Below are 56,978 nucleotides of genomic sequence, written 5' to 3'. Positions count from 1 at the left end.
ACGACGCCGTCGGTCAGCTCGAAGGCGCCGGACTGGAGACCACCGGTCAGCCGTCGCACGAGCTGATAATCGGTGCCTAGGGCAACGTTCAGCTCGGCGACGACCGACTCGGTGGTGTCCATGTCGTTTACGGCGTCAATCGGTGCAGGTCGCGGGGGAACAGCGTGACCTCGCGGACGTTCTCGGCCCCGGTCAGGCGCGCCACGAAGCGCTCGAGACCGATCGCGAAACCGCCGTGCGGGGGCATGCCGTGTTTGAACGCCTGCAGATACGAGCTGTACGCCGGTGCGTCCGCCGACTCGCCACGAGCGGCCAGTGCGGCGGCGTACTCGCTGTACCGGTGCAGGCGCTGGCCACCAGTGACCAGCTCGACGCCCCGGAACAGCAGGTCGAACGAGTTGGACCAGCGTGGGTCCGACGGCTGCGAGTGGGTGTAGAACGGCCGCTTCACCATCGGATAGCCCTCTACAGCAACGAATGCGCTGCCATGCTCGCGCAGTGCCCACTCACCGATCGCACGCTCGTCGGCTGGTGCAAGGTCCGGCTCCTCCGGGTTCGCACCGGCCAGCTTGAGTGCCTCGGTGAAGTGCAGGACGGGGACGTCCTCCGGAATCTCCGGTAGCTCCACTCCGAGCCGCTCCAGCGCAGCAGACGCTCGCTCGCCCACCGTCGACAGCATGGTGGACAGGACAGAACGCAGTACGGCGAGAACGTCGCGGTGGTCCTGGATGAACCCGAACTCCGCGTCGAGCGACACGTACTCAGCCAGGTGCCGCACAGTGTCGTGTGGCTCGGCCCGGAAGACCGGACCGACCTCGTAGACCCGCTCGAACACTCCAACCATCGTCTGCTTGTAGAACTGCGGCGACTGCGCCAGATACGCCGGTCCGCCGAAGTAGTCCAGCGCAAACACGTTGGCGCCGGACTCGGTCGCCGTACCGACGATCTTGGGCGTCTGGATCTCTGTGAAGCCCTGACTGTCCAGAGCCGCGCGGAAACCGTGCAGCGCCGCCGCAGCGATCTCCCAGCCAGCTCGCACCGCAGGATGCCGCAGTGCGATCGGTGCGTTGTCCAGTACGACGGGCAGTCCGGCTCCGACGGTGGGTCGCCAGAGCTCGATCGGTGGTGTCGCGGCCGGTTCGGTGAGCGGCTCGATCACCGGGTCGACCAGCTCCGCACCACCGGGTGCCTGTGGGTTCGCGGCGACCGTACCGGTCACCTGAACCACTGTCTCCTCGCCGACTTGGTCCAGCTGGGCTTGGGTTTCCGGTGCCTTCACGACGATCTGGCTGAGGCCGGACCGGTCGCGCAGGATCAGGAAACTGACGGCCGCCAGCCGTCGTCTTCGGTGCACCCAGCCGGCCACCGTCACGGTCTGGCCTACTGCTGAGGGGATCTCTTGGTTGAGAATTCGCATCACTGTTTCACCTCCAGGTCTGTACTCGAACCCCGGAGGTGTGGGCGAAGGGGAATCTCGCGGTGCCACCACACCTTCACCGGATCGGATCGACCCGGCCTCTTGCCGTTCATTCGCTCAGGAGTGTCTTCACGACCGCTCCACGTGCCGCCTTCACAGCTACCGGCGACTCTCTCGGACGTGGCGTACGGCGCTACTCGGTTCCGTCAGCGCGAACAATTTCCAGAATAGGGCACCGGGCAACCAGATTTCAGCGGCTGCCGGATGACGGTGGGATCTGGACGGCATCGGTGTCTTCGCGGCCGCCGACGCGGGCGTGGACGGTGATCGTGTTCGGGGTGCCCTTGCCCGGCCAGGCCGTCCACTCGGAGTTGAACGGCTTGCGGTAGTTGTCGGTCCAGCAGGTCGCCTTCCGCACGTCGGTCGAGCGGGAGCACGTCCAGCCGGACTCCTGGGCGTTCAGGAACAACAGGTTCCTGCCCCAGGAGATGTCGAGGACGACGCGGCGATCCGTGACGCCGTTGACCTTGAGGAAGCGGTTGTAGACGAACGGGTTCGGATCGTCGTGCGGCGTCGGAGTGAGGATCTGCAGCAGCGACTCGTCGTTGCGCACTCCGGTGAGGGTCTCGGAGTCCACGTCACTGACCAGCCCGGCCGTGGCGCTCACAGTGAACGTGCGAGCGGTCGCCGAACCACCCTCAGGCACGTTGAACGTGGCGGGCAGCGGTAGCGGCTTCAGGGGAGTGAGCGACGTACAGGTCTTGGTAGCGGACGAGCACTTCCAGCCCAGCGGGCTCTTGGCGATCGGCCAGCTCAGGCTGGAGCCATAGCTGATCTTGAGCGTCACGGCGGTGCGCTCCAGGCCCGGAGCCACGGTCAGCACCCGGTGGTGGACGTCTGCGTCGGCGGGGCCGTTGAGGATCTTGAGCAGGTTCTCGTCGGTGCGCGGCGGGGCTTCCAGCGTGCGCGAGTCGTCGTCGTAGAACCGGCCGGTCTTGGCGGACACGGTGAACGTGCGGTCCGGCACCGACCCACTGGTCGGTGTCGCGAACGACACCGTCATCGGCTCCGGCTTGGCGGAGTTGGTCGCCGTACATTCGCCGGCGGCCTTGTCACAGGTCCAGCCGCGCGGGTTGCCACTGAGCGGCCAGGCCAAGGACTTGCCGTACTTGAGCCCGATCACCACTGGCTCCAGGTTGCCGGCCGGAGTCTTGATGGTGATCACGAAGCTCATCCCACCGGCCGCCTCGGCCATGGCCACGGGGGCGCTGCCACCACCGGCGATCCGCTTGGCCGGCGGGATGCTGATCGTCAGCAGGCCCTCGTCCAGTACAGGCGTCGTCGGCACGGGCGGAGTCGGAGTGGTCGGTGTGGGGGTCGTCGGCTGCGTGGTCGGAGCTGTGGTCGGCGCCGTCGTGGGAGGTTTGGTCGGTGCGGTCGTCGGCTTCACCGGCGGCTGCGTCGGAGGCTTGACCGGGGGCACTGTCGGCGGCTTCGCCGGAGGCTGGGTCGGGGCCGGTACGGACGGCTTGTCGATCGCGGCCGGGGGAGAGTCGTTGCCGGTCAGCGCCATGGCAGCGACTACGGCGGCTACTGCGACGACCACGACCGCACCGGCGCCGACAGCGGTCCGGGTGCTGTTCTCCGTGGCCTTGCGCCACAGGGTGATGAAGACACCGGCCAGCCCGATCTTCGTGCCGGACGCCGCGGCCAGGTAGCCGAGACCCGCCGTACCGAGGAGGGCCGGAGCGAGCAGTGCCGGCAGCGCGCTGTTGACCTCGACCAGCTCGAGGTAGACCGCGGTGCACTTGGCGCAGTCGTCGAGGTGCTCGCGGACGTTGCGGTTCTCCCGCTTGGTCAGACCGCCGCGGACGTAGGCGCCCAGGCGCTCAGTAGTCCAGCGGCAGCGGTCACCGGCCACATCGGCCAGGTGCTGCTGCAGATACGCCTGCCGTAGGCCCTCACGAGCCCGGTAGGCCAGTGCGGAGACGCCGTTGGCGGTCAGCCCGAGCAGGGGAGCGATAGCGGCCGGCTTCTCACCCTCGACCTCGGTGTGCCACAGCACTGCCTGCCAGCGCTCCGGCAGGCTTGCGAACGCCTTGGCCGCCGCACCACTCTCGAAGCCGGTGACAGTCGGGTCGTCGAAGGTCTCCGGTTCACGCTCGTACGCCGCGATGTCGTCGGTGGTCTGCACCTTCTTACCGGACCGGATCCGGTCCACGTGCACTCGCCGTACCGTCGTGAGCAGGTAGGCGCGGAAGGAGATGTCCGGGCCACCGCCGCCGCGCAGGGCGTCCAGGACCTTGGCGAAGGCGTCACTGGCCAGGTCGTCGGCGTCCCCGGCCGGAACGAGCTGGCGAGCCATCCGCTCGGCCGCGTGGTGGTGCCGGCCGAACAGCTCGCCGTACGCCTCCAGGTCGCCGTTGCGAACGCGCGCTATCAGCTCCGCGTCGCTCGGCCCTTCCGGCGTCTCCATGTTTCCCCCGTGCTCTCGTTCACTGTACTGGCCGACGTTGTCACCGTCTGTCACATCGTTGCCGGAGACAAGGCTCCCACGAGAGACGGCGCGACGCACCTCTTTCTGACGCGGACTGTGCCTCTTTCCTGACGAGATGACCAGGCCGGAAGTTACGCGAAAAAACTTTTGGGAATCCGCGTCATGAACCCCGGCCCCGGCTGTCTCATCCCTGGAACGACGCTTCCGGCCACCCGGTCGGGAGACTGAAGGGACGCCTTGAGGAGGGCCATGTCACTGTTCGCGGACATCCGCCGACGGTTCGACCTGCGCCCGCCGAAGTCCCTCAACCTGGCGGGGTCGCCCGCCCGGAGTACGCCGGAGGCGTCGTCCCCTGATCTGGGGTCATCAGGTGAACCGCGCGGGAGGAGGGACCTGCACGGGGCACAACCGCACGGGGGAAATGCACCACATCACGGGGGCTTGGGTACCGATCACAGCGCCTATCTCGCGATTGCCGAGGCGTTACAGGACGGTGCCGACGTCGTGCCTGCGAGTGACGAGGTCGGCCGCCGATTGGCGGCCGACGGAGTCTCACTGCTCGAGGCACTCGATGGGCTGGGTGCGCTGTACCGCTCGATCGCCGGGGGCGAGCCGGCTTTCGCCGCGGTACGCGCACTCAGTTCCAGCTGGGCCGAGGCCTCGCTGATCTACCTCCACACGCTGTCCTGCGAGGACCCGCTGACCGGGCTGTCCAGCCTGGCGCACCTGCGGTCCCGCCTGGGAGAGCTCTACCGAGAGGCGGAGTTCCGTGGAACTTCCGTACCGCAGACCCACGCACTGGTGGTTGTCGAGCCGCTCAATCCCCCGGGCACGTCGCCGTTCGAGCGCGAACTCCGCCTCGTCGACGTCGCGGAGTGCCTGCGGATCGTCTTCTGCGGCGGTGACGTACTGGGCCGCGTCGGCTCACGCCGCGCGGCGGCGCTCGTCGGCCGCGACCCGAACCTGCCGGAACAGGTCGAGACGGTACGAGCCCTGATCACCCAGTGGCGGCTGGACACCGACGTACCGCAGCTGGCCCGCGTCTGGATCGAGGGACTCCCCGGTTCGGACGCCATGGCCGAGCGGGTGCTCGACGAACTGGCGCGCCCCTAGAACCCGCGTCCCGGCGCCGACAGGGGGGCGCCGGGACGCATCAGGCCGGCAGTGGATCGCCCATCACGGGGTGGGCGATCCACTGTCGCTTGTTGCTTCGCTGTTTTGTCGGGGGAGCTGTCTAGGCTGTTCGTATGTGCGGCAGGTATGCGTCATCACGGAATCCGTCCGATCTCGTCGAGGAGTTCGAGATCCAGGCGGGCAACGTCCGCGAGTCGGTCGAGGAGCTCGGGGAGAACTACAACGTCGCCCCGACCAACGAGGTGATCGCGGTCGTCGAGCGGAAGAACCGCGAGGTCCCCGACGAGACCATCCGCAAGCTCACCACGGTCAAGTGGGGGCTGGTGCCGTCCTGGGCCAAGGACACCTCGATCGGTTCGCGGCTGATCAACGCGCGGATGGAGACGGTCGCCGAGAAACCGGCCTTCAAGAAAGCCTTCGCCGTACGGCGGTGCATCCTGCCCGCGGACGGCTACTACGAGTGGTACACGGCCGAGGAGAAGAAGGACGGCAAGCCGGTCAAGCAGCCGTACTTCATCCATCCGGCCGACGGCGGCATCCTCGCGATGGCCGGCCTCTACGAGATCTGGCGCGACAAGACGGTCGCCGACGCCGAGTCCGACGAGGCCTGGCTCTGGACCTGCACGGTCCTCACCACCACGGCCACCGACGACCTCGGCCGCATCCACGACCGGATGCCGCTCCTCGTCGAGCGCGACCGGTACGACGCCTGGCTCGACCCACTGTCCTCGGACCCCGACGACCTCCTCAGCCTCCTGGTCCCAGCAGCCCCGGGCCGCCTCGAGGCCTACGCCGTCTCCACGGCCGTCGGCTCGGTCCGCAACAACGGCCCCCACCTGCTCGACCCGCTCCCGCCGGACGGCTCCCCGCCAGTAGGCGGCGAAGACGGTACGACGCTGTTCTAGCCGCGGGGCTCCAACGCTGCCAGCTGCCGGCGGAGCCAAGCGATCTCGGCTGTCGCCATGGTCTGCTGATAGTCGGTATCGATCAGGTGGACCGGGTCCAGCGGGTCCTCAAGTGCAGCGACCCGGGCGTCGGTCTCCGCGACGAACGCGGCAAGGTTCTGCTCGCTGGTGGCGAGCCTCTCCCGCAACGCCTCCACAGCGTCAGCGCGGGGGATCGCAGCCAGGAACGACAGTGCCGCCGGGAACTCCGGATACTCCCCGGCCGGGGTGCGCAGCATCTCGCGCACCCAGGCCGTGGACAGCTGCACGCCACGCTCGGTCGTACGGAACGTCGTACGTTCCGGGCGCTTGTCGTGCCTGACGGTCTCGTGGACCTCGATCAGGCCGCTGCGCTGGAGTCGTTGGATGGTCTGGTAGATCGCGTTGGGCTGGCTGACGTTGACCACGCGGTCCTTGTCCCACTCCACCAGGCGCTGCCGCAGCCCGTACGGATGCAGGGGTTCGGCAGCCAGCAGAAGCAGGACAGCCATCGCCAGGGGGGACCGGCGGACGGCCGTCCGGTCGTCCTCCAGCTGCCCAGTCATCAGGTCATCGTAGTCATCAACGCTGCTCAGCAAAGGATGCGACGCAACGCACCGGTCAACGCCTCCGTTGTCTGCTCGGTGGCATCGCTCAGCCAGGCGACGTACCCGTCGGGCCGGATCAAGGCGGCGCCACCGGCACCGATTCCGTAGCGGGACTCCCACACGTTCTCGACGTCGCGCAGCTCGGCGTCGGCGCCGATCAGGTAAGCCTTGATCGGAACGCCGAGCGAGGCTGCCGCCTTCTCGGCTGCCTCCCGCCAGCCCGCGCCCTCCGAGCCGGTGAACAGGACGAACCCGCGGCCGAAGAGGTCGTGGGTCGAGATCCGCAGACCGCCTTGCTCCACCCACAGGTGCGGAGCGCGGCTGCCCGGCTCGGCCACCTTGGCCAGGCCGCCGCCGAACACGGTGTCGTGCTCGGCACCGATGATCGCGGCAGACCAGTAGCGCTGGCCGAGAGTCCACAGCTGGTCGTCGGTGGTGTCGTCCTCCGCCTCCTGACTGTTGCGCTTGAGCTGCCGGTTCACCACGAGGTCGGCCAGCTCGACCGCGAGGGTGTGCCGTTCGGTGTGATAGCTGTCGAGGAGTTCCGGTCCTGCCCAGCCGTGCACCACACCGGCGAGCTTCCAAGCCAGGTTGTAGCCGTCCTGTACGCCGGTATTCGCGCCCATCGCGCCGGCCGGCGGCCACACGTGCGCGGCGTCTCCGGCCAGGAAGACCCGGCCGCTGCGGTACTGATCGGCCAACCCGATGGCTTGTTCCCACGGCGCCACGTGCTCGATCTCGACCCGGAGGTCGTCCCTGCCGACCGCGGCCCGGATGTCCGCGATGCAGCGTTCGGTGGTGAAGTCGTCGATCGACTGCCCGGCCGCTGGGTCGTAGCCGACGCTCAGGCCCCACCGGTCGGGCTCGGACGTGGTCACCAGACCGGCTCCGACGTGCTCGTTGACGATGATCCAGAACAGCGCCGGCCTCGGCACGAACTCCGCGAGGTCGGCGCGGAAGACGATGCTCACCGAGTGCTGGACCACGCCGGGACCGGTGCGCTCGATGCCGAGCTGCTGCCGGATCGGGCTGCGATGCCCGTCCGCGGCGACGACATAATCGGCGTACACGGTCTGCTCCGAGCCGGTCGCGAGATCACGCAGTACGGCGGTCGCGCCGTCGGCACCGGCGTCGAGCGAGACGAGCTCGGTGCCGAACCGGTGCTGAGCGCCGAGTCCGCGGGCAGCGTCGATCAGGATGGGCTCGACGGCACTCTGATCGGCCTGGCAGAACTCGCCCGGACTCAGGCTCGGCCAGCTCCGGGGCGCGTCGTCGTCGAACAGCCAGTGCCAGCCGCTCGCCAGGGTTTCGCAGCGGGCGACGCCCCAATCGTCCTCGAACGGCCTACCCGCCTCGCGGATGGCGGCCTCGAGTCCGAGTGCGCGGTAGATCTCCATGGTGCGCTGGTTGATGCCCCGGGCCCGGCCCTGGATCGACAGACCCGAGTGGCGGTCGACCAGGAGCGTCCGGACCCCGTGATGGGCCAGGAACAACGTCGTGGCCAGGCCCACCAGCCCACCGCCGACGACCAGGACCGGCACGTGTACGTCGTCTGTCATGTGGCTCTCCTCCGAGCGTGAAGCTTGATAGTCATAATATGATTAGTAATCATGTGACTATGAAGACTCGATGTCAACACGGCTCCGCGGCCGGTGCTGTGCGCCCACGGGGGATGACAGGATGGGGCGGGTGACCGATGAACGGATTGTGGGGACCCCGCACGGGGAGGCGCGGATCGTGGCGCACCGGGCTCGGCGGCCGGTGGCGACGCTGGCGCTCGGTCATGGGGCCGGCGGGGGGATCGAGGCTCCGGACTTGGCCGCGCTGGCGGCCCGGCTGCCGAAGCAGGACATCAACGTTTTTCTGATCGAGCAGCCGTGGAAGCGGGCGGGTAAGAAACTCGCGCCGGCGCCGAAGGTTCTCGACGAGGCGTGGATCGCGATCGTCGGCCAGCTGCGGATCCGTACGCCGCTGGTGATCGGGGGCCGGAGTGCGGGCGCTCGGGTGGCTTGCCGGACTGCGAGCAGTTTGGGAGCGTCCGGTGTACTGGCTCTTGCTTTTCCGCTGCACGCGCCGGGCAAGCCGGAGAAGTCGCGGGTGGCCGAGTTGCAGGGTGCCGGGTTGCCGACGTTTGTCGTTCAGGGGGAGCGGGACACCTTCGGGACGCCCGAGGAGTTCCCGCCGCTGACCGAGATGGCGGTGGTCCCGGATGCCGACCATTCGTTCAAGGTGCCGAAGAAGGCCGAGCTGACCCAGGACGAGTCGTACGAGCTCCTGGTCGAAGCTGTGTTCGAGTGGGTCGTCCGGGAAGTGTCCGGATAGTGGTCACCGGCTGACCCCGCCGCGACGGGAATTACGCCGTACCGGGGCTTGTTGTGATGAGCATGACGGCAACGAGTCTGGCTCCGGCGCGGAACACTGGGCGGAGCCCGGTATTCTCGATCACGATGCCGACACCGACGACCACAGAGACACCCGAGCAGCGGACCGCGCGCTTCGAGCGCGAGGCGCTGCCGTTCCTCGACCAGATGTACGCCGCGGCGATGCGGATGACGCGTAATCCGTCCGACGCCGAGGACCTGGTCCAGGACACCTTCGCGAAGGCGTACAGCTCGTTCCACCAGTTCACGCCCGGGACCAACCTGAAGGCGTGGCTGTACCGGATCCTGACCAACACGTTCATCAACGGCTACCGCAAGCGTCAGCGCCAGCCCACGCAGTCACCGACCGAGGAGATCGAGGACTGGCAGCTCACCGCCGCCGAGTCCCACACCCCGGGCGGCCTGAAGTCGGCCGAGGCGGTCGCTCTCGAGCACCTGCCCGACTCCGACGTGAAGTCGGCGCTCCAGTCGATCCCCGAAGACTTCCGCCTGGCCGTGTATCTGGCCGATGTCGAGGGCTTTGCCTACAAGGAGATCGCCGACATCATGGGTACGCCGGTCGGCACCGTGATGTCACGGTTGCACCGTGGCCGGCGCCAGCTGCGCGAACTGCTGGCCGACTACGCTCGCGACCGCGGCCTGATCGCCGCCTCGGACGACGACGCGACCGCGAAGAAGGAGGAGTCGTGAGCTGCGGCGAGGACCACGACGTCGACTGCAACGAGATCCTCCAGCGGGTCTACGTCTTCATCGACAACGAGCTCGAAGGCGCGAGCACCGAACAGATCCGCCAGCACCTCGAGGAATGCGCCCCCTGCCTCGACGAGTACGACCTCGAACGCTGCATCAAGAAGCTGGTCCACCGCTCCTGCGGCTCCGACCACGCCCCCGACGCCCTCCGCCAGAAAATCCTCCTCCGCCTGACCCAGGTCCAGGTAGAAACCACCATCATCACCACGGACTGACGTTCGCGTCAGCTGAGTTGGTTGTTGTCGACGGCATAGGCGTAGGGGCTGCCGCGGTGCGCGAGCTGCAGAAGCTCCTGCGCGGTCGCCTCGAGTCGTGGTGAGATTCCTTGCAGGATGGGCAGTGCGGCGCGCAGGTACGTGACGGCCGCAGGGTAGTCGCCTGCGGCTGCGCTGACCTTGCCGTGCTCCAGCAGGAAGCCGCCTTCGCGCAGCCGATGCCTGCGGATGAGTGCCATGCCGGCGTCGATGCTCTCGTGAGCCTCCCGATACCGGCCCTGGGCAGCGTAGACGGCGGCGAGGCACTGCCAGCCCTGCGACTCGACGTCGTCGTTGCCCAGTTGCTTGCCGGCTTCGATGCACTTGAGCAGTGGCGCGACCGCATCATCGAGGCGGCCGACCAGAAGGTGTGAGAAGCCGGTGTTGAGGTACCGCTTGCCGATCGAGCGGAGATCGCCGATCCGCTGGGCGAGCTGGACACCGTGCTGGAACGACTCGTCGGCCCGCGCGTAATCTCCGCGCCGGTCGTAGAGCCCGCCGAGTGCGACGTACGTGACTCCCTCGACCGTTGTGTCACCGATGTCCTGACTGAGTCGGAGGGCCTCGTTGCCGAGCTCCAGAGCCTGGTCGGTGCGACCGAGGCGACCGAGGACATGGGTTACCGAGCTGGCGCACCGAGCCTGTCCGCGCAGATCGCCGACCGCCCGGAACATGTCGAGAGCTTTGAGCAGCAGCGTGGCTCCCTCGTCGAGGCTGCCGTTCTCCACCTCTGGGATCGCGGTGTCATGTGCCAGCCAGGCCGCCATCGGGGCCAGCCCGTTCTTCTCGGCGAGCTCGGCGACACCGCGGTGCATGTCACGCATCTCGACCCAGCGGGACCGGGATTCGTGGTACCCGAACAGTGACAGCACGAGTTCCGGGATCAACGGTGAATCGGCCAGCGTCGACCCGAGGGCCTGCTGCCAGCGATCCATCACGTTCTGATGCTCGGCGTCGAGCCAGTTCAGCGACTTCGCCACGTCGATGACCGTCGGCGGCGGTGTGTGCGCGATGGTGGCGAACCCCAGGCGCGGGCTGGTGCGATGGGTCAATGCCTGGCATGCCCAGGAAAAACCGATGTAGAAGCGCAGGACGCGCTCGAGCCCGGCATCCCGCTGGGCAGCGGTCAGTGTCTCCTCGGCGAGCTCGCGGGCATAGGCGCGTATCAGGTCGTGCAGGCGATATCGCTCGGGTGCAAGGGATTCCAGCAGGTTGAGGTCGGCAAGCCGCTCCAGCAGCGCATCCGCCTTGCGAACCGGTACGTCGAGGAGCCGGGCCACGACCGGGGTGCGCAGATCCGAGCCGTCGGGGATGCTCAGCAGTGGGAGCGCGCGCACGGCCTCGCGGTCGAGGGGCCGGTCGCTGGTCTCGAGGAAGTCGAACGAACTGGCGATGTTGGCCCGGACCCCGGTCTCATCCGAACCCAGGCTGTCCAGCCGACGGTCTTCGTCCTCGAGGAGATCGACCAGGTGCTGGATCGGCCAGTTCGGCCGCGCGGCCAGCCGGCCCCCGATCAGCCGGACCGCGAGCGGCAGCCGCCCGGTAAACGCCGCCAGTACCTCGGCCGCCTTGGGCTCGGCGGCGACCCGGCCCGGCCCGACGACGCCGGCAAGCAACGCTAACGACTCCGACTCCGACAGGGCGTCGAGGCGTACCTGCCGCGCGCCGGGAAGGTTCGCCAGCGACCCACGGCTGGTGATGATCGCAGCACTCCCGGGGCTGCCCGGAAGCAACGGTATGACGTGCTGTACGTCGGCAGCGTTGTCCAGGAACAGCAGGAATCGGCGGCCGGTCAGCTGCGACCGCAACAGCGCCGAGGCCTCCTCGACCTCGTCGGGGATGAGTTGCAGCTCCACACCGAGGGAGCGAAGCAGATTCCGCAACGCATCCGTCGTCGACATCGGCTTACCCGGTCCGTATCCGCGCAGATTCACATAGAGGTGGCCGTCCGGATAGGTGGTGACCAGTTTGTGCGCAGCGTGCACAGCCAGCGTCGTCTTGCCGATGCCCCCCATCCCAGTCACCGCAACCAGCCCGACCGCCGCACTGGGGGCGCTCTCCGGAAGTCGCAAAACATCGAGAATCGCCTCGATCTGGGCATTCCGCCCAGTGAAGTCGGAGACCGTCGGCGGCAACTGCCAGGGCATCGGCAACAGCTCACCCGCCGGAATCGGCTCCGCATCAGCCTCGGCCGGCTGACTCTTGCCCCTTGCAACGGCAAGGAACTCGGCGGCCTCGGTCTTGTCCAGCCGAAGAACCTTGATGAGGGCCCGGATGGTATCGATACGGGGCCGCCGACGGGTCCCGCGCTCCAGCACGCTGATGGCCTGGTCGCTCAACCCGGCCTTGGCTGCTAGTGCGGCTTGGGTCAGGTCGGCCCGTCCCCGGTACTTACGCAAGAGGTCACTCAAACTCTCGTCGGTCAGCCGACTCACCGCCCTCCCGCTCGTCGTGGTCCACTCCGGTGTAGGAAGTCCGGATAGGGAATGGCAGCGTAGGCGTAGGGCCGTCTCGCTCGCAGATGATCGAGGAGTTGGTGGGCCAACCCGGCGCGATATGGTGAGATCCGGGCAAGCGCAGCGACGGCTGCTTCGGCGTTCGCTGTAGCGTCCTCCCAGTCGCCTGAGACAGCCTTGAGCTCGGCTAGATGGAACAGAAAGTCTCCCTCGCGCCTGTCGTTGCCACTTCGGTGGGCATGCAGCAATCCGCCCTCGAGATGTTGCACCGTCCTGGCGTAGTCGCCCAGGCCCGCGTAGGCGAGTGCAAGGTTGAGATGACGGTCGACTCGATCAGTTACGTCGTCTGAGTCCGTGTCGGCCAGGTAGGCCAGGACGTCGTCATACCTGCCGACCCTCAGATGCGAAGCGCAGGCGCTGAGGCGGCGCTGGAACGCCGAGTGCCACTGCCCTTTCGACTCGGCCAGCTGGATGGCGCAATCGAACTCTGCCGTCGCGCGAGCAAAGTCGCCGGAATCGTTGGAGAGCACTCCTAGTGCAGAGTGTGCGACACCTTCCAGAACGACGTCGCCGAGCTTCTCGCTGAGTTCCAAGGACTGCTCACCGAACTGTAGAGCCTCGTCCGTGCGTTCGAGGCTCGAGAGCACGTAGGTCAGCGTGGAGCAGCACCGCGCCTGGCCACTGAGGTCACTCACGTCCCGGAAGATGGCGAGGGCTCTGGTCAGGTACGGCACTGCCGCCTCGAGATGCCCGTTCTCGACGATAGGAATCGCCTGATCGTGCTGCAGCCATGCTGTGGTCAAGGAGAGATCGTGAGCCCTGGCCACCTCGAGGGTGCTGCGCGCCATCTCCTGCATCTCTATCCAGCGGTCGCGCAGCACGTGGTACGCGAACATCGCGAGGGCCAGTTCCGGCAGGAGCGCCGAGCCCGGGAGCAGCGCCATGGCCTGGGCAAAGCGATCCATCAGGTTGCGTTGCTCGGCATCGAACCACTGGAGTGCGGAAGACCGTTCACTCAACGCCGGCATGGTCTGGTGCTGGACAGTGCCGAGTGCTAGCCGGGGATTGCCCGGGTGCGTCTGTGCCTGGCATTGCCAGCCGCAGCCGATGTAAAAGCGCAGCAGCCGCTCCAGAGCGGCGTGCCGATCGGATGCGGTGAGCGCCTCCTCGGCGAGCTCGCGGCCGTAGAAGCGGATTAGGTCGTGGAAGCGGTAGCGCTCGGGGCTGATGGATTCCATCAAATTGAGGTCGGCGAGACGTTCAAGGATGCTGTTGGCCGCACGCAGGGGCATGTCGAGTACGGCGGCCGCGACGACGGTGAGCAGGTCAGGGCCGTCTGGGATGCTCAGCAGGGGCAGGGCTTGGGCGGCTTTGCGGTCGAGCGCGCGGTCACTGGTTCGGAGGAACTCGACAGAGCCGGCGATGTTGGCGCGGACGCCGGATTCGTCGGAGCCTAGAGTGTCGAGTTTGCGGTCCTCGTTTGCGAGGAGATCGACGAGGTGCTGTACGGGCCAGTTGGGGCGGGCGGCAAGGCGTCCGCCGATCAGCCGAACCGCGAGCGGAAGCCGGTCGGTGAAGGATGCAAGGGCTTCGGCTGCTGCCGGCTCGGCCGTGATACGCGCATTGCCGACAACGCCGGACAACAGTTCGACTGATTCCGACTGCGACAGCACCTCGAGCCGGATCTGCCGGGCGCCCGCCAGATTGGTCAGGGAGCCGCGGCTGGTGATGATCGCAGCGGAACTCGGGCTGCCTGGTAGCAGCGGCATGACATGGGCCACGTCCGCGGCGTTGTCGAGGAAGAGAAGGACACGTCGGCCAGCCAGTTGGGACCGCAGCAGGCCGGCGGCTTCGTCGATGTCGTCCGGAACGAGCCGCTGATGCGTCCCCAGGGATCGCAGGAGCTGACGCACTGCCTCCGCGGTCGAGACAGATCGTCCGGGTCCGTATCCGCGGAGATTGAGGTAGAGGTGGCCGTCCGGGTAGCTGTCGACCAGTTTGCGGGCGGCCTGGACCGCAAGAGTGGTCTTGCCGATCCCGCCCATCCCGGTCACGGCCACCAGACCCACTGACGTACGTGGCGTTCCGTCGGTAATTCGCAGCGCATCCAGAATTGTCTCGATCTGAGCAATCCGGCCGGTGAAGTCAGGCACGGCCGGTGGCAGCTGCCAGGGCCTCGGCAAAATGTTGGCACCCGGACCTGCGCCGCGTTCCGGCTCATCGGCGGGGAGGCTCTTGCCTCGTGCAACGGCAATGAACTGGTCGGCTTCATCCTCGTTCAGATCCAGCACCTGGATGAGGGTGCGGATGGTATCGATGCGTGGCCGGGTGCGGGTGCCGCGTTCCAGGAGGCTGATGGCTTGGTCGCTCAATCCGGCCTTGGCCGCAAGGGCGGCCTGGGTCAGCCCTGCGCGGCCGCGGTACCTGCGCAGCAGATCGCTCAGGCTCTCTTCGGTCAGCTGACCCACCTCCCTCCTGCAATCAGCCCACTCCTGGGTGACGGCCAGGGCGGGTGGTCCGGGGCTAACAATAGGAGTCTCCACCGACGGTTCGCTGGAGTTATCCACCCCGGGGTCGCTGGCGGCCGTCCGAGGGTCTGCTGAGACGCTTCACGTTTCCGCACGATTTCGTGCAAGACAATACCCAACAGGCGTTTGAAGATCGCATTCAGTATGCGGGTGGAGACGCTCCGAATACAGGACCTCTGGGAAAGGTGGTCTGGCGTGCGTTGTGACCAAATTGCAAAGACCCCGGCTTTCGGCCGGGGTCCTCGCTTTGCGTAGTCGCCTGCGTTCAGGCGTTGGGGCGCTTACCGTGGTTCGCGCCCTTCTTCTTGCGCGCACGACGCTTGCGGCCGGTCTTGCCCATTTCAAAGCCTCCTAGAAACAACTGCAAAGAGTCACAGTCTCTCATACCACGCACAGTTGCTCGTGTCGGGCCGGGGGTCACGGTCTGGCTTACAGTGTTTCGGCGCAGCCCCTGCGAGCAAAATTCAGTCGAGTCAGCGATGTGCTGTCTAGCCCCCCTGTCCCCATCGTCGATGGGGACAAGACTGCGACCGCTGATCGGAGGTGACGTGTCATGTTGAGTAATAGCGGTTGGGAGTGGTGAAGGTTAGAGTTCATCGGTGAGCAGCCGCTGGCCCCTTCGCCTGACGGTGGCGATGTGCACAGCTGTCGCCGCTTTGGTCGTTGTGGTTGCGTTGTTCCAGACCCGTATCGACGTGCCGACCGTGACGCTGGGTCTGCTGTTGCTGATGAGCGTCGTGCTGCGCTCGCGGATGGGGCCGGTCCGGGCCGTCCTCGATCACGTGGTCTGTATTGCGCTGCTGCTGTTGTCGGGACCGGCAGCGACCGTCGTTGTCGCTGTTCTGTTGCCGTTGACACAGGATCGTCGTTTGCCCTTGATGCGGCGGGTTTTCAATGGCGCGCAGGCTGTTCTGTGCGCCACCGCTGCCGGATTCGTGTACGTCACGACGGGGGGCGTCCGTGGTGACGCCGTGTTGGACGCACCAGGGCAGGCAACGGTTTCCGGCTTCGCCGCGATTGTGTCCTGGCTGGCTGTGAACGCCGCGTTGATGTGTCTGGTGCTGTGGCTCGACGGCAGTGGCCCGTCGCCGCTCGTCTTCCTCCGCAAGGTCGCCGGCGCGACCGCAGTGCCGATGACCGGCTACGGTCTGCTGGGCATCCTGCTCGCGGTGGTTTGGATCGGAGGCCTCGGCCCGATCGCGGTTCTGCTGGTCGTCGTCCCTCTGGTTGTCGCTCGGTGGGCGCTGTCGCTGTACGAGGCGGAGCGCAACGCTCAAGCCGCGACGATGCGTGCCTTCATCCAGGTCATCGAGACCAAAGACCTCTACACCCGCGGGCATTCGGAGCGGGTCAGCGAAGGCGTCGGCATGCTCGGCAGGCATCTCCAGCTCAACGAGGATCGGCAGCTCGCACTCGAGCACGCCGGTCTACTGCATGATGTCGGCAAAGTCGGCGTACCGACCAGGATCATTCAGAAGCCGGGCCGTCTCGACGATTCCGAGATGGACGCGATCCGTTTGCACCCAGCCCGTGGGGTGGAGTTGATCGGGAACATTCCTTTCCTGGAAGAGGTGAAGTCGGCAGTTCTTCACCACCATGAGAAATACGACGGTTCCGGCTACCCCGCCGGACTGAGCGCGACGAACATCCCGTACTTCGCCCGGATCATCGGCATCGTCGACGCCTTCGACTGTCTCACCTCCACCCGCTCCTATCGGCCGGCGCGGAGTGTCGAGGAGACCCTGCAGATCCTGCTGCAGGATCGCTACACCCACTTCGACCCTGAGCTCGTCGACGCGTTCGTCGAGGTCATCCGTCGAGATGGCTGGAAGGCTGCTGCCGCTGATCAGCCGGCGCCGGACGAGACTGTCCAGGCAGCGATCGATCACGACGACCTGAGCCTCGGGAGCGGTGGCGGCGCCACCGGTTCCGCGGCCGGACCAGAGGCCTAGATGGTCAGCTCGGAGCGAATCGAGATGCGTCGGCTGGGCAGTGGTGCCGTCATTGTCGTCGCGGGCGGCGTGGTGGGTGTGACAGCTCTCGGGCTGACCGTCCGCAACGGAATCACCGAATGGCAGTACGCGCTGACCTTCGCCTTGTTGATCGCGGTCGGTGAGATGGTGCAGTTCCGGGTGGACCGGAATCGGAACCGGGCGCCGATCGCGACGAGTGCCGCGCTGGGGTACGTCCTGCTCCGGCCGCCAGAGGTGTCCATTCCGCCCGACCTCGCCCAGATCATTGCGGTCGCTGGTGTCGCAACTCTGGTGGGAATCCTTCCGAGGATGCTGGCGGGCCTTCGATGGGATCTGGTGGTGTCGTCACGACGGATGCTGTCGGTGGCCGCTGCCGCTGCGGTCTTCACCGCAGTTACCCCGTCCGACCTGTACTGGGATGGCAGATGGGTGGCTGCGATCGCTCTGACCGGATCGATGCTGCTGGCGGTTCTGACAGCCGCCGCCATGGACGCTCTGGTCGGGGCGGGACAGGCGACCGAGAAGTTCAATCAGCCCTTCCCTGCAGCGTTGCGAGACGAATTGGTGATCGCGGCCCGGATCGGGATGGCGATGGCGATCAGCGGCATGCTATTGGCGATCAGCACGTCATTGCTGGGCCTGTGGGGCCCGCCGCTCGTCGTCGTACCGCTGCTGCTCACCCAGTTCGCGTTCCGGCGCTATGCATCCGCTCAGAGGACGTACCGGACTACCGTACGTTCGATGGCGCGCAGTACGGAGATCGCGGGGTTCAGCAGTCCCGGGCAGAACGGTCGTACGTCGCAGCTTGCGGTTGCGATGGGCTACGACCTTGGTCTGACTCCGGCCCGCATCGAAGCCTTGGAGTATGCGGCGCTGTTGTCTGGGGTTGGGCAGTTGGCGTTGGCGGATCCTAGTCCGGGTGGGGCGAGTTTGCTCAGGACGAGGGAGGAGCGGCAGCGGGCGGCGGAGATCGGGGCTTCGGTTATTGAGCGGTCGGGGGTGCTGGATCATGTGGCGGAGATCGTGCGGCACTCCAATGATCCTTATCGGCAGGGGCGGGCGAACAATGCCGAGATTCCGGTGGAGAGCGGGATCGTGAACGTGGCTCTGGCCTACGAGCAGTTGGTGGGGGAGAGCAGCGGGCAGTCGCCGGACAAGGCGATGGAGTCGATCGGGCTGGGGATCGGGGCGGAGTACGACCCGGTGGTGGTCGACTCGCTCAGAAGAGTGATCGGGCGCGGCTTCAGGTTCTGAGGTCGTCCCAGGCCGGGGCGGTGTGAGCAGGGACCCGGCCGGAGGCGCCCATGCCGACGTACAGGAGGAGCCCGGCGCCGGCGGCGATCAGGACGTCGCCGGGGCTGACCGCTTGGCCGAGGCCAGGGAGAGCGACCGGTACGACGTCGCCCAGCCAGGGCCACGTGGTGGCGGCTGTGGTGAGTTCGTGGCGCTGGTCCACCACGACGACCGGGGAGAGGCCCGCGCGGGCCAGAGCGGCCGCTGAGACGGGCATGGCGCCGTTCAGGGCGACGACTGCGGCGTTGGAGAAGAAGCCGAGGGCGAGCAGGCCGACTCCGGGCTGACGGAGGTTCTCGCGGAGGAAGACGGCGATGCAGACGGCGGAGCCGATCAGGCCGACGGGATACGCCGTACCGCCGAAGAGGGAGCCGAGGAGCTGGCCGATGGCGGCCGCGGCGAGCCAGTGCAGGCCGGTCAAGGTGTTGTCGGCAAGGCGGTCCAGGCGTCCGCCCGTGGCGAGCGCCGCGAGGGCGGCGAGCGCCATGACGAGGAGGACCAGCAACACGCTCGCGATTCTGCCGTTCCGACAGCCCGAATTCGGGCAAGCTGATTGCGCAGCGTGTCGAAATGGTGGCAAAACGTAACGTCAGCACAAAGAAAGGCGGCCCCAGGGAAATCCCCAGGGCCACCGGAAGAGCTAGGACTTGGCCGCAGCCGCGCCGCCCTCGTCGAGCAGGTCGGGCAGCTCGTGAACGCCCGGGTCGCCCTTGTCGGCGGTGTAGTCCGACGGGTGCGTGACGTCCACGCCCGGTGCCACCTTCAGCGCCCGGAACACCAGCGTCAGCACGATCACGATCACCAGGTTCAGGGTGAACGCGATCAGGCCGATGTAGGCCTGGGTGTCGGTGAACGGGATGTTCGTGACCGATCCGCCGAAGTGCTTCTTGGTCGCCGGGTTCACCACGTTGTAGGCCTCGACGGTGCCGTAGACCATCGCGACCGCCCAGCCCGCCATCAGCGCCCACTTGTGGAACCACTGGGTGAACAGGCCGACCACGATCGCCGGGAACGTCTGCAGGATCCAGATGCCGCCCAGCAGTTGCAGGTTGAGCGAGATCGTCTTGTCCATCCCGAGCACGAAGATCAGTGCCCCGAACTTCACCAGCAGCGAGGCCAGCTTGGAGACCTTGGCCTCCTGGGCCGGCGACGCGTCCTTCTTCAGGAAGTCCTTGTAGATGTTGCGGGTGAACAGGTTCGCCGCCGCGATCGACATGATGGCGGCCGGCACGAGCGCGCCGACCGCGATCGCCGCGAACGCGATCCCCGCGAACCAGGACGGGAACTCCTGGTCGAACAGCCGCGGGATCGCCAGCTGCGGGTTCGGCAGACCGTCCAGGCCGGTGATGTTGACGTTCGCCTTGATAGCCATGAAGCCGAGCAGGGCGAGCAGGCCGAGCAGCAGCGAGTAGGCCGGCAGGATCGCCGCGTTCCGCCGTACGACGTTCCGGTTCTTGGTGGACAGCACCGCCGTCACCGAGTGCGGGTACATGAACAGGGCGAGCGCCGATCCGAGTGCCAGCGTCCAGTACGCCGATTGCCCGGTCAGGCCGGGGATGAAGTTGCCGACCGGCTTGCCCGTGGTCGGGCTCGGGGTGGTCAGCTTCTTCTCCGCGGCGCCGAAGATCGCGTCCCAGCCGCCGAGTGCGTGCGGCAGATAGACGATCGCGACACCGATCACCAGGTAGATCAGTCCGTCCTTGACGAACGCGATCATCGCCGGCGCGCGCAGACCCGAGGAGTACGTGTACGCCGCGAGCACGGCGAACGCGATCAGCAGGGGAAGGTCCTTGGCGAGCAGGCTGTCGCCGCCCAGGCCCATCGTCTCGAAGACCGCCTGCATGCCCACGAGCTGCAGCGCGATGTACGGCATGGTGGCCAGGATGCCGGTCAGCGCGACGGCCAGCGACAGCCAGCGGCTGCCGTAGCGGCCGCGGACGAAGTCGGCCGGCGTCACGTAGCCGTGCCGGTGCGAGACCGACCAGAGCCGCGCCATGAAGACGAAGATCAGCGGGTAGACCACGATCGTGTACGGCACCGCGAAGAAGCCGGTGACGGCTCCGGTGGCATACATCGCGGCCGGTACGGCGATGAACGTGTACGCCGTGTAGAGGTCACCGCCGAGCAGGAACCAGGTGATGAAGGTGCCGAAGCCGCGGCCGCCCAGACCCCACTCGTCGAGGTTGTCCATCGAGCCCGAGGCCCGCCAGCGGGACGCCATGAAGCCCATCACCGTGACGGCGACGAAGATCACCACGACGACGATCAACTGCACCCAGTCGACTGAGTGGTTCACTGCTCTGCCCCCTTCGCCGGCTTGTCCGGGTCACCGAGACCCTGGGCAGCCCGCCGTTTGCGCTCCTCGCCCATGACCAGCTTGTACGCGATGCCGACCGTGAACACCGACAGCACGACCCACAGCAGCTGGTACCAGTAGAAGAACGGGAATCCCCACAGCCGGGGCTCTGCCTTGGCATAGCTCGACACGATGAGCGGTGCGAGAACCGTGACCGCCAGTAGGACACCGGCAATCCAGTACGCGGGTTTCACCGCGGACAATCGGGACACTGCGAACCTCCTCGGGACAGTGCGGGCGCAACGGAGCACGCTACCTTTTCCTTCGGACAAGCGACTAGAGCTTCGGGGTGGTCCGTGGATAACGAAAAGGCATGGTTCGTACGGCGGATCGTGCTGTCGGTGCTGTTTCTGCTGATCGTTGCCGTCCCGCTGTATCCGGAGCTCTACGGTCTGGACGAGGTGACGCCGTTCACCCAGCTGGCCGCTTTCCGGCCGCAGGGGCTGATTCTGGTGTTCGTGGTGGCCCTGCTGATGCTCATCCGCCGGGGCTGGCGGATAGCGGCTGGACTGGTCGCCGTACTGACTCTGATCGGTGCTGGGCTGACTCTGCCGCGGGTGACGAGTGATCCGAAGACTCCGGCGGCGGATACCCGGGTGCTGACGATCATGGTCGCCAACGTGCTGGGCGGCGGCGCGAACGCCGGTGCGGTCGCGGAGCTCATCCGGGAGCACAAGCCGGACCTGGTGTCGTTGCCGGAGGCACAGGTCGACGTTCGCGAGCAGATTCGTGCGCAGCTCCACGACCTCGAGTACACCGGTTACACCGAACAGCCCACGAACGCGGTGGAGAGCGCCACCAGCGCGCTCGTATCGGCCTCTCTGGGAGCGGTGCAGGTGAAGGCGGACCTGCCGACCACCTTCGGCAACCTGATGATCACGGGTGGCAATCTGGGCCAGCTGCGGCTGGTCGCGTACCACGGCTTCCCGCCGCTACCCGATGACGTGCCGCCGTGGAAGCACGACCTGACCCAGGTACGGCGCTGGTGCGCGCAGGATCCGCCGACCATCGTTGCCGGTGACTTCAACGCGACCGTGGATCACTCGGACTTCCGCTGGGCGCTCGCGTCGAACTGTCGCAGCGTCGGGCCGTCCGTCGGTGGCGGTCTGAAGGGCACCTGGCCGGCTGACCAGCCGGCGATCGCCCGGACCCAGATCGACCATGTGCTGGCCACCCGGACGATCCAGCCGCTGCGGTTCGCGACGTACGAGGTCGAGGGGACCGATCACCTCGCGGTCGTCGCGACGGTCGCCGTACCTAAGGGGTAGTGAACAGGTTCACCAGATTGCCGTCCGGGTCGCGGAGCAGCGCCGAGCGGTTGCCCCACGGCATCGTGGTCGGCTCCTGAACGAACTCCAGGTCGGACAGCCGGGCGAACTCCGCGTCGGTGTCGGGCACCTGGAACTCCAGGAACGCCGTCTGGTTGGCGGCTGCCCGTACGACGTCGGGGCCATACAACCGGTTGGTTAGTTGGCTGCTCGAGATCGCGAAGGTGCCCGCGGCCGTCCGGAACTCGGCGAACACCGGAGCCGGCCGGCTCGCGGTGAGACCGGTGACGTGCTCGTAGAAAGCCACCAGACCGTCCAGGTCGTCGGTCACGATGCGGGTCGAGGCGAAGGTTGTTGTCATACCTCGACCGTAGAACCAATACCGGACAACTTCCGCCCGGTATTCTGGCCCAATGTCCACCGCAAGGGTCCTAGCGCTGCTAGAGCTTCTCCAGGGCGGCGGCACCCGCCGCGTCGCGGACCTCGCCGACCGGCTCGGCGTCGACGAGCGCACGGTCCGGCGGTACGCCGAGCACCTGACTGAACTGGACATCCCGGTCCGGTCGGTCCGCGGCCGGTACGGCGGCTATCGGCTCGCACCGGGCTTCCGGATGCCCCCGCTGATGCTCACCGACGACGAGGCGGTCGCCGTCGCGCTAGCCCTCCGCGCCGGGCCGGACTCCACCGCCGCGGACACAGCACTGTCGAAGGTCCGCCGGGTGCTGCCCACTCGGCTGGCGGACCGCCTCGACGCCTTACTAAGCACCTCGTCGTTCACCGCGACGCCGCGGTCGACGCTCCCCACCGACACCGGAGTCCTCCTCACGATCGCCGAGGCCGCACGGGACCAGCGGGCAGTCGAGATCACCTACACAGATCGCCAGGGGCAGACCACGACCCGGAGCATCAAGCCGTACGGCGTCGTCCGGCACGGCGAGCGCTGGTACGTCGCCACCGCCGACCGCACCTTTCGGCTGGACCGCATCGGTGCGGCATCGTTGCCAAAGGCCACGGCCTCCGAGCGAGGGGCAGCCCGAGTGTCGGGTGTCGACCCGGCTCGGGCAGTCCTGGAGTCTCTGGCGACTACTCCATGGACCCATGAGGTCTCGGTCCGGGTGCAGGCCACAGTGGAGGAGGTGCAGCGTCGGCTCCCACCTGGCCTGGCTGTGCTCACCCCACTGGACAACGAAGTGCGCGTGGAGCTAAGAGCCGAGCGCCTCGACTGGGTCCCCGCCCTGCTCGCCGGACTAGACCGGCCGTTTGTGATTGAGCGGCCGGCCGAGCTGCGGGATCACGTGCGCCAGTTGGCCGACCGGCTACGAGGGATTAGCAGCCGGCCGGTAGATGTAGGGCTGTGAACCCTGCACTGCCTCGGTGAGCATCAACAGCAGATCAGCACGGGCCTCGATCGGCCGTCCGAACAGCTCGTCGTCACCAGGGATCGGGAAGCCCTTCACACCGATCGCCAGCTGGCTCAGCAGCACATGCAGCACGCCACGGGCGTTGAAGACCGGAGGGGTCGGCCACTCCGGCAGAGTCTCGTGCATCAGCGGCTGCTGGGCCGCAGTCGCCGCAATCGGCTTCAGCCAGCGCTCCAGCTCGTCACTGGTCAGCATGTTGCGGTGCAGGATCGTCATGACCGCGTGCGAGACCCGGTCGTGCTCCTCATGCACCCAGCGATACTGCGTGTCCTTGACGATCCGGTCCGCCAGCACGTCGAGCAGTGCGCGGAGCACTCCGACGTCGCAGTGCCGGGAGCGGGCCAGAGCGCCGATCGCGTCGGCACCGTGCGCAACGGCATGCGCCCAGCCGCAGTCCGGCACGAAGCCGCGCAGGTCGCGCTCACGCAGCAGCCAGGTGGCGAGCCGGTCGCCCCAGCGCATCACCACCTCGTCGTGGACGAGGAACTCGGCGTTGTCGCGGTGGATGACCTCAGCGAGCGTCAGTGCGGTGAAGGAGCGCCGGAAGACACTGTCGGTACCTTCCTCGCCCAGTCCGTAGGACAGCCCGGCACAGAGGCCGTCACCGAAGCCGGGCAGCAGGTCGTCGTAGACACCGCGCTCGAGCCAGGTCGCCAAAGTGGGATAGGCCAGTGCGTCCCGGACCTGCGGGTTGGTCGACGCGAGACCGCGGACCAGCTCTTCGGTGAGGTCGTTCAGCGCACGGTCGTGGGGAACCGCGTAGTCCGCGGCCATCACGTCCTGCCAGTACGTCGACTCCACCAAAGCTTCCTTCCGTTCGTCTGAGATCAAACACCTGTCTACACCTAATTGTCGAGCTGACCAGAGTAAGTACCATCAGGCCTGTGCCGTCCTTGAGCGATGTGGCGCGAAACCACACGACCCTCGACCAGGCCGACCTGGATCGCCTGCAGCTGCTCGTCTCGGACTGGCAGATGCTGGCGGACCTGTCGTTCGCCGATCTGGTCCTCTGGCTGCCCGACACCGAAGGCCTCGGCTTCTGGGCGGGCGCGCAGATGCGTCCGACCACCGGACCGACGGCCTACCTGGACGACATCGTCGGCAGCTTCATCCCGCGCGGTCGCCGGCACCTGCTGGACCAGGCCTACGACGGTGGCCGGATCTGCCGCGAAGGCGACCCGGAGTGGCGCGACGACGTACCGGTCCGGGTCGAGACGATCCCAGTACGGCGTGGCTCCCGGGTGATCGCGGTGATCGCCCGCAACACCAACCTGCTCGGCGTCCGGACCCCGTCCCGGCTCGAGATCGCCTACCTGCAAAGCGCCACCGATCTGGCCCGGATGATCACCGACGGCATCTTCCCGTACGGCGGGGAGCGGCTGCTGTCCACGTCGCCCCGAGTCGGGGACGGGTGCATCAGGGTCGATCGGCACGCGATGGTGACGTTCGCCAGCCCGAACGCGTTGTCGGCGTACCGGCGGATGGGACTCGTCACGGATCTCGTCGGCAGCCGGCTCAAGGACATCACCGCGGACCTGCTGCACACCGGGACCAAGGTCGACGACGTGCTCGCGACCGTGCTGACCGGACGTGCGGCCAAAGAGATCGAGATCGAGAACGCCGACGCGACCTTGTTCCTGCGGGCGATCCCGTTGCGGGCCGACGGCCAGCACGTGGGAGCGCTGATCCTGCTCCGGGACGTGACGGAGCTGCGCAGCCGGGAACGGGAGCTGGTCACCAAAGAGGCGACCATCCGGGAGATTCATCATCGCGTCAAGAACAACTTGCAGACCGTGGCCGCGTTACTGCGGATGCAGGGCCGGCGGATGGCCGTGCCGGAAGCCCAGGAGGCGTTGGCCGAAGCGGTCCGCCGGGTCGGTTCGATCGCGATCGTGCACGAGACACTCTCCGAATCGTTCGACGAGCATGTGGATTTCGACGACGTCGCGGATCGTGTCGCCGCCATGGTGGCCGATGTTTCGACCGTTGCCACCGCTGTGGAGATCCGGCGCAGCGGGAGCTTCGGTGTCCTGGACTCCGATCAGGCCACGCCGTTGGCGATGGTCCTGACCGAGCTGATGCAGAACTCGGTGGAGCACGCGTTCGGCACCCGCGACGGCGAGGAATCCTCAGGTGTCATCGAGCTGACCGGTAACCGGTCGGTCGGCCGATTGCATGTGACCGTCGTCGACGACGGTCAGGGACTGCCCGCGAACTTCGATTCCGAGCTGTCCGGAAACCTGGGGCTGTCGATCGTTCGCACTCTGGTGCTCGGGGAGCTCGACGGCACGCTGGAGTTCGGCCCTCGCCATGACGGGAAGAGCGGAACCCAAGTCACAGTGGACTTTCCGGTCGCCGAGTAACAAGTAGTAGGGCTCGAGAAACAGTGCTGTGTTGAACAGCAAAGGCCCCGCGGATCCCGCGGGGCCTCGACGAAAAGTTCTCTCAGGCGGTGCGGATGCGCTGGCGGGCGTTACGGCGCTTCAGCGCACGTCGCTCGTCCTCGCTCAGGCCGCCCCAGACACCGTGGTCCTGGCCGGCTTCCAGTGCCCACGCGAGGCACTGCTCACGCACGTCACACCGGCGGCACACCTGCTTGGCCTCCTCGATCTGCATGATCGCGGGCCCGGTGTTGCCGATGGGGAAGAACAGTTCCGGGTCCTCATCGAGGCAAATGGCCCGGTGGCGCCAATCCATGGCGAATCCCATCTCTCTCAGTAGTGGAAGTACGCTGTCGGTTAGGTCTGTGCCCGATCAGCGGGTGCTGTACTCGTCGTACTTCTCGCGACGGAGGGGTCCGTCCTGCGAGGGTCTGAATGTTCGTGGCTAGTTGTGAACGCTTTCACGAACGACTCCATGTTCCCAATCTCAGGCGTGTGAAACAAGGGTTCTGGAGTTGTCGATCAGATCACAACACTTCCTTAACACTACGAACCGGTGCGTGACGGTGCCCAGCGTCCGTTAACCGGACTGAGGCGCTCGATCGCAATCACCCGTTCACTGCAAGTAACCGATGGAACAACGCTTTGGTTACGCACAACCTCGAATCCCTGTGGGGCTGGGGTTCCGCACACCCGGCCGGGGCGCGGAAAGAGGTGGTTGTCGTCCCGTGCGCCCGAGTTCACCGCACAACGCGCATTCAGGGTGTCCCGGCTGGTCTTGTGCGTGCTGCGCGGCACTCGGCGGCGCACCTCGCTGCACTGGCGCAAAGGCCACGATGCTCCGCATCGAATCCTTCGCTCCAGCACACCGAGCTACACCACCGAGCACCTGCTCGCGACTGCACAAGACCAGCCGGCACACCCTAAGCTGACGGAGTGCCGACCGACTCCCCAGCTGCCGTTGTACCGAGATCGCTCAAGTTAGCCGCGGCGGTGGTCGCAGCGGAAGGGCTTGTGCTCGTAGTCCTCGGAATTGCCGAAGCATTTACGATTCACGGCTCCCGCCTGATCCTCGGACTGACCACCACGGTGTTCTTCATCCTGTACGGCGTCGGTCTGGGCGTGGTCGCCCGCGGCCTGTTCCGGGCGTCGACCTGGAGCCGTGGACCAGCGGTGTTCAGCCAGCTGATCCAGCTCGCGATCGCCTACAGCTTCTGGGGTAGCGGCACCCGCGGGGTCGCGTTCGCCCTCGCGGTGGCATCAATTGGCGTGATGATCGGGGCGTTCCGTAAGGAATCCACCGCGGCCCTCGTCGACAACCCGGAAAAAGACCACCCGGTTCTGTAATTCCGGTTATTCCTTGAGCAGTCCGGCCCGCAGTTCGGTCAGCGTGCGGGCCAGCAACCGGGAGACATGCATCTGCGAGATGCCGATCTCCTCCGCGATCTGGGACTGCGTCATACCCCGGAAGAATCGCAGTGTCAGGATTCGCTTCTCGCGGTGGTCGAGCTGCGCCAGCAAGGGTTTGAGTGACTCGCGGTACTCCACGCTCTCCAGCGCCTCGTCCTCGCCACCCAGCCCGTCCAGGACCGTGGTCGCGTCGGACTCGTTCTGGTCCGGTGCGTCCAGCGACAACGTGTTGTAGGCGTTCGCGGACTCGAGCCCCTCGATCACCAGATCGGTCGGCAGGCTGAGCCGCACCGACAACTCGGCCACAGTGGGCGCACGACCGAGCTCCTGCGTCAGCTCCGCGGTCGCCGCGGTCAGCGACAACCGCAGCTCCTGCAGGCGCCTCGGCACCCGGATCGCCCAGCCCTTGTCCCGGAAGTAGCGCTTGATCTCACCGAGAATCGTCGGGGTCGCGTACGTCGAGAACTCCACCCCGCGGTCGGAGTCGAACCGGTCGATCGCCTTGATCAGCCCGATCGTCGCGACCTGGACCAGATCGTCGTACGGTTCGCCGCGGTTCCGGAAGCGGCGGGCCAGGTGCTCGACGAGCGGCATGTGCAACGAGACCAGGCCGTCCCGGGCAGCGTTGTGCTCCGGCGTACCGGCTCCCGCGGCGTGCATCGCCGAGAAGAAGGTGGCAGTCCGGGTACGTAGGTCAGGATGCTGGGAAGCCTCGCTCACAGTTTCTCCGTCGTCACGGCGGTGGCCGTCACGGTGATGGTGAGCCGGCCGTCGATCGTCTCGACGGCAGCGGTCTCGACCAGGGCGGTCAGCACGGTCCAGCCGAACGACGTGGTGTCCGGCGTCCAGCCGGCCGGTACGACGGCGCTCGTGCGGACCGTCAGTTGCGGCGGAGCGATCTCGAAAACGCAGTCCAGGACGCCGTCCGTGGCCTGCGGGAGCAGCAAGGAGCACGCCTCGTCGACAGCGATCCGCAGATCGTCGATGGCGTCGACGGTGAAGTCGTTGCGGGCCGCAAGGTTCCCCACCACGGACCGCGGTACGGCGATGTACGCACCGTCCGCCGGAATGCTCAGGCGGACCTCGGCCGATTTCCCCGTGCTGCTCACTTCGTCTCCTCTGACATTGGCTTGACGCCGTACTTCTACCACTCTCACCGCATTTGAAGCACGGCGCCAACCCTCAGGAGTGTTCAGACCTCAATCGCGTCAGAAAGGTCTTGGTGCGTTGGTGTTGCGGGTTGCCGATCACGTCGGCCGGGGGACCGGCCTCGACGACCACGCCGGCGTCCATGAAGACGACGGTGTCGGCCACCTCACGGGCGAACGACATCTCGTGGGTGACCACGATCATCGTCATCCCGTCGGCGGCGAGCTCGCGCATCACCGACAGCACCTCGCCGACCAGCTCGGGGTCGAGCGCGGAGGTCGGCTCGTCGAAGAGCATCAGCTTCGGCTGCATCGCCAGGGCCCGCGCGATGGCAACTCGTTGCTGCTGGCCACCGGACAGCTGCGCCGGGTACGCCGCGCAGCGGTCGCCGAGGCCGACCCGGTCGAGCAGCGACTGCGCGCGCTCGCGGGCGACCTTCTTCGACTCGCCCTTGACCTGGACCGGCGCCTCGGCCACGTTCTCGATCGCGGTCATGTGCGGGAACAGGTTGAACCGCTGGAAGACCATCCCGATCTCGCGCCGCTGGGCCGCGATCTCCTTGTCCTTCAGCCGATACAGCTTGTCCCCACGTTCGGCGTACCCCATCAGGTCGCAGTCGACCCAGATCCGGCCGCCGTCGATCGTCTCGAGCTGGTTGATGCAGCGCAGGAACGTCGTCTTGCCCGAACCCGACGGCCCGAGCAGGCAGACCACCTGGCCGGCGTCGACATCGAGGTCGATGCCCTTCAGCACCTCGTTGTGGTGGAACGACTTGGTCACGTTGACCGCATGGACCAGCGGACTGTCAGCCATCACGCACCCCCTGCCCCGGCCGGACGAGCAGCCCGCGGCGCCGTCGTACCGAAGCCTTTGCCGAAGTGCCGTTCGAGGAAGTACTGCCCGACCATCAGCACACTGGTCGCGGCCAGGTAGTACAGACTGGCCGCGACGGCGATCGGAAAGGTCTTGTAGTACGTCGTTCCGATCGACTGCAACTGGTAGAACAGCTCACCGATCACCGGGACGGCGACCAGCAGCGAGGTGTCCTTCAGCATCGCGATCGTCTCGTTGCCGGTAGGCGGCACGATGACGCGCATCGCCTGCGGCAGCACGACCCGGCGCATCGCCTTGCCCTTGCTCATGCCGAGCGCCTCGGCGGCCTCGGCCTGGCCCTTGTCCACCGACATGATGCCGGCCCGGGCGATCTCGGCCATGTAGGCCGCCTCGGACAGCCCGAGCCCGATCACACCCGCGACCAGACCCGTGAACACCTGGTTGGCGTCCAGGGTGAGGAACCGCCAGTCGCCGGTCATCCCCAGCCATTCCATCAGCTTCCAGTCGAACGGGATCCCGAACGCCAGGCCGTCCGGGAACAGGATCCCGAGCGTGCCCATCGTGAACAGCAGGATGTACCGCGGGACGCTCCGGAAGAACCAGGTGAACGCCCAGGACACCCCCGACAGGATCGGGTTGTCCGACAGCCGCATCACGGCCAGCAGGACGCCGCCGCCGACCCCGACCACCATCGACAGCGCGGTGACCAGCAGCGTGCCCTTGAGCAGCCCGTTGATCACCGGCTGCTGGTTCATCGCCTCGAAGACGAACTTCCAGTCGAAGGCCTTGTTGGTCACCAGCAGGTGGATCAGCATCGCGGCCAGGACGGCGATCGCGGCGATCGCCACCCAGCGCCCGGGATGCCGGACCGGTACGGCGTGGATCGCGCCCGGCCGGTCTTCCGTCGTACCGGCCGGGGTGGTGTCCGCACTCATCAGGGGTTGACCGCGAAGTCGGTGATCGCACCCGAGTCGTTGTTCCACTTCTGCAGCACGGACTTGTAGGTGCCGTCGGTGTTCAGGGCCTTCAGGGCCTCGGCGATCGCCTTGGCGAAGTCGGCCTGGTCCTTCGGGACCACGTAGCCGTACGGCGCCGCGTCGTAGATCTCACCGAGCTTCTCGATCGACCCGTTGGTCTGCTTGATCGCGTCCAGCACGACCGGGGAGTCGGCGAGCATCGCGTCGGACTTGCCCGAGACGAGGTCCGAGGTGGCCTGGTCCTGCTTGTCCCGCGGCAGCTCCTTGATCGGCGGCTGGCCGGAGTCCTTACACTTCTTCTGCCGGACCGGGAGGTCGTCGAGCTGCTGCGTCGTACCGGTCTGCACACTGATCGTCTTGCCGCAGGCGGTGTCGGCGTTCACGCCCTTGGGGTTGCCCTTGGCGGTCGCCCAGAGCGTGCCCGCGCTGAAGTAGCTGACCATGTTGACCTGCTGCTTGCGCTTGTCGTTGATCGTGAACGACGAGATGCCCATGTCGTACTTACCGCCCTGGACACCGGTGATGATCGTGTTGAACGTCGCCGGCTTCCATTCAACGGTCAGGCCGAACTTGGCCGCGACCGCGGTGAACAGGTCCACGTCCATCCCGACGACCTTCGTGCCGCCCTCCAGGAACTCGTTCGGCCGGTACGTCGCGTCCGTGCCGACGACGATCTTCTTGGCGGCCGCGATCTTCGGCGGCAGCGCGGCGACCAGCGCCGGATCGACGGACGCCGGCCCGCTCGCGGGCGCGGTCGGGCCGGCGCCGGAACCGTTGTTCTCGAGCGAGTTCGAGCCACAGCCGGCCGCAGCCAGAACCAAGACACCCGACAGTACGAGCGTCCTCCGCAGGACAGACATCTAGGTCCTCCAAGACCGGGCGCCGGCCGATTTCCGGCGCCGTGTGGTCCGCATCTTGACACAGAGCGCTACCCCGAACGCAGCGTCATCTCCGGAATGGAGACCTATTCGTAGTCGATGCGTGCGGCCCGTCGACCACCCGGGCACACAGCGTCACGAATCCTGGACGTGAGTGGGGTCGAGGACCCGCTTGAGGAAGAGCTTGGTGCGCTCTTCCTGGGGGTTGCCGATGACGTCGGCGGGTGCGCCCTGCTCGACGATGACGCCGCCGTCCATGAAGACGACGCGGTCGGCGACCTCGCGGGCGAAGGCCATCTCGTGGGTGACCACGAGCATGGTCATGCCTTCGAGGGCGAGTTTGCGCATCACGGTCAGGACGTCGCCGACGAGCTCGGGGTCGAGGGCCGAGGTGGGCTCGTCGAAGAGCATCAGGGCCGGGTCCATCGAGAGCGCCCGGGCGATGGCGACGCGTTGCTGCTGGCCGCCGGAGAGCTGGGCCGGGAAGGCGTGGACCTTGTCGTTGAGGCCGACCCGGTCGAGGTTGCCCCGGGCAACGCGCTCGGCTTCGTCGGGCTTGCGTCCCAGGACGGTGGTCTGGGCGACGGTGCAGTTCCGCAACACGTTGAGGTGCGGGAACAGGTTGAACTGCTGGAACACCATGCCGATGCTCGCGCGGGCGGCGTCCAGGTGGCAGTCCGGGTCGGTGATGTCCTCACCGCGGACGATCACCTGACCCTCCTGCGGCACCTCGAGCAGGTTGACGCAGCGGAGCAGCGTCGACTTGCCCGAGCCGGACGGGCCGATCACGCAGACGACCTCGCCCTGCTCGACGGTGAAGTCGATCCCGCGCAGGACGTGGTTGCTGCCGAAGGACTTGTGCAGGTTGTTGATCTCGACGAGTGCCATGTCAGCGGCTCTTCTCTGCACGGGCCTCGAGCCGGCGGACGAGGATGCCGAGCGGGAGGGTGATGATCAGATAGCAGAAGCCGCAGACCACGATCGGGGTCAGGTTCGAGGTCGTGTTGGCCAGGTCGCGACCGAAGCCGGTCAGCTCGAAACCGTCGATGGTGACGCCGATGATGAAGACCAGCGACGAGTCCTTGACCAGCAGGATCAGGTCGTTGGTCAACGGCGGCAGCACGATCCGGAAGGCCTGCGGCAGCACGATCTTGCGCAGCGCCAGCCCGGGCGGCATGCCGAGTGAGCGGGCCGCCTCGATCTGGCCCTTCGGCACCGCCTGGATCCCGGCCCGGATCACCTCGGCCATGTACGCCGCCGCGACGATTCCGAGCGCGAGCCAGACCACGCCGTACGGGTCGAGGGGGATCGTCATGCCCGGGAAGGCCAGCGGCAGCAGGCTGAACGCGATGAACACCACGATCGCCGGCAGGCCGCGGAAGAACTCGATGTAGGCGGTCGCGATCCACCGGTACGGGCCGACGCTGCTGAGCCGCATCAGCGCCAGCAACGTGCCACCGGCCAGGCCGATCACGAAGGCGCCGGCGGTGTACTCGACGGTCTTGATCAGCGCCTGGAGAACGCCGTCCCGGATCGTCGAGCTGATGAACTCCGGCCGGAAGAACACCGAGCCGATCTGCTTCCAGTCCGCGAAGACGAGCGCGAGCAGGACGAGCACCACGAGGACGGCGTACTGGACCAGGCGGGAGCGCCGGGCCCGCTGCCGCGGACTCAGCCCCCTGCGGACGACGATTTCGGTCTGGGTGCTCACTTCTTCGGCTCAACCCCGAACCACGTCTTGTAGATCTCGTTGTACTTGCCGTCGGTCTTCGCCTTGGCCAGCAGCTCGTTGTACTTCGCGATGATCTTCGGGCCGGTGCCGTCCTTCAGCGCGGCGAAGCCGTACTGCTCCTTGGTGTCGAACTCGGCCACGATCTCCATGTCCGGGTTGTCCTTGACGAAGTTGTAGAGCGCGCCGTTGTCGTTGATCGCCGCGGCCACCCGGCCGGACTTGACGTTGTTCTCCTGCAGGGAGATGTCGTTGAACGGGATCACCTTGTAGCCGTTGGCGTCCTTGTACTTGTCGGCGTAGGTCTTGCCGGTGGTGTCGGACTGGGCGCCGAGCACCTTGCCGCGCAGATCGGCCAGCCCCTTGATGCCGGAGTCCTTCTTGACCATCAGCACCTGGGTGGCGTCCATGTACGGGTCGGAGATGCTGATCGCGGCCTGACGCTCCGGGGTGATCGTCATCGCGCCCATGCCGATGTCGCACTTCTTCGCCTGGAAGGCGGCGCCCGAGGTGATCTGCGCCCATTCGATGCTGAGCACGTCGACCTTCAGGCCGAGGTCGTCGGCCAGCAGGGTCAGCAGGTCGACGTCGAAGCCGACGACCTTGGTGCCGTCCTTGAACTCGAACGGCTTGTAGGACAGGTGGGTGCAGATCGTCAGGGTGCCGGACTTCACCAGCTCGATCCCGGCGGCCTTCGCCTTGTCGTCGGACCCTCCGCTGCCCGAGCCATTGCCGCAGGCGGCCAGGGAGAGTGCGAGGGCCGCTGCGGCGACGGCCGCTGTGGTCCGGCGATGCGTACGGAGAGTGCGGACGATGTTCATCGCGATTACTCCTCGACAGGGGTCTGAATTCCGCATCCTGGCACAGCAGGCAGTTCCTGGACCGGACATCGCCGGGATCGTTATGTGTGTGGGGCCGCTCACAGCAGACCAGTGGACGCTGTGGTTTACTCGATGAGCACGGGTGACCCCCTGGAACCAGCGCCGTTCGACGCATCAAAGTCTGGCGCGCTCAGCTCTGTACACATCTCTCCCCGAGGGGCTTTGGCATGGTCGCCCAACCTGTTTCTGTTGATCTCACCGATCCCTACGAAGGCGATCCGGTCTTCGAGCTGCACCGCGGCGGCAAGATCGAGGTGACGTCGTCGGTGCACGTCACGAACGCCGACGAGCTGTCGATGGCCTACACGCCCGGCGTCGCCCGGGTCTGTACGGCGATCGCCGAGGACCCGTCGCTGGCCCGCCGCTACACGTGGCGGTCGAACGTGGTCGCCGTCATCACGGACGGGACCGCCGTACTGGGCCTCGGTGACATCGGCCCGGCCGCGTCGTTGCCGGTGATGGAGGGCAAGGCGCTGCTGTTCAAGGAGTTCGGCGGCGTCGACTCGGTGCCGATCGCGCTGGACTGCACCGACGTGGACGAGTTCGTCGAGACGGTCGTGCGGATGGCGCCGTCGTTCGGCGGGATCAACCTCGAGGACATCTCGGCGCCGCGCTGCTTCGAGATCGAGCGCCGGCTGAAGGAGCGGCTGGACATCCCGGTCTTCCACGACGACCAGCACGGTACGGCGGTCGTCGTACTGGCCGCGTTGCAGAACGCCCTCCGGGTGACCGGCAAGTCGATCTCCGCGATCCGAGTGGTGATCTCGGGGGCCGGTGCGGCCGGGGTCGCGTGTGCGCGGATCCTGCTGCAGGCCGGGGTCGGGGATCTGGCGGTCGTGGATTCGAAGGGCGTGCTGCACGAGGACCGGGCGGATCTGAACCCGGTGAAGCTGTCGCTGGCGCGGGACACCAACACCGGCGGTCTGTCCGGCCGGTTGGTGGACGCTCTGGACGGCGCCGACGTGTTCATCGGTGTCTCCGGCGGAACGGTTCCCGAGGAAGCGATCGCCCGGATGGCGCCGGACGCGATGATCTTCGCCCTCGCCAACCCGAACCCCGAGGTGCACCCGGACATCGCGCACCGGCACGCCGCCGTCGTCGCGACCGGTCGCTCGGACTTCCCGAACCAGATCAACAACGTGCTCGCGTTCCCCGGCATCTTCCGCGGCGCCTTCGACGCGAACGCCTCCCGGATCACCGAGGGCATGAAGCTCGCGGCCGCGAACGCCCTGGCCGGCCTGATCACTCCCGGCGACCTGCGTCCCGACTACATCATCCCGTCGCCGTTCGACCCCCGAGTCGCCCCCGCCGTAGCCGCCGCCGTAGCCGCCGCCGCCCAAACCGACCACGTAGCCCGCCCCTAACCCACCCCGCTCCACCCCACTGGCCAACCCCCACTTCGATGGGCAACCCCCCACTTGGATAGGCAACCCCCAACCGCAGCGGGCAACCCCTCAGCCAAGGGGTTAACCCCCGAGCAGGGGGGTTGCCCCCTCCGAATCCGGACGGGCAACCCCCCACTTGGATGGGCAACCCCCCACGGTGGTGGGCAACCCCCCACTTCAGAGAGGCAACCCCCGAGCGGAGGGGTTATCCACTGCATTGAGGGGTTGCCTGTCGAGAATCTGAGTGGGCAACACCCCATTGCGAGGGATATCCACCAGATCGGGGGGTTGCCCATCAGAAGTGGGGGTTGCCCATCCAAGTGGGGGGTGGGGGGTGGGGGCGGTTGGGCGGGGTTGGGGACTGTGGGGGAACGAGAGCCTAGGGTGGTTTGCATGCTTGCTGCTTATGCTGCGCGGTTCGATGCCGAGGATCCGGTGGGGGCTCTCGAGGTGGGGGAGCGGCCGGAGCCGGAGGCGCGGGACGGGTGGGTGACGATCGACGTGAAGGCGTCGGCGCTCAACCACCACGACCTGTGGTCGCTCAAGGGCGTGGGACTGCTTGAGAAGAACCTGCCGATGATCCTTGGCTGCGACGCCGCCGGTGTCGATCCCGACGGCAACGAGGTCGTCGTACATGCGGTGATCTCGGACCCGGAGTGGCGGGGCGACGAGACGATGGACCCGAAGCGGTCGCTGCTCAGTGAGATCTACGACGGGACGCTGGCGGAGAAGATCTCGGTGCCGGCGCGCAACGTCGTACCGAAGCCTGCTGGGTTGAGCTTCGAGCAGGCTGCGTGTCTGCCGACCGCGTGGCTGACGGCGTACCGGATGCTGTTCACGCAGTCGCCGTTGAAGCCGGGCGACACCGTGCTCGTGCAGGGCGCGGGCGGTGGGGTCGCGACCTCGCTGATCACGCTGGCGCGGGCGGCCGGGATCCGGGTCTGGGCGACCAGCCGCGACGAGGCGAAGCGGGCCAAGGCGCTGGAGATCGGTGCGCACGACGTGTTCGAGTCCGGGGCGCGGCTGCCTGAGCGGGTGGACGCCGTGATGGAGACGGTCGGACAGGCCACCTGGTCGCACTCGATGAAGTCCCTCAAGCAGGGCGGGACGCTGGTGATCTCCGGCGCGACCAGCGGCCAGGCGCCGAAGTCCGCGGAGCTGAACCGGATCTTCTTCCTGCAGCTCCGGGTGCAGGGCTCCACGATGGGGACCCGGAACGAGCTGGCCGAGGTGGTGCAGTTCATGGCGAACGCCGGGATCGAGCCGCATATCGACACCGTCCTGCCGCTGGCGCAGGCGCGGGAGGGATTCGCGAAGCTGAATTCGGGTGACGTGTTCGGGAAGATCGTCTTCACTGTCTGACATGACTCCGGAGATCCGCCAGGCGACGGTCGAGGACGCCGAGGCAGCCGCCTGGTGCCACCTGCAGTGCTGGCAGGAGGCGTACGCCGGTCTCGCGCCGGCCGATCTCCTCGCCCAGCGCACCGCGAACGTGCCGCAGCGGATCGAGCGCTGGACGCAGGCTCTGTCTGCCGGGAGCGTCCGCTGGCTGGCGATCAACCCGGCCGAGGAGGCCGACGTACGGGACCGGGTGGCCGGATTCTCGATCAGCAGTCCGGGGCGGGACGAGGATTCGCCGGTGCCGCTCGAGCTGCAGGCGATCTACACCCGGCAGGCGTGGTGGGGGACCGGGCTCGGGACCCGGCTCCTGGACGTTGCCGTCGGCAAGGATCCGGCGTACCTGTGGGTGTTCGAGAACAACGAGCGGGCGCTCGGGTTCTACGCACGGCAGGGCTTCGTGGCGGACGGTGAGCGGCTGCACGACGAGTTCTTCGACCTGTGGGAGATCCGGCTCGTCCGGACGTGACGTTTCCTCCCGGAAACATTCGCGTCGCACCGAGGCAACGCACGTGACGCACGCTGGTCCTACCGCCGGGAAACCCCCGACGTACTCGATCCGCCCGATCGATGAGGGAGCAGGAGTGCCCATGAGGCCGCTTTTGACGGTGATCGTCGACCCCGCCGACAACTGGATGAGCCGCGCCGCGTGCGTCGGCCAGGCCCCGTCGTACGACGAGAGCGCCAGCCAGTGGGAGCAGCGCAAGGCGCAGGCGATCTGCCTGACCTCCTGCCCGGTGCTCGAGGAGTGCCGCGAATGGGCCCGCCGGACCAAGTTCACCGGCACCGCCGCCGGGGAGAAGTTCCTCTCCGGCCGTCGCCGCGGTCGCCCCGGCCCCCAGGAACGCCGTACCCGCATAGCCACCGTAGAAGAGCAGCAGGCCAGCTGACCCACGCCCCTCCGAGCCGCATTTGGTGGGTGCACCCACCAGGTAGGAGGTTTCCACCCAGGAATTCGGTGGGGGAACCTCCAACGCGGGTGGGTCACCCACCAAACGGGAAGAGTCAGGCGTCGACGAGCTCGCGGGTTTCCTCGGCTGGTACGGCGGGTTTGCGGAAGGGGGCCCGGAGGGTGGCGAGCAGGTGGTGGCGGTTGCGGATGACGGCGATGATCGCGAGCACCAGGTAGATCGCGCTCAGGATGTAGCGGCCGGTCTGACCCGGTACGGCGAACTGGATCGCGAACAGGCCGAGTAGCGTCCAGGCCGCCCAGCGGGGGAAGCGGAGGCTGAGCAGCACCGCGATACCGAGCAGGGTCTGGGTGGCGGTGAGCAGGAACTCCTCGATCTGCCGGCCGTCCAGGTGCAGCGCGGCCGGGCCGCCGCCGATGCCGTAGGCGATCGGGAGGCTGCCGATCAGCAGGGTCCACTGGTTCACCTTGGCCGAGATCAGCAGGCCGAGGGCCGCCGCGCCCTTGCCGCGCCAGGCGAACAGGATCGCGATGATGAACTCCGGCGCCTCCGAGGCCAGCGGGGCCAGCCACTGGACGAGCAGGAACTGGTCGATCCCCAGCGTCCGGCCGCCCTGCACCAGCGAGTCGGCGAACGGCTCTGCCGAGGCCAGGATCACCGCGGCCGAGACCACGAACATCCCGATCACCACGATCCGCCGCGGCACGGTCGGCAGGCCGCCGATCCGCGCGGCCGGGCCGATCAGGTCGGGCTCGTCGTCGTGCCCGGAGACGGCGGCGCGATACAGGTAGTAGGCGAAGAAGGCGAGCAGCGCGATCCCGAGGACCAGGTGGATCTCGCCGGTCACCGGGATCACGAACGCGACCACGCCGGCGATCGCGAGGAAACCGAGCTCGCGGCGGTAGCCCGACTCCAGGACGAGCGTCTTGACGGTCTGGCCGCTGCGCCGCGAGGCGACATACAGGCTGATCAGCACGACGCTGGACCAGCCGAGGCCGAGGAGCAGCCGATTCGACCCGGTCATGTTGGCGGCGGCGTACTGCACGTAGTCGGGGTTGCTGCCGGCCGTGTGCGCGAAGTAGAGGTCCACCGCATACTCCGGCAGGACCGCGATCACAGCGAGCAGCGCGATCGCCAGGCCGCCGGAGATGTCGACCTCCGCGGCCTCGGCCGCCCAGGCCAGCACGAACGACGCGGCCACGACCGCGAGCCCGAAGACCAGGATCGAGACGAGGGCCGGCGGATGGGTGCCGGCCAGCCGCAGTGCGACGGCGGGAACCGCCACCAGCAGCAGCAACAGCACTGGGCGAAGCGCTCTGACCATGTCTCCAGCGTGCCACCGTTTTGATACTTTCGCAATTGCGAAAGTGTGAGACCGTCCTCACCTCGGCCCGGCGGCCTACTGAACGGCCCGTTCAGCGGTCACAATGACTGCGCGATGACGACGTACCCCGAACCCACGAAGGCCCAGCTGGAATCCGCCGCCGGCACCTTCGCGATGCTGTCCGCCCCGGTGCGCCTGCACCTGGTCGCCCTCGCCGCCCAGGGCGAGTACGACGTCGGCACCCTCGCCGACCGGGTCGGAGTCAGCATCGCCACCGCCAGCCAGCACCTCGGCAAACTCCGCCTGGCCGGCATCATCACGGCCCGCCGCGAGGGCCGCCGCCACATCTACACCGTCGACGACCCGCACGTCCTCAACCTCGTCGACCAGATCTTCGAGCACATCGCCCCCGACGGCTCCCTCGCCCCCGACCCACCCCGCCGCACCAGGCCCCCACACACCGACTGACCCGGTCTGAAGCTGGTCTGAAGGTTCTGTGAAGTGCCGGTCGCACGATCGGGTGCATGAACAAAGCACGCATCACAGGGATCGCCGCGGCGGTCGGTCTGATCGGGGCAGGAAGCGTCGCGTACGCCGCCATTCCGGATCCGGCGGGTACGGTCCACGGCTGCTACAACAAGGGCGGTTTTCTCCAGGACAAGGGCGCGCTCCGCGTCGTCCAGTCCGGCGAGAAGTGCCGCTCCAACGAGCTCGCCATGACCTGGAACCAGAAGGGTCCGGCAGGTCCCCAAGGCTTTGCCGGTGCGCAGGGGGTCCCGGGGCCGCAGGGCGTTGCCGGGCCGAAAGGCAATGCCGGACCGCAGGGTGTCGCCGGGCCCAAGGGAGACGTAGGGCCGGCGGGGTCGAGCCACGGATACATCCAGCAGACGACCCACATCGAGCTCAGAGGTGGTGTCACGCCGATCGTTTCGGTCACGTTGCCCGAGGGGCTGTGGCTGCTGTTCGCGAAGGTCGACCTGCAGAACTACGACTCCGCCCCCCAGAACGCAACCTGCGCGATCTACCCCGGCGACGAATCCAACGTCCGGCTCGAAGGCTCGGCCCGAACGACCGTCAGCGTGCAGGGAGCGGTCCGGGTCGGCCCCGACGGCCATCTGGTCACGATGCATTGCGAGATGCAGAGCGGCCTGGCCGCGAACTCTCGGCTCTCTGCCATCAAGGTCGACGCACTCAACTAGGGGGCCCTCCGCGTCGTCCAGTCCGGCGAGAAGTGCCGCTCCAACGAGCTCGCCATGACCTGGGGTGAGAGGAGCCCTGCCGGTCCGAGGGGGGATGCAGGACCGGCAGGGCTCAGTACGACGTACTTCCAGGCGCGGGACTCGCTGCACCTGACCGGGACGATGACCAAGGTGGCTGAGCTGTCGTTGCCAGCCGGGTCGTATGTCGTGACCGGAAAGTGCAGCTCACGAGTGTCAACAGCGAGACGGCGCTCAAGGCTGGGGCGGTTCACTCGCAATGATGTGGCGGAGGTAGCGGGTCGGGTCCTGGAGGTAGGACTTCCAGTTCTGGACGAGTTGGAGGTCTTCCCAGGTCGTGGGGCGGATGCCCCAGTCACCTACTTCGAGAATTGTCGCGCCGGGGAGGGCGGCGATGACGGGGGAGTGGGTGGCGCAGAGGACCTGGGAGCCGGACCGGGCCAGTTGGTCGAGGACGCCGACGACCGCGAGGCTGCTGGAGAACGAGAGGGCCGACTCGGGTTCGTCGAGGCAGTAGAAGCCGTGGCGGGTGAAGCGGTCCTCGATGAGGGTGAGGAAGCTTTCACCGTGGCTCATCTCGTGGAAGCGCGGGTCCTGGCGATACGAGCTCGGGTTCTGCTCCAGGTAGGTGTAGAAGCCGTGCATGGTTTCGGCGCGGAGGAAGAAGCCGGCGCGTTTACTGCCCACTCCGCGGGTGAGGCGTAGCTCGTCGGACAGGGACGACTCGGTGGCGCGAGTGGTCAGGCGGGCACCGGTGGAGCCGCCCTCGGGGGACAGCCCGTAGGCGACGGCGATCGCTTCGACCAGGGTGGATTTGCCGGCGCCGTTCTCGCCGACCAGGAACGTGACGCCGGGGTTCAGGTCCAGGCCGTCGGTCAGCAGTTGCCGTACGGCGGGAATCGTGTGCGGCCAGGCGCCGGACGGACGAATGCCCTCCGCGGCGGCAACCCGGCGTACGGGATGAGTGGCGAAGGGCATTCGGTCAAGCTAGCAAGGGCAACCGACAGAAACGTCAGTCGTCCTCGTCGTCCAGGCGCGCGAGCCAGGTGGCGAAGCGCTCCATCGGGGTCTCGAACTCCGGGTTCAGATCGACGAACTCACGCAGCCGCTCGGCGACCCAGGCCAGCGAGACGTCTTCCTCGCCTCGCCGGCCCTCGAGCTCCTCGATCCCTCGGTCGGTGAAGTACACGTCAGCTGAAGGCCTGCTTCAGCAGCGTCTGCTGCTCCGCCGTGTGCGCACCCATCGAGCCGACCGAGGTCGCCGACATGGCCGGCCGGGAGACCCGGTAGAACGGCTTGCCGCCGAGGTGCTCGGTCAGGTTCAGCGCCATGAACGGCCACGGGCCCTGGTTCGCGGGCTCGTCCTGGACCCAGCGGATCTCGGTGACGTTCGGGTACTTCGCCAGCTCGGCCGCGATCTCCTCGGCGGGCAGCGGGTAGAGCTGCTCGACCCGGACGATCGCCGTACTGATCTTGTCCGGCTCGACCTTCTTGCGCTCGGCCAGCAGGTCGTAGCTGATCCGGCCCGAGGCGAGGATGACGCGCTCGACGGTGGCCTTGGTGGCCTCCGCCTCGGCGTCGCCCAGGATCGGCCGGAAGGTGCCGTGGGTGAGCTCCTCCGGCTGCGACACCGCCTCCTTGCGCCGCAGCAGCTGCTTCGGCGTGAAGACGATCATCGGGTTGTGCTCCTCGCCGAGCGTGTGCCGGCGGAGGAGGTGGAAGTACGACGCCGGGGTCGACGGCTGCGCGACGGTCATCGCGTTCTCGGCGCACAGTGCCAGGAACCGCTCGATCCGTGCGGACGAGTGGTCCGGGCCCTGGCCCTCGTAGCCGTGCGGCAGCAGCAGCACGACACCCGACTTCTGGCCCCACTTCGCCTCACCGGCCGAGATGTACTCGTCGATGATCGACTGGGCGCCGTTCACGAAGTCACCGAACTGCGCTTCCCAGAGCGTCAGCGCCTCCGGCCGCGCCACGGAGTACCCGTACTCGAAGCCGAGCGCGGCGTACTCGCTGAGCAGCGAGTCGTAGACGTAGAAGTTGCCCTGCGCCTCGTCCAGGTTCTGCAGCGGGACGTAGTCCTGGCCGTTGACCCGGTCGATGATCGCGGCGAACCGCTGGACGAACGTGCCACGACGGCTGTCCTGACCGGCGAGCCGGACCGGGCGACCGTCCAGCAGCAGCGACCCGAGTGCCGTCATCTCCGCCGAGGCCCAGTCGATCGGGCCCTGGGTGATCGCGGCGGCCCGGCGCTGCAGCTGCGGCAGCACCTTCGGGTGCACGGTGAAGCCCTCCGGCAGCGTGGTGTACGCGTCGGCGATCTTCTTCAGCACCTCCGGCGTGGTCGCGGTCGCGTCCGGGCCCTCCGGCTTGTCCGGGTAGACCGGGACGGTGACGTACGGCGCGGGGGTGTCCGGCTGGCTCTTCGCCTCACGGACCTCGGTGAAGACGCGCTCCAGCCGCTGCTGGAAGTCCCGCATCGCCTGCTCGGCCTCTTCGACCGTGATGTCGCCACGGCCGATCAGGGCCTCGGTGTAGAGCTTGCGGACCGAGCGCTTCTGCTCGATCAGGTCGTACATCAGCGGCTGGGTGAACGACGGGTCGTCACCCTCGTTGTGACCGCGGCGGCGGTAGCAGACCAGGTCGATGACGACGTCCTTGTTGAACGCCTGCCGGTACTCGAAGGCCAGGTCGGCGACCCGGACACAGGCCTCGGGGTCGTCGCCGTTCACGTGGAAGATCGGCGCCTGGACCATCCGCGCGACGTCGGTGCAGTACATCGACGAGCGCGACGAGGCCGGCGAGGTGGTGAAGCCGACCTGGTTGTTGACGATCACGTGCACGGTGCCACCGGTGCGGTAGCCGCGCAGCTGGGACAGGTTCAGCGTCTCGGCCACCACGCCCTGACCGGCGAACGCCGCGTCACCGTGGACCAGGACCGGGAGGACCGGGAAGGCCGCGCCGCGGTCGAGGATGTCCTGCTTGGCCCGGACGATGCCCTCGAGCACCGGGTCGACGGTCTCCAGGTGCGACGGGTTGGCCGCCACCGACACCTTGATCTTGTCGCCGAACTCCGAGACGAACTCGCCCTCGGCGCCCAGGTGGTACTTGACGTCGCCGGAGCCCTGCACGGTCCGCGGGTCGATGTTGCCGTCGAACTCACGGAAGATCTGCCCGTAGGACTTGCCGACGATGTTGGCCAGCACGTTCAGCCGGCCGCGGTGCGCCATCCCGATGACGACCTCGTCCAGACCGGCCCCGGCCGCCTCCTCGCAGAGCTCGTCGAGCAGCGGGATCGTGGTCTCGCCGCCCTCGAGCGAGAAGCGCTTCTGGCCGACGTACTTGGTCTGCAGGAAGGTCTCGAACGCCTCGGCCTCGTTCAGCTTGGCCAGGATCCGGAGCTGCTCCTCGCGCGGCGGCTTGGTGTGCGGCCGCTCGACCCGGGTCTGCAGCCACTTGCGCTGCTCGGGGTCCTGGATGTGCATGTACTCGATACCGGTGGTGCGGCAGTACGAGTCGCGCAGGATGCCGAGGATCTCGCGCAGCTTCATGAACCGCCGGTCGCCGCCGAACGAGCCGGTCGCGAACTCGCGGTCCAGGTCCCACAGCGTCAGGCCGTGGGTGGCCACGTCGAGGTCGGGGTGGCTGCGCTGCTTGTACTCCAGCGGGTCGGTGTCGGCCATGATGTGGCCGCGTACCCGGAAGGCGTGGATCAGCTCGAGGATCCGGGCCTGCTTGTTGATGTCCTCCTCGTGGCTGTGCGGGAGGTCCGTGGCCCAGCGGATCGGCTCGTACGGGATCCGCAGGCTCTGGAAGATCTCGTCGTAGAAACCCTCCTGGCCGAGCAGCAGCTGGTGGATCCGGCGCAGGAACTCACCCGACTGGGCGCCCTGGATGATCCGGTGGTCGTAGGTCGAGGTGAGCGTCATGACCTTGCTCACCGCGAGCTTTGCCATCGTCTCCTCGGCCGCACCCTGGTACTCGGTCGGGTACTCCATCGCGCCGACGCCGATGATGCAGCCCTGGCCGGTCATCAGCCGCGGCACCGAGTGCTGGGTGCCGATGGTGCCCGGGTTGGTCAGGCTGATCGTGGTGCCCTGGAAGTCCGGCAGCGCGAGCTTGTTGTCGCGGGCCCGCCGGACGATGTCCTCGTAGGCCATCCAGAAGTCCGCGAACGTCATGTCCTCGGTCGCCTTGATCGACGGCACCAGCAGCTGCCGGGTGCCGTCCGGCTTCGACATGTCGATGGCCAGACCCAGGTTGATGTGGGCCGGCTGGACGTGCGTCGGCTTGCCCTCGGTCTCGTCGTACGACGCGTTCATCTCCGGCAGCGTCTTGAGCGCCTTCACCAGCGCCCACCCGATCAGGTGGGTGAAGGAGATCTTGCCGCCCCGCGCGCGCTTGAGGTGGTTGTTGATGACGATGCGGTTGTCGATCAGCAGCTTGACCGGCACCTGGCGGACGCTGGTCGCGGTGGGGACCGTGAGGCTGGTCTCCATGTTCTGCGCGGTCCGCGCCGGAGCACCACGGAGGATCTTCCGCTCGGTGTCGGCGATGGTGGCGGGCGCAGGCTTGATCGGCGCCTTCTGCGGCTGGTTCACCGTTCCTCCGGTGGGGGCGGCCGGCGCGGCCGCTGCCGGCGCGGGCTGCGTGGCCGGCTTGGCTCCCGGCGCGGAGGCCTGGGCAGCCGCTGCCGCGGGCTGGTTCGAGGCGGGCACGGACGGCGCGCTGCCGCGGCTCGGAGCCTCAGGAGTTTTGTTGTCCGACACGGCATCGGGCCGGGGAGCGTCGGCCGGGGCGGTCGTCACCGGCTTCGCATCTGCCTCAGGCTTGTACGTCTTGAAGAAGTCGAGCCACGCCGGATCCACCGAGTTCGGGTCCTGCAGGTACTTCTCGTACAGCTCGTCGACCAGCCATTCGTTCGCACCGAAGGCTGCAAGGGGATTTGAGTCTGATGGCTCGGTGGCCACTGGGCAGTTCGCCTCTTCCGATCTCGGGTCAGATACCGCGGGTTATGACTTGTGCAGTGATGGGTTGGTTCCCGAGGGCAAGGCTAATAGCACGGCGGTAAGTTCCACAGCCCGGGATCACCGGACCAGTGTGCCAAGTGGTCGGGAGTTGATGCCGCGGTCGCCCGAAGCCTGGAACACCCCGCGGGCAGGTGTTTCAGCGGCATCGTCACTCCGGTTGCCCTGGACGGCCGGACCGATGCTGTGATCAACTGCGGGACTCGTTGTACAGGTGGGATTCCGGCCGCCACGACGGTCACTTCGGGTGACGTCGCTGAGCGTGAATGGCCACTGTATGCAACCATCCCGGTGCGGTAGGTCAAGTGTGAACAATTGTGAAGATGTGGTGAAGCTCACCCCGCGCATCAGTCCAGTTGCCATCCTCTGGTCTTAGCCGACCTGCCGCTCGGCCCGATCGCGAGCGCCGTACCCCCAGGCGTCGTCGTACCGGCATACTGACGCAATGGCGCTGACGGACGAGGCGATCGTCAAGATCAAAGGGATGATCACCTCGGGGGAGCTCGGGCCGGGGGACCGGTTGCCGAAAGAGGCGGATCTGGCCGCGCGGCTGGGGTTGTCGCGGAACTCGCTGCGGGAGGCGGTCAAGGCGCTGACGCTGGTGAACGTGCTCGACGTCCGGCACGGTGACGGCACCTACGTGACCAGCCTGGACTCCGCGCACCTGCTGGACGCGCTGAACTTCATGGTCGACCTGCACCGCGACGACTCGGTGCTGCAGTTCTTCGAGGTACGGCGCTTGCTGGAGCCCGGCGTGGCTGCCTTGGCGGCGGCGCGGATCGGGGCCGAGCAGCTCGCGGCGCTGCGGCAGTTGTGCGCGGATCTGCCGCCGGACGCGGGCGTCGAGGACCTGGTGGCGAACGACCTGCGCTTCCACCGCGGCATCGCCGAGGCGACTGGGAACCAGGTCGTCTGCTCACTGCTCGACGGAATCTCCGGCGCGACCCAGCGCGCCCGCATCTGGCGCGGCGTCACCCAGGCCGGCGCGGTCGAACGCACGCTCGCCGAGCACAGTGCCATCCTGGACGCCATCGAGCTCGGCGACGCCGAGGCGGCCCGGGCCTGGATGACCGCCCACATCGCCGGTGTCGAGACCTGGCTCCGCCAAGCTCCCTGACGACAAGCCCGGTAAAAGAGTTGATGGGTCCGGGAGGTCGCCCTAGAGTAGGTGCCGTCACATTCCCGACGACAGGGGTGCAGGTTGCGCAACTGAGGTCTTTCTTCCGCTGTTGATGACCGCTGCCCGGCTCTCGGGATGGTGCGGTCTCCTCGAAGACCTCTTTTGGAGCACCTGATGAGTCATTCCTTGTCCTGTACGGACCTCTTTTTCGCGTGGCCGGACGGCGACGTGCTGTTCGACGGGCTCAGCTTCGTCGCGGGACCGGTCCGGTCCGGGCTGGTCGGGCGCAACGGCACCGGCAAGTCCACCCTGCTCCGGCTGATCGCCGGCCGGCTCAACCCGCAGCGCGGGACGATCCGCGTCCAGGGTGAACTCGGCTACCTGCCGCAGGACCTCACGCTGGACACCTCGCTGCGCGTCGACGAGGCGCTCGGCATCGACGCGATCCGGCGTGCGATCACCGCGATCGAGTCCGGCGATGCCTCGGAGGAGAACTTCGCGATCGTCGGCGACGACTGGGACGCCGACGAGCGTTCCGAGGCGTTGCTCGGCAAGCTCGGTCTCGGCTCGATCGGCCTCGACCGGTCGGTCGGTGAGCTGTCCGGTGGCGAGACGATCCTGCTCGGCCTGGCCGCCGAGCTGCTGCGGCGACCCGACGTACTGCTGCTCGACGAACCGACCAACAACCTCGACCTCCGGGCGCGACAGCACCTGTACGACGCTGTCGACCAGTTCCGTGGTGCGTTGCTGATCGTCAGCCACGACCGCGAACTGCTCGACCGGGTCGACCAGATCGGTGACCTGCGCAAGGGCGACATCACCTGGTACGGCGGCAACCTGTCGGCGTACGAGGAGTCGATCGCGATCGAGCAGGAGGCGGCCGAGCGGATGGTGCGGGCGGCCGAGTCCGATCTGCGCAAGCAGAAGAAGGACCTGATCGAGGCCCGGATGAAGACGGACCAGCGCCAGGCTCGGGGGCAACGTGCCTTCGAGAAGGGCGGCATCCCGAAGATCGTGGCCGGCAACCTGAAGCGCAACGCGCAGGTGTCGGCGGCGAAGCACATCGGGATGCACTCCGACCGGCTGGAGTCGGCGCAGGACGCGCTGGCCGACGCGGAGGCGAAGGTCCACGACGACGACGCCATCCGGGTCGATCTGCCGAAGACCGCCGTACCGGCCGGTCGCGTCGTACTGCGGCTCGAGCAACACGAGCTGCGGACCGGCGCGCTGGTGGACCTGGAGATCCGGGGACCGGAGCGGATCGCCTTGACCGGGCCGAACGGCGCGGGCAAGACGACGCTGCTGCATTCGATCACCAGCGGTTCGCTGCCGGTGGTTCCGTTCCGCTACCTGCCGCAGCGGCTCGACCTGCTCCGCGACGACCTGTCGATCGTGGACAACGTCGGATTGCTTGCCCCCGGCATCGAGAACCAGGAACGACGGTCGCGACTGGCCAGGTTCCTGTTCCGCGGCCGGTCGGCGGATCAGCTGGTCAGCACGTTGTCCGGCGGCGAACGCTTCCGGGCGACACTGGCGGCCCTGCTCCTGGCCGAGCCGCCACCTCAGTTGCTGATGCTCGACGAGCCGACCAACAATCTGGACCTCGCCAGCGTCGCGCAACTCAAGGACGCCCTCGCGTCGTACCAGGGTGCTCTGATGATCGCGAGCCACGACCTGCCGTTCCTCCGCGACATCGGCATCACCCGCTGGCTCGAGCTCACTCCGGAGTCGCTGGAGACGATCGAGCCGCTGTAAAGCGCCAACTCGGTAAGCCGACGACCTGCCGCCTTCGGGTGGCAGGTCGTTCGTGCGTGTTGCGGAGGTCACCTTTGCGATCAATACCCCAGGGGGGTATGGTCAGAGCATGGATGAGCACGCGGGGCACGTGGAGCAGGCAAGTCATGCCGGGCACTCGGAGGCCATGGATCACTCGGGGCACGGCGGACATGCCGACCATTCCGGGCACGGTGGGCATTCCGGGCACGGGGATCATGCGGCGCAGTTCAAGGACCGGTTCTGGATCAGCCTGGCGCTGTCGGTTCCGGTGGTGTTCTTCAGTGCGATGTTCGCCGACCTGCTGGGGTACACGCGGCCGGACTTCGTGGGCGCGAGCTGGATCGCACCGATCCTCGGTACGGCGATCTTCGTGTACGGCGGGCGCCCGTTCCTGACCGGTGGCTGGGGCGAACTGAAGTCACGCCGGCCCGGGATGATGCTCCTGATCTCGATGGCGATCACGGTCGCGTTCGTGGCCTCGTGGATCACCACGCTCGGCATCGGCGGCTTCGACCTCGACTTCTGGTGGGAGCTCGCGCTGCTGATCGTGATCATGCTGCTCGGCCACTGGCTCGAGATGCGCGCGCTCGGCGCAGCCTCCGGAGCGCTCGATGCGCTGGCCGCACTCCTGCCGGACGAGGCGGAGAAGGTGACCGCCGACGGGGTGGTCGCGGTGGCGCTCCACGAGCTGGCGGCGGGCGACGTCGTACTGGTTCGTTCTGGTGGGCGGGTGCCGGCGGACGGGACGGTCGTCGAGGGGCAGGCCGAGGTTGACGAGTCGATGATCACCGGGGAGTCGCGACCGGTTTCGCGAGCCGTCGGTGACTCGGTGGTCGCCGGGACCGTTGCCACCGACAACGCACTCCGCATAGAGATCACCGCGGTCGGCGACGACACCGCGCTGGCCGGGATCCAGCGGTTGGTGGCGGAGGCGCAGGCGTCCTCGTCCCGAGCGCAGGCGCTGGCTGACCGGGCGGCCGCCTTCCTGTTTTACTTCGCCTCGATCTCCGGGCTGATCACGTTCATCGTGTGGTCGCTGCTGGGCGAGCTCGATCAGGCCGTCGCTCGGACCGTGACCGTGCTCGTGATCGCTTGCCCGCACGCGCTCGGCCTGGCGATTCCGCTCGTGATCGCGATCTCCACCGAGCGGGCCGCGAAGGCCGGCGTACTGGTCAAGAACCGGCTGGCGCTGGAGCGGATGCGTACCGTCGACGTCGTCCTGTTCGACAAGACCGGCACCCTGACCAAGGGCGAGCCCACCGTGATCGGCGTCGCGCCGGTGAACGGCGTGACCGAGGACGAGCTGCTGGAGCTGGCGGCCGCGGTCGAGGCGGACAGCGAGCACCCGTTGGCGCGGGCCATCGTCCGTACGCAGAAGGCTCACGTCCCAACCTTGGTGGCAACGGAATTCACCTCCCTCACCGGCCGCGGCGTACAGGCTGTTGTCGGCGGCAACGAAGTGGCAGTCGGCGGACCGGCCTTGCTGCGCGAGTACGACGTACCGGAACCGGCCGAGCTTGAGCCGCGGGTCGCGGAATGGAAAGCTCAGGGCGCGGCCGTTCTGCAGGTACTGCGGGATCGGCAGGTCGTCGGCGCGATCGCACTGGCGGACGCGGTGCGCGAGGAGTCCCGGCAGGCCGTGGATGCGTTACACCAAAGGGGTGTCCGGGTCGCGATGATCACCGGCGACGCTCACCAGGTAGCCGAGGCCGTGGCGACCGAACTGGGGATCGACGAGGTCTTCGCGGAGGTCCTGCCCGGTGACAAGGACGCCAAGGTCAGCGAACTGCAAGCCCGCGGCCTGAAGGTCGCCATGGTAGGCGACGGCGTGAACGACGCCCCCGCACTGGCCCGAGCCGAAGTAGGCATCGCGATCGGCGCAGGCACCGACGTAGCCATCGAATCCGCCGGCGTAGTCCTGGCCACCGACGACCCCCGAGCCGTCCTCTCGGTCATCGACCTCTCCCGAGCCAGCTACCGCAAAATGTGGCAGAACCTGGTCTGGGCCACCGGCTACAACCTCATCACCGTCCCGCTGGCCGCCGGCGTCCTGGCCTTCGCCGGCATCCTCGTCTCCCCAGCAGTAGGCGCCCTCCTGATGTCCATCTCCACCATCGTCGTAGCCCTCAACGCCCAACTACTCCGCCGCCTGAACCTCACCCCCCAAACCCACCCCGCCCCCTAGCCCCCATCCGCGCGCCAAGTGCTGGGTCGGCCGCGGTCACTCGGCTGGCCGTGCTGCCACCTGATGGGTTCCCCCATCAGGTTGTGGGTTCTGGACTCGCATGCGGGTCCAGAACTGACAATCTCGTGGGTGGACCCATGAGATGCGCCGGCGCAGGGGCCGGTACGGCGGAATGGGGTGGGCGAGCAGTGCTTTGGGGAGGTGAGGCAGGGGGGTGCCTCTTCCCGGACGGCAGCCAGTGCCCGGCAACCACAAGCAACGGGAACGCGGGAACCGGCGTCGCTTGTCGGACGGCAAGCGACGCCCGTCAGCCGTAGGCAACGGGGACGCGGGAACCAGGCTCGCCATCCACCCCAGCTACTGCGGCGGCCGGCCATGTTGTCTTCAGATCGGCCGGTCGCGGCGAGGAACCACAAACCGACGTCCCCGGCTGAGGCCTTTCGGTCTGTACCCCGCCCGACCGCCGAAGGCGGTCGACTGAAGCGCACGGCGAGCTGAGCGGATGGCTGAGCCGAATTGCGAGGCCGGCGACCGCGATCCCGCTCCCTGAGCCGAACCGGCCTGTGGCTGAGGTGCAGGATCTCGCGCTATCCGGTGGATTGTGGGTGCCCCGTGACGAAAATCCACCGGCTAACGAAACCAGACGGCCGATACCCCGTTAGCCGGTGGATTTTGGGTGGTGGGTGCCTGTTGCGTTTTGACGGCTGTTGCTCCCCAAACCGGTTCGGGGAGCGAGATCGCGGCAGGTGGTCGGTCGCGGTGGGCTGAGGGCTTTGCCTGGACAGGAACCCCTCCTCCCCGAAGGTGCTCGTCCGGTCCGTCCGCTCGGATTCGGCCGGCGACGTACGCGGTGGCTGGTCGCCGCGGCGGCCGGATTTACTGAAGCAGTGTGGCTTGGGCGGTCTTCGGCTGAGGGGGATGGTGCGGTCGGTGACCGCGGTTCCCCGTTGCTTGTGGTTGACGGGCTGTGGTTGCGGCCAGCGATGAGGAGGCCTGTCAGGTGATTCGCCGCCGTGGTTGTCCAGTGCGGTTCGGGTCGGCTGCCAGCGTGCGGAATTTCACTGGATATCCGTTCAAATGGGCCCTTCTCTGCTCAAAATGTGAGGGGAGAACCAGCAACTTGCGGGGAGATCCCCTCGTTCTCCTGGGACCGCAACCGAAGCCCGGAAGCTCAAACAGCCGGCACGCGGTCACCGGCCTCGCCATCCCCCTCAACCACAGACCACGCCCACCTAGCACTTCAGTAAATCGGCCGCCGCGGCGACCAGCCACCGGGTACGTGTCCGGCCTGTCCGGTGCGGCGCGAATCGGGGGCACACCAACCACCTCTGCGGGGATCTGCTGCCACCCAGAGACAGCAGATCCCCGCAAACACGTGGAAACCCCGCCCAGCCACAGATCCACGGAGACCTACTGCCAAATACCGGCAGCAATCATCCGTGAACCCGCTCCAACCCCGACCAGTCACCGGATTGCAGGCACCAACGCCACGCCGATTCTGCAACAGCCTCCCCGTGACGAAAATCCACCGGCTAACGAAACCGAACGGGCGATACCCCGTTAGCCGGTGGATTGTGGGTGCCCCGTGACGAAAATCCACCGGTTAGTGGGACAGGGCGGCTAGTTGGGTGGGGTCGTGGGCGGAGAAGATGGTGAGGGGGCCGGATTGGTGGAGGGCGGCGAGGTGGGCGTGGTTGGCTCGGACCTGGGCGGGGTTGAAGGCGACCAGGCGTTCGTTGATGCGCAGCGGTAGCGGGACCGGTCCGCCGTCGAGCGTTCCGTGGTGGTAGAAGGCGTCGCCGGCGTGCACCAGCCACTCGCGATCGTTGTGGACGGCAACGGCTGCGTGGCCGCGGGTGTGACCGACCAGCGGAATCAGCACCACCCCCGGCAGCACCTCGCGGGCGGCAGCGAATCCGTGCCACGGTTCGCCGTCCGCCGGATGCTCGACCAGCCGCGGTCCGTGCGCCCACTGCACCGCCCGGTACCGCTTCCGCTCCTTCCACGAAGGCGAGTGCACCGCACCCCGCGCCTCAGCCGCACTCACATGTACGGCGGCCGCCGGGAAGTCGTCCAATCCACCGACATGATCAAGGTCGAAATGCGTCAGCACCACATCCCGTACGTCGTTCGCCGCGAACCCCAACCGCTCGATCTGGCGGATCGCGGTCTCGGCCGGATCGAGCGCCGGCCGGATCAACCGCCGTACCGGACCGAGCCGGGAAGGATCGGCGATGTCCGCCAGCCCGAATCCCGAGTCGACGAGCACCAACCCACGGTCCGACTCGATCAGCAGCACATGGCAGATCAGCGGCGCGCCGGGGAAGCGGAGCGAACCGCAGTTGAGATGGTGGACGCGCATCAGCGCGGTGCGGTCAGTAGTTCGGGCCGGCCGATCTGCAGCACCAGCGAGGCGGTGTCGAAGTAGACCCGCTCGAGCGTGATCCGGTCCCCGGTGAAGAAGAACACCGCGATCACCGGCACCCGGAACGCCTTCCCCGTCGGCGGCAGCCCGTAGAACTCACCCAGGTTCGTCCCCAGCAGGTCGAACTCGACGATCACCGAATCCGCGGCCGCGTGGAACCGGGCGTTCTCGTGCCGCTGGTCCGGGAACGCCGTCCGGGTGAGCGTGTAGTACGCCATCACCTGCTCGGCGCCGTCGAAGGTCTGTCCGGTCGGCACGATCTCGTACAGCGGATGCCCGTCGAAGGTCGCCAGCGTCAGGTCGAACTCCTGGGTGACTTCGGTGTCCATGTGCTCCTGGATCACCGCGATCCGCCGGGCGGCCAGGTCAGCGTCCACGCTCAGTTCCATGCCCGGCAACCTATCCGATGTCATGAACCGGCGACCGGCTCCGACGTGTCGGGTGCAGGCCTTCGCCGAAGGCTCCGAGCGGGAGAAGAACAGTGGAAGCTCTGAGCGTGATGATCGTGACGAAACAACTCGCCGACGATATCCGGGACTCGATGGACGGCCGGCCCGAGCAGCCGTTCCGCGACGTACCGAAGCGCCGCCGGTCGGGTGCCTCGGCGGCGCGACGGTGGTGGGTTCAGCTGGTCGGAGCGTCGGCGCGCAACAGGCCGGTCGACTTGAGATCGGACCACAAGGAGGCCGGGAGCTCCGCCTGATCCAGCGCCGCGTTGATCTGGACCTCTTCAGCGTTCCGGCAGCCGACCGCGATGCCGGCGACGGCCGGGTGGAAGCGCGGGAAGGCCAACGCGGCCTGGGGCAGCGTCACCCCGTGCGACTCACAGACGTCCGCCAACTCATTTGCCTTCGCGATCAACGCCGCATCGGCTGGCGCGTAGTTGAAGGTGGTGTCCTGAGCGGGCCGCGGCTGCGAGAGCAGGCCGGAGTTGAAGACGCCGACGGCAATCACCTGTACGTCGTTCGCGAGGCAGGCGGGCAGTACGTCGTCCAGGCCGTCCGGGTCGATCAACGAGTAGCGACCGGCCAGCATGATCACGTCGATGTCGATCTCGGTGACGAACCGGGTGAGCATCGCGGTCTGGTTCATGCCGGAGCCGATCGCGCCGATGACGCCTTGGTCGCGCAGCTCGATCAGCGTCGGGAAGGCGGTCGCCACGGCCTCGTCGTAGTGGTCGTCCGGGTCGTGCACGAAGACGATGTCCAGGCGGTCGGTGCCGATCCGGCGCAGCGAGTCCTCGATGCTGCGCAGGACGCCGTCCCGGCTGTAGTCGAAGCGGCGGCGACGCTTCGAGACAACTGCGAAGCCGTCGGTGTCCGGTGCCTCCGTGTCGGCCTCGTAGATGATCCGGCCGACCTTCGAGGACAGCACGTACTCGTCGCGCGGCTTGCCGGCCAGGCCGCGACCGAGCCGCTCTTCGGCCAGCCCGAGGCCGTAGTGCGGCGCGGTGTCGAAGAAGCGCCAGCCCGCGTCCCAGGCCGCGTTCACGGTAGCGACCGCGTCGGCTTCGGTGACCTCGGTCCGCAGACCAGCCAGCGGTGCTCCACCTAGGCCGATCTTCAGGTCACCGAAGATGTTCACACTCATGAGCGCGCCGCCGGGAGGCGCAGGTTCTGCATGCCGCCGTCGACGGCGATCGCCGTACCGGTGGTTGATCCGGCCAGCGGACTGGCCAGGTACGCGATCGCCTGGGCGACCTCATCGGCCGACACCAGCCGGCCCATCGGCTGCCGCGCCTCGAGGGCGGCCCGCTCAGCCTCGGGGTCAGCCGCAGCGTCGAGCAGGCGGCCGACCCACGGGGTGTCCGCGGTGCCCGGATTCACGCAGTTCACCCGGATGCCTTCGCGGACGTGGTCCGCGGCCATCGCCATCGTGAGGGCCAGGACAGCACCCTTGCTGGCGGAGTACAGCGCGCGGTTCGGCAGGCCGGCGGTGGCGGCGATCGAGCAGGTGTTGACGATCGCGGCCGCGGTCGACTTGCGCAGGTACGGCAGGGCGGCGCGGGTGACGCGGGCGATCCCGACCACGTTGACGTCGAGGACGCGGTGCCACTCGTCGTCGTCGTTCGCCGAGACGTTGCCCTGGGCGCCGATCCCGGCGTTGTTCACCACGATGTCGATCCCGCCGAGCTGCAGCGCGGCCGCGGCGACCGCGGAGCGCACCGAGCCGTCGTCGGTGACGTCGGCGGCGATCCCGGTCAGCGGCTCGGGGACATCGGGTTTCAGGTCGAACACGACCACCCGCGCGCCGCGAGCGGCCAGCAGGGTGGCGGCCGCGAGCCCGAGGCCCGACGCACCACCGGTCACCACAGCCTTGAGGCCGGCGAAAGTGTTGTCTTGCGGGCCAGTCACTGGTTCTCCTTAGTGAGGTCGTTCCAGATCTTGCCACCCGGGTACCGGAAGTCGGTCAGCGTCTCGGCATCCATCTCGGCGCCGAAGCCCGGCTTCACCGGTGCCACGTAGTGCCCGTCCCGGATCACGACCGGGTCCAGGAAGTGCTCGTGCAGGTGGTCGACGTACTCGATCACGCGATCCTCGACCGACCCGCTGACCGCCACGTAGTCGAACATCGACAGGTGCTGGACCAGCTCACACAGTCCTACCCCACCCGCGTGCGGACACACCGGTACGCCGAACTTCGCGGCCAGCAGGAGGATCGCGATGTTCTCGTTCACCCCGGCGACGCGGGCACTGTCGAGCTGCAGCACGGCCAGCGAACCGGCCTGCAGCATCTGCTTGAAGACCACCCGGTTCTGCACGTGCTCACCGGTCGCGACCCGGGTCGGGGCGATCGCCTTCGCGATGGTCGCGTGGCCGAGGATGTCGTCCGGGCTGGTCGGCTCCTCGACCCACCAGACGTCGTACGGGGCGAGGGCCTCGATCCACTGGATGGCGGGGCCCACATCCCAGCGCTGGTTGGCGTCGATCGCGATCCGGATGTCCGGGCCGACGGCCTCGCGGGCCAGCCGCATCCGGCGGATGTCGTCGTCGAGGTTCGCGCCGACCTTCAGCTTGATCTGGGTGAACCCGTCGGCGACCGCCTCGTGGCACAGCCGGACGAGTTTCGCGTCGTCGTACCCGAGCCAGCCCGGTGTCGTCGTGTACGCCGGGTAGCCGCGCTCCCGCAGGAGTGCCTCGCGCTCGCCCCGCCCGGTCTGGGCCTTGCGCAGAATCTCCAGCGCCTCGTCCGGAGTGAGCGCGTCGGTCAGGTAGCGGAAGTCGATCAGGTCGACGATCTGCTCGGGAGTCAGATCGGACAGCAGCTTCCAGAGCGGGACGCCGGCGCGCTTGGCGGCCAGGTCCCACACCGCGTTGACGACCGCGCCGATCGCCATGTGCATGACGCCCTTCTCCGGGCCCAGCCAGCGCAGCTGCGAGTCGTGCACGAGCGACTTCCAGAAGGCGCCGAGGTCGTTCAGCGTCGCGTCCAGGTCGAGCCCGACCACGTGGTCGCGCAGCGCGTGGATCGCGGCGGTCTGGACCTCGTTGCCGCGGCCGATCGTGAACGCGAACCCGTGCCCCTCGAGCCCGTCACCGGCATCGGTACGCAGGATCAGGTACGCGGCCGAGTAGTCGGGGTCGGGGTTCATCGCGTCGGATCCGTCGAGGTCCAGCGAGGTGGGGAAGCGGACGTCGTACGTCTCTAACTCGGTGAAACGTGCCATGGAGTGACCCGATCTGGTGCGGAGGGCGGTCTGTCCGACGAATCCTATAGGATATGTGGCACCTTCGGCAGGGGGTGGACCGCTACAGTCGCCCCATGACCGCGCTGCGCCTGGGCCGACGCACTTTCGGGGCCGGTGAGTTCGCCGTGATGGCGATCGTCAATCGGACTCCGGACTCGTTCTTCGACCGGGGCGCGACCTTCGCCACGGACGCGGCGTACCAGGCGATCGACCAGGCGGTCGCGGACGGTGCCGATCTGGTCGACATCGGTGGTGTGAAGGCCGGGTACGGCGAACCGGTCAGCGAGGATGAGGAGCTGCGGCGGACGGTCGATTTCGTGGCCGGGATCCGCGACCGGCACCCGTCGCTGGTGATCAGCGTGGACACCTATCGCAGTGGCGTCGCCCGGCGGGTCGTGGAGGCCGGGGCCGACCTGCTCAACGACACCTGGGCGGGGTCTGATCCTGATCTCGTCTATGCCGCGGCCGAGTTCGGCGCTGGGCTCGTCTGCAGCCACGTCGGCGGCCTCTCGCCGCGCACCGACCCACACCGGATGGCGTACGACGACGTGGTGGCCGACGTGATCCGGACGACGACCGGGCTGGCCGAGCGCGCGGTCGCGGCCGGGGTGCGGCCGGACGGAATCCTGATCGACCCGACGCACGACTTCGGCAAGAACACCCTGCAGTCGCTCGAGCTCACCCGTCGCCTGGACGAGTTGGCCGCGACCGGTTGGCCGGTGCTCGTGGCCGTGTCGAACAAGGACTTCATCGGCGAGACGCTCGAGCTGCCCCCAGGACAGCGCGGGAACGGGACGCTGGCCGCGTTGACTGTCTCGGCCTGGCTTGGTGCCCGCGTGTTCCGGGTACACGACGTACCGGCCGCACGTCAGGCGCTCGACCTGGTCGCTGTACTGCGCGGCACTGCCCAGCCCGCTGGAACCCGAAGGAGCCTGGCTTGATGCGCCAACTGGACGAACTCTCGGACGACGAACTGATCGAGGTCTACCGGGTCGACGACCGTTCGGTCCCGCATCTGCGGGCG

Annotated in this window: 53 protein-coding genes (2 of these 53 only partly in view); 22 read left to right on the top strand and 31 right to left on the bottom strand. The window is 67.5% G+C overall.

Features of this window, described 5'->3' with window-relative positions; all coding sequences use genetic code 11:
- From OG474_RS05330 to OG474_RS05320, 3 genes are all read right to left on the bottom strand, one after another.
- Positions 1 to 122, bottom strand: the 5' end (the start) of a protein-coding gene (locus OG474_RS05330) for a phosphotransferase family protein (protein ID WP_405061062.1). It extends 739 nt beyond the left edge of the window; 122 of the gene's 861 nt are visible here — the first part of the coding sequence; its start codon is at positions 120 to 122; the stop codon falls past the left edge of the window.
- Between the two features lie 5 nt (positions 123 to 127).
- Positions 128 to 1,417 (bottom strand): aspartate--tRNA(Asn) ligase, encoded by a 1,290-nt coding sequence (gene aspS / locus OG474_RS05325; protein WP_405061061.1) that lies wholly within the window; start codon positions 1,415 to 1,417, stop codon positions 128 to 130.
- A gap of 250 nt (positions 1,418 to 1,667) precedes the next feature.
- Positions 1,668 to 3,893 carry a sigma-70 family RNA polymerase sigma factor gene (locus OG474_RS05320; RefSeq protein WP_405061060.1) on the bottom strand — a complete coding sequence of 742 codons (2,226 nt, stop codon included), beginning with the start codon at positions 3,891 to 3,893 and terminating at the stop codon, positions 1,668 to 1,670.
- Positions 3,894 to 4,355: 462 nt separating this feature from the next.
- Here OG474_RS05320 and OG474_RS05315 point away from each other — a divergent pair, with 462 nt between their 5' ends.
- Positions 4,356 to 5,027 (top strand): hypothetical protein, encoded by a 672-nt coding sequence (locus tag OG474_RS05315; protein WP_405061059.1) that lies wholly within the window; start codon positions 4,356 to 4,358, stop codon positions 5,025 to 5,027.
- A gap of 134 nt (positions 5,028 to 5,161) precedes the next feature.
- The gene (locus tag OG474_RS05310) at positions 5,162 to 5,953 is read left to right on the top strand and encodes an SOS response-associated peptidase (protein WP_405061058.1); all 792 of its coding nucleotides are present in this window, start codon (positions 5,162 to 5,164) and stop codon (positions 5,951 to 5,953) included.
- Here OG474_RS05310 and OG474_RS05305 read toward each other — a convergent pair.
- Positions 5,950 to 6,537 carry a helix-turn-helix transcriptional regulator gene (locus OG474_RS05305; protein ID WP_405061057.1) on the bottom strand — a complete coding sequence of 196 codons (588 nt, stop codon included), beginning with the start codon at positions 6,535 to 6,537 and terminating at the stop codon, positions 5,950 to 5,952. The two genes, OG474_RS05310 and OG474_RS05305, sit on opposite strands and share 4 nt — an antisense overlap.
- A gap of 26 nt (positions 6,538 to 6,563) precedes the next feature.
- A complete protein-coding gene (locus OG474_RS05300) occupies positions 6,564 to 8,138 on the bottom strand; it encodes an FAD-dependent monooxygenase (RefSeq protein ID WP_405061056.1) in 1,575 nt (524 codons plus the stop codon).
- Positions 8,139 to 8,259: 121 nt separating this feature from the next.
- Here OG474_RS05300 and OG474_RS05295 point away from each other — a divergent pair, with 121 nt between their 5' ends.
- The 3 genes from OG474_RS05295 (at position 8,260) to rsrA (ending at position 9,925) form a co-directional block, all read left to right on the top strand.
- Positions 8,260 to 8,901: an alpha/beta family hydrolase gene (locus OG474_RS05295; RefSeq protein WP_405061055.1), complete on the top strand. Its 642-nt coding sequence runs from the start codon at positions 8,260 to 8,262 to the stop codon at positions 8,899 to 8,901.
- Positions 8,902 to 9,026: 125 nt separating this feature from the next.
- The gene (locus tag OG474_RS05290) at positions 9,027 to 9,650 is read left to right on the top strand and encodes a sigma-70 family RNA polymerase sigma factor (RefSeq protein WP_405061054.1); all 624 of its coding nucleotides are present in this window, start codon (positions 9,027 to 9,029) and stop codon (positions 9,648 to 9,650) included.
- A complete protein-coding gene (rsrA, locus tag OG474_RS05285) occupies positions 9,647 to 9,925 on the top strand; it encodes a mycothiol system anti-sigma-R factor (protein ID WP_405061053.1) in 279 nt (92 codons plus the stop codon). The genes OG474_RS05290 and rsrA overlap by 4 nt, the downstream gene beginning before the upstream one ends.
- 8 nt (positions 9,926 to 9,933) lie before the next feature.
- Here rsrA and OG474_RS05280 read toward each other — a convergent pair whose 3' ends face one another.
- The 3 genes from OG474_RS05280 to OG474_RS05270 form a co-directional block, all read right to left on the bottom strand.
- Entirely contained in the window at positions 9,934 to 12,399 is a 2,466-nt protein-coding gene (locus OG474_RS05280; protein ID WP_405061052.1) for an ATP-binding protein, read from the bottom strand.
- Positions 12,396 to 14,888 carry an NB-ARC domain-containing protein gene (locus OG474_RS05275; protein WP_405061051.1) on the bottom strand — a complete coding sequence of 831 codons (2,493 nt, stop codon included), beginning with the start codon at positions 14,886 to 14,888 and terminating at the stop codon, positions 12,396 to 12,398. Before OG474_RS05275 ends, OG474_RS05280 begins: the two co-directional genes overlap by 4 nt.
- A gap of 325 nt (positions 14,889 to 15,213) precedes the next feature.
- Complete coding sequence (locus OG474_RS05270; RefSeq protein WP_369759046.1) at positions 15,214 to 15,288, bottom strand: 50S ribosomal protein bL37; 75 nt, start codon at positions 15,286 to 15,288, stop codon at positions 15,214 to 15,216.
- A 259-nt stretch (positions 15,289 to 15,547) separates the two neighbouring features.
- Between OG474_RS05270 and OG474_RS05265 the strand changes: the two genes are divergently transcribed.
- Together OG474_RS05265 and OG474_RS05260 are read left to right on the top strand one after the other, a co-directional pair.
- Positions 15,548 to 16,900 (top strand): HD-GYP domain-containing protein, encoded by a 1,353-nt coding sequence (locus OG474_RS05265; RefSeq protein ID WP_405061050.1) that lies wholly within the window; start codon positions 15,548 to 15,550, stop codon positions 16,898 to 16,900.
- Complete coding sequence (locus OG474_RS05260) at positions 16,901 to 18,175, top strand: HD-GYP domain-containing protein (RefSeq protein WP_405061049.1); 1,275 nt, start codon at positions 16,901 to 16,903, stop codon at positions 18,173 to 18,175.
- On the opposite strand, the gene OG474_RS05255 is transcribed toward OG474_RS05260, so the two are convergent.
- From OG474_RS05255 to OG474_RS05245, 3 genes are all read right to left on the bottom strand, one after another.
- Positions 18,165 to 18,722 carry a DUF5317 domain-containing protein gene (locus OG474_RS05255; RefSeq protein ID WP_405061048.1) on the bottom strand — a complete coding sequence of 186 codons (558 nt, stop codon included), beginning with the start codon at positions 18,720 to 18,722 and terminating at the stop codon, positions 18,165 to 18,167. The genes OG474_RS05260 and OG474_RS05255 overlap by 11 nt on opposite strands.
- A gap of 132 nt (positions 18,723 to 18,854) precedes the next feature.
- A complete protein-coding gene (gene mctP / locus OG474_RS05250) occupies positions 18,855 to 20,444 on the bottom strand; it encodes a monocarboxylate uptake permease MctP (protein ID WP_405064544.1) in 1,590 nt (529 codons plus the stop codon).
- A 62-nt stretch (positions 20,445 to 20,506) separates the two neighbouring features.
- Entirely contained in the window at positions 20,507 to 20,782 is a 276-nt protein-coding gene (locus OG474_RS05245; RefSeq protein WP_405061047.1) for a DUF3311 domain-containing protein, read from the bottom strand.
- 84 nt (positions 20,783 to 20,866) lie between these two features.
- Between OG474_RS05245 and OG474_RS05240 the strand changes: the two genes are divergently transcribed.
- Positions 20,867 to 21,838, top strand: a complete 972-nt coding sequence (locus OG474_RS05240; protein WP_405061046.1) for an endonuclease/exonuclease/phosphatase family protein — start codon at positions 20,867 to 20,869, stop codon at positions 21,836 to 21,838.
- Here OG474_RS05240 and OG474_RS05235 read toward each other — a convergent pair.
- On the bottom strand, positions 21,828 to 22,199 hold the full coding sequence (locus OG474_RS05235) for a VOC family protein (RefSeq protein ID WP_405061045.1): 372 nt from the start codon (positions 22,197 to 22,199) through the stop codon (positions 21,828 to 21,830). The genes OG474_RS05240 and OG474_RS05235 overlap by 11 nt on opposite strands.
- 52 nt (positions 22,200 to 22,251) lie before the next feature.
- Here OG474_RS05235 and OG474_RS05230 point away from each other — a divergent pair, with 52 nt between their 5' ends.
- Positions 22,252 to 23,196, top strand: coding sequence for a helix-turn-helix transcriptional regulator (locus tag OG474_RS05230; protein ID WP_405061044.1), 945 nt, complete (start codon positions 22,252 to 22,254; stop codon positions 23,194 to 23,196).
- Here OG474_RS05230 and OG474_RS05225 read toward each other — a convergent pair.
- Complete coding sequence (locus OG474_RS05225; RefSeq protein ID WP_405061043.1) at positions 23,155 to 24,060, bottom strand: DUF2785 domain-containing protein; 906 nt, start codon at positions 24,058 to 24,060, stop codon at positions 23,155 to 23,157. The two genes, OG474_RS05230 and OG474_RS05225, sit on opposite strands and share 42 nt — an antisense overlap.
- A gap of 83 nt (positions 24,061 to 24,143) precedes the next feature.
- On the opposite strand from OG474_RS05225, the gene OG474_RS05220 reads away from it, so the two are divergent.
- Positions 24,144 to 25,622, top strand: coding sequence for a sensor histidine kinase (locus OG474_RS05220; RefSeq protein WP_405061042.1), 1,479 nt, complete (start codon positions 24,144 to 24,146; stop codon positions 25,620 to 25,622).
- An 82-nt stretch (positions 25,623 to 25,704) separates the two neighbouring features.
- Here OG474_RS05220 and OG474_RS05215 read toward each other — a convergent pair whose 3' ends face one another.
- Positions 25,705 to 25,956 (bottom strand): WhiB family transcriptional regulator, encoded by a 252-nt coding sequence (locus OG474_RS05215; RefSeq protein ID WP_132169366.1) that lies wholly within the window; start codon positions 25,954 to 25,956, stop codon positions 25,705 to 25,707.
- Positions 25,957 to 26,576: 620 nt separating this feature from the next.
- On the opposite strand from OG474_RS05215, the gene OG474_RS05210 reads away from it, so the two are divergent.
- Positions 26,577 to 26,987, top strand: a complete 411-nt coding sequence (locus OG474_RS05210) for a hypothetical protein (RefSeq protein WP_405061041.1) — start codon at positions 26,577 to 26,579, stop codon at positions 26,985 to 26,987.
- Positions 26,988 to 26,993: 6 nt separating this feature from the next.
- Here OG474_RS05210 and OG474_RS05205 read toward each other — a convergent pair whose 3' ends face one another.
- The 8 genes from OG474_RS05205 to OG474_RS05170 form a co-directional block, all read right to left on the bottom strand.
- Positions 26,994 to 27,770 (bottom strand): RNA polymerase sigma factor SigF, encoded by a 777-nt coding sequence (locus OG474_RS05205; protein ID WP_405061040.1) that lies wholly within the window; start codon positions 27,768 to 27,770, stop codon positions 26,994 to 26,996.
- Positions 27,767 to 28,159, bottom strand: coding sequence for an ATP-binding protein (locus OG474_RS05200; RefSeq protein WP_405061039.1), 393 nt, complete (start codon positions 28,157 to 28,159; stop codon positions 27,767 to 27,769). Before OG474_RS05200 ends, OG474_RS05205 begins: the two co-directional genes overlap by 4 nt.
- Before the next feature lie 73 nt (positions 28,160 to 28,232).
- Complete coding sequence (locus tag OG474_RS05195; protein ID WP_405061038.1) at positions 28,233 to 29,012, bottom strand: amino acid ABC transporter ATP-binding protein; 780 nt, start codon at positions 29,010 to 29,012, stop codon at positions 28,233 to 28,235.
- The gene (locus OG474_RS05190; protein WP_405061037.1) at positions 29,012 to 29,968 is read right to left on the bottom strand and encodes an amino acid ABC transporter permease; all 957 of its coding nucleotides are present in this window, start codon (positions 29,966 to 29,968) and stop codon (positions 29,012 to 29,014) included. Before OG474_RS05190 ends, OG474_RS05195 begins: the two co-directional genes overlap by 1 nt.
- The gene (locus OG474_RS05185; protein WP_405061036.1) at positions 29,968 to 30,870 is read right to left on the bottom strand and encodes an ABC transporter substrate-binding protein; all 903 of its coding nucleotides are present in this window, start codon (positions 30,868 to 30,870) and stop codon (positions 29,968 to 29,970) included. Before OG474_RS05185 ends, OG474_RS05190 begins: the two co-directional genes overlap by 1 nt.
- A 153-nt stretch (positions 30,871 to 31,023) precedes the next feature.
- The gene (locus tag OG474_RS05180; protein ID WP_405061035.1) at positions 31,024 to 31,776 is read right to left on the bottom strand and encodes an amino acid ABC transporter ATP-binding protein; all 753 of its coding nucleotides are present in this window, start codon (positions 31,774 to 31,776) and stop codon (positions 31,024 to 31,026) included.
- Position 31,777: 1 nt separating this feature from the next.
- A complete protein-coding gene (locus OG474_RS05175; RefSeq protein ID WP_405061034.1) occupies positions 31,778 to 32,599 on the bottom strand; it encodes an amino acid ABC transporter permease in 822 nt (273 codons plus the stop codon).
- Complete coding sequence (locus OG474_RS05170) at positions 32,596 to 33,438, bottom strand: transporter substrate-binding domain-containing protein (RefSeq protein ID WP_405061033.1); 843 nt, start codon at positions 33,436 to 33,438, stop codon at positions 32,596 to 32,598. The genes OG474_RS05175 and OG474_RS05170 overlap by 4 nt, the downstream gene beginning before the upstream one ends.
- A gap of 227 nt (positions 33,439 to 33,665) precedes the next feature.
- Between OG474_RS05170 and OG474_RS05165 the strand changes: the two genes are divergently transcribed.
- The 4 genes from OG474_RS05165 to OG474_RS05150 all read left to right on the top strand — a co-directional run bounded on the left by OG474_RS05165 (position 33,666) and on the right by OG474_RS05150 (position 37,171).
- Positions 33,666 to 34,862, top strand: a complete 1,197-nt coding sequence (locus OG474_RS05165) for an NADP-dependent malic enzyme (protein ID WP_405061032.1) — start codon at positions 33,666 to 33,668, stop codon at positions 34,860 to 34,862.
- A 414-nt stretch (positions 34,863 to 35,276) separates the two neighbouring features.
- The gene (locus OG474_RS05160) at positions 35,277 to 36,245 is read left to right on the top strand and encodes a zinc-binding dehydrogenase (protein ID WP_405061031.1); all 969 of its coding nucleotides are present in this window, start codon (positions 35,277 to 35,279) and stop codon (positions 36,243 to 36,245) included.
- Position 36,246: 1 nt separating this feature from the next.
- Positions 36,247 to 36,750 (top strand): GNAT family N-acetyltransferase, encoded by a 504-nt coding sequence (locus OG474_RS05155; protein ID WP_405061030.1) that lies wholly within the window; start codon positions 36,247 to 36,249, stop codon positions 36,748 to 36,750.
- 121 nt (positions 36,751 to 36,871) lie between these two features.
- Positions 36,872 to 37,171 (top strand): WhiB family transcriptional regulator, encoded by a 300-nt coding sequence (locus tag OG474_RS05150; protein WP_132408948.1) that lies wholly within the window; start codon positions 36,872 to 36,874, stop codon positions 37,169 to 37,171.
- Positions 37,172 to 37,286: 115 nt separating this feature from the next.
- On the opposite strand, the gene OG474_RS05145 is transcribed toward OG474_RS05150, so the two are convergent.
- On the bottom strand, positions 37,287 to 38,516 hold the full coding sequence (locus tag OG474_RS05145) for a sodium:proton exchanger (protein ID WP_405061029.1): 1,230 nt from the start codon (positions 38,514 to 38,516) through the stop codon (positions 37,287 to 37,289).
- Between the two features lie 114 nt (positions 38,517 to 38,630).
- Here OG474_RS05145 and OG474_RS05140 point away from each other — a divergent pair, with 114 nt between their 5' ends.
- Together OG474_RS05140 and OG474_RS05135 are read left to right on the top strand one after the other, a co-directional pair.
- Positions 38,631 to 38,984: an ArsR/SmtB family transcription factor gene (locus OG474_RS05140; protein ID WP_391547185.1), complete on the top strand. Its 354-nt coding sequence runs from the start codon at positions 38,631 to 38,633 to the stop codon at positions 38,982 to 38,984.
- A 56-nt stretch (positions 38,985 to 39,040) separates the two neighbouring features.
- Positions 39,041 to 39,715, top strand: coding sequence for a hypothetical protein (locus OG474_RS05135; protein ID WP_405061028.1), 675 nt, complete (start codon positions 39,041 to 39,043; stop codon positions 39,713 to 39,715).
- Positions 39,716 to 39,967: 252 nt separating this feature from the next.
- Here OG474_RS05135 and OG474_RS05130 read toward each other — a convergent pair whose 3' ends face one another.
- From OG474_RS05130 to OG474_RS05120, 3 genes are read right to left on the bottom strand one after another with little or no spacing between them, the layout of a single operon-like run.
- Positions 39,968 to 40,711: an AAA family ATPase gene (locus OG474_RS05130; RefSeq protein WP_405061027.1), complete on the bottom strand. Its 744-nt coding sequence runs from the start codon at positions 40,709 to 40,711 to the stop codon at positions 39,968 to 39,970.
- Positions 40,712 to 40,745: 34 nt separating this feature from the next.
- Positions 40,746 to 40,922: a DUF6104 family protein gene (locus tag OG474_RS05125; RefSeq protein ID WP_171676625.1), complete on the bottom strand. Its 177-nt coding sequence runs from the start codon at positions 40,920 to 40,922 to the stop codon at positions 40,746 to 40,748.
- Position 40,923: 1 nt separating this feature from the next.
- Entirely contained in the window at positions 40,924 to 44,703 is a 3,780-nt protein-coding gene (locus tag OG474_RS05120) for a multifunctional oxoglutarate decarboxylase/oxoglutarate dehydrogenase thiamine pyrophosphate-binding subunit/dihydrolipoyllysine-residue succinyltransferase subunit (RefSeq protein ID WP_405061026.1), read from the bottom strand.
- Positions 44,704 to 45,205: 502 nt separating this feature from the next.
- On the opposite strand from OG474_RS05120, the gene OG474_RS05115 reads away from it, so the two are divergent.
- The 3 genes from OG474_RS05115 (at position 45,206) to OG474_RS05105 (ending at position 49,841) form a co-directional block, all read left to right on the top strand.
- On the top strand, positions 45,206 to 45,877 hold the full coding sequence (locus tag OG474_RS05115; RefSeq protein ID WP_405061025.1) for a FadR/GntR family transcriptional regulator: 672 nt from the start codon (positions 45,206 to 45,208) through the stop codon (positions 45,875 to 45,877).
- A gap of 177 nt (positions 45,878 to 46,054) precedes the next feature.
- The gene (locus tag OG474_RS05110; protein ID WP_405061024.1) at positions 46,055 to 47,635 is read left to right on the top strand and encodes an ABC-F family ATP-binding cassette domain-containing protein; all 1,581 of its coding nucleotides are present in this window, start codon (positions 46,055 to 46,057) and stop codon (positions 47,633 to 47,635) included.
- A gap of 109 nt (positions 47,636 to 47,744) precedes the next feature.
- Positions 47,745 to 49,841: a copper-translocating P-type ATPase gene (locus OG474_RS05105; RefSeq protein ID WP_405061023.1), complete on the top strand. Its 2,097-nt coding sequence runs from the start codon at positions 47,745 to 47,747 to the stop codon at positions 49,839 to 49,841.
- Between the two features lie 1,603 nt (positions 49,842 to 51,444).
- On the opposite strand, the gene OG474_RS05100 is transcribed toward OG474_RS05105, so the two are convergent.
- The 5 genes from OG474_RS05100 to OG474_RS05080 all read right to left on the bottom strand — a co-directional run bounded on the left by OG474_RS05100 (position 51,445) and on the right by OG474_RS05080 (position 55,933).
- On the bottom strand, positions 51,445 to 52,203 hold the full coding sequence (locus OG474_RS05100; RefSeq protein ID WP_405061022.1) for an MBL fold metallo-hydrolase: 759 nt from the start codon (positions 52,201 to 52,203) through the stop codon (positions 51,445 to 51,447).
- Positions 52,203 to 52,655 (bottom strand): ester cyclase, encoded by a 453-nt coding sequence (locus OG474_RS05095; protein ID WP_405061021.1) that lies wholly within the window; start codon positions 52,653 to 52,655, stop codon positions 52,203 to 52,205. The genes OG474_RS05100 and OG474_RS05095 overlap by 1 nt, the downstream gene beginning before the upstream one ends.
- A gap of 235 nt (positions 52,656 to 52,890) precedes the next feature.
- Entirely contained in the window at positions 52,891 to 53,856 is a 966-nt protein-coding gene (locus OG474_RS05090; protein ID WP_405061020.1) for an aldo/keto reductase, read from the bottom strand.
- Positions 53,853 to 54,620, bottom strand: a complete 768-nt coding sequence (locus OG474_RS05085) for an SDR family NAD(P)-dependent oxidoreductase (RefSeq protein ID WP_405061019.1) — start codon at positions 54,618 to 54,620, stop codon at positions 53,853 to 53,855. The genes OG474_RS05090 and OG474_RS05085 overlap by 4 nt, the downstream gene beginning before the upstream one ends.
- Entirely contained in the window at positions 54,617 to 55,933 is a 1,317-nt protein-coding gene (locus tag OG474_RS05080) for an L-fuconate dehydratase (RefSeq protein WP_405061018.1), read from the bottom strand. Before OG474_RS05080 ends, OG474_RS05085 begins: the two co-directional genes overlap by 4 nt.
- 95 nt (positions 55,934 to 56,028) lie before the next feature.
- On the opposite strand from OG474_RS05080, the gene folP reads away from it, so the two are divergent.
- Positions 56,029 to 56,895 carry a dihydropteroate synthase gene (gene folP, locus OG474_RS05075; RefSeq protein WP_405061017.1) on the top strand — a complete coding sequence of 289 codons (867 nt, stop codon included), beginning with the start codon at positions 56,029 to 56,031 and terminating at the stop codon, positions 56,893 to 56,895.
- Positions 56,895 to 56,978: the 5' portion of a pyrimidine reductase family protein gene (locus OG474_RS05070; protein WP_405064543.1), read on the top strand. The gene runs 642 nt beyond the window's last position; only the first 84 of its 726 coding nucleotides appear in the window; it begins with the start codon at positions 56,895 to 56,897; its stop codon lies off the right edge, out of view. The genes folP and OG474_RS05070 overlap by 1 nt, the downstream gene beginning before the upstream one ends.

It is taken from the genome of Kribbella sp. NBC_01505, assembly GCF_045040285.1.
Lineage (GTDB): Bacteria > Actinomycetota > Actinomycetes > Propionibacteriales > Kribbellaceae > Kribbella.
This window is presented reverse-complemented; position numbering and strand designations above follow the sequence as displayed.

Coding starts and splice junctions, on each gene's coding strand:
- OG474_RS05100 (WP_405061022.1), bottom strand. CDS start 52,203: ATGCGCGTCCACCATCTCAACTGCGGTTCGCTCCGCTTCCCCGGCGCG.
- OG474_RS05165 (WP_405061032.1), top strand. CDS start 33,666: ATGGTCGCCCAACCTGTTTCTGTTGATCTCACCGATCCCTACGAAGGC.
- OG474_RS05305 (WP_405061057.1), bottom strand. CDS start 6,537: ATGACTGGGCAGCTGGAGGACGACCGGACGGCCGTCCGCCGGTCCCCC.
- OG474_RS05145 (WP_405061029.1), bottom strand. CDS start 38,516: ATGGTCAGAGCGCTTCGCCCAGTGCTGTTGCTGCTGCTGGTGGCGGTT.
- OG474_RS05105 (WP_405061023.1), top strand. CDS start 47,745: ATGGATGAGCACGCGGGGCACGTGGAGCAGGCAAGTCATGCCGGGCAC.
- OG474_RS05185 (WP_405061036.1), bottom strand. CDS start 30,870: ATGTCTGTCCTGCGGAGGACGCTCGTACTGTCGGGTGTCTTGGTTCTG.
- aspS (WP_405061061.1), bottom strand. CDS start 1,417: ATGCGAATTCTCAACCAAGAGATCCCCTCAGCAGTAGGCCAGACCGTG.
- OG474_RS05230 (WP_405061044.1), top strand. CDS start 22,252: ATGTCCACCGCAAGGGTCCTAGCGCTGCTAGAGCTTCTCCAGGGCGGC.
- OG474_RS05195 (WP_405061038.1), bottom strand. CDS start 29,012: ATGGCTGACAGTCCGCTGGTCCATGCGGTCAACGTGACCAAGTCGTTC.
- mctP (WP_405064544.1), bottom strand. CDS start 20,444: ATGGGCTTCATGGCGTCCCGCTGGCGGGCCTCGGGCTCGATGGACAAC.
- OG474_RS05260 (WP_405061049.1), top strand. CDS start 16,901: ATGGTCAGCTCGGAGCGAATCGAGATGCGTCGGCTGGGCAGTGGTGCC.
- OG474_RS05170 (WP_405061033.1), bottom strand. CDS start 33,438: ATGAACATCGTCCGCACTCTCCGTACGCATCGCCGGACCACAGCGGCC.
- OG474_RS05310 (WP_405061058.1), top strand. CDS start 5,162: ATGTGCGGCAGGTATGCGTCATCACGGAATCCGTCCGATCTCGTCGAG.
- OG474_RS05160 (WP_405061031.1), top strand. CDS start 35,277: ATGCTTGCTGCTTATGCTGCGCGGTTCGATGCCGAGGATCCGGTGGGG.
- OG474_RS05320 (WP_405061060.1), bottom strand. CDS start 3,893: ATGGAGACGCCGGAAGGGCCGAGCGACGCGGAGCTGATAGCGCGCGTT.
- OG474_RS05295 (WP_405061055.1), top strand. CDS start 8,260: ATGGGGCGGGTGACCGATGAACGGATTGTGGGGACCCCGCACGGGGAG.
- OG474_RS05115 (WP_405061025.1), top strand. CDS start 45,206: ATGGCGCTGACGGACGAGGCGATCGTCAAGATCAAAGGGATGATCACC.
- OG474_RS05095 (WP_405061021.1), bottom strand. CDS start 52,655: ATGGAACTGAGCGTGGACGCTGACCTGGCCGCCCGGCGGATCGCGGTG.
- OG474_RS05290 (WP_405061054.1), top strand. CDS start 9,027: ATGCCGACACCGACGACCACAGAGACACCCGAGCAGCGGACCGCGCGC.
- OG474_RS05300 (WP_405061056.1), bottom strand. CDS start 8,138: ATGACAGACGACGTACACGTGCCGGTCCTGGTCGTCGGCGGTGGGCTG.
- OG474_RS05215 (WP_132169366.1), bottom strand. CDS start 25,956: ATGGATTGGCGCCACCGGGCCATTTGCCTCGATGAGGACCCGGAACTG.
- OG474_RS05080 (WP_405061018.1), bottom strand. CDS start 55,933: ATGGCACGTTTCACCGAGTTAGAGACGTACGACGTCCGCTTCCCCACC.
- OG474_RS05180 (WP_405061035.1), bottom strand. CDS start 31,776: ATGGCACTCGTCGAGATCAACAACCTGCACAAGTCCTTCGGCAGCAAC.
- OG474_RS05130 (WP_405061027.1), bottom strand. CDS start 40,711: ATGCCCTTCGCCACTCATCCCGTACGCCGGGTTGCCGCCGCGGAGGGC.
- OG474_RS05150 (WP_132408948.1), top strand. CDS start 36,872: ATGAGGCCGCTTTTGACGGTGATCGTCGACCCCGCCGACAACTGGATG.
- OG474_RS05110 (WP_405061024.1), top strand. CDS start 46,055: ATGAGTCATTCCTTGTCCTGTACGGACCTCTTTTTCGCGTGGCCGGAC.
- OG474_RS05135 (WP_405061028.1), top strand. CDS start 39,041: ATGAACAAAGCACGCATCACAGGGATCGCCGCGGCGGTCGGTCTGATC.
- OG474_RS05190 (WP_405061037.1), bottom strand. CDS start 29,968: ATGAGTGCGGACACCACCCCGGCCGGTACGACGGAAGACCGGCCGGGC.
- folP (WP_405061017.1), top strand. CDS start 56,029: ATGACCGCGCTGCGCCTGGGCCGACGCACTTTCGGGGCCGGTGAGTTC.
- OG474_RS05155 (WP_405061030.1), top strand. CDS start 36,247: ATGACTCCGGAGATCCGCCAGGCGACGGTCGAGGACGCCGAGGCAGCC.
- OG474_RS05140 (WP_391547185.1), top strand. CDS start 38,631: ATGACGACGTACCCCGAACCCACGAAGGCCCAGCTGGAATCCGCCGCC.
- OG474_RS05090 (WP_405061020.1), bottom strand. CDS start 53,856: ATGAGTGTGAACATCTTCGGTGACCTGAAGATCGGCCTAGGTGGAGCA.
- OG474_RS05235 (WP_405061045.1), bottom strand. CDS start 22,199: ATGACAACAACCTTCGCCTCGACCCGCATCGTGACCGACGACCTGGAC.